The organism is Streptomyces sp. NBC_01171 (assembly GCF_045039805.1).
GTDB lineage: Bacteria > Actinomycetota > Actinomycetes > Streptomycetales > Streptomycetaceae > Streptomyces.
This window is the reverse complement of sequence record NZ_CP108609.1, coordinates 6,206,593-6,263,468: the sequence shown is the minus strand read 5'-3', so window position 1 is coordinate 6,263,468 and position 56,876 is coordinate 6,206,593. Positions and strand designations below refer to the sequence as shown.

48 protein-coding genes and 5 pseudogenes (2 of these 53 only partly in view) are annotated in these 56,876 nt (G+C 71.2%); 22 read left to right on the top strand and 31 right to left on the bottom strand.

Annotation, left to right across the window (positions count from 1 at the left end):
- On the top strand, positions 1-204 hold the final stretch of the coding sequence (locus tag OG448_RS29000) for a SpoIIE family protein phosphatase (protein ID WP_405558189.1). 846 nt of this gene lie to the left of the window's left edge; the window shows 204 of its 1,050 coding nt (coding positions 847-1,050); its start codon lies off the left edge, out of view; the stop codon is at positions 202-204.
- Positions 205-217: 13 nt separating this feature from the next.
- Here the strand turns inward: OG448_RS29000 and OG448_RS28995 are convergent, their stop codons facing one another.
- Positions 218-1,711 (bottom strand): hypothetical protein, encoded by a 1,494-nt coding sequence (locus OG448_RS28995; protein WP_405558187.1) that lies wholly within the window; start codon positions 1,709-1,711, stop codon positions 218-220.
- Between the two features lie 260 nt (positions 1,712-1,971).
- Between OG448_RS28995 and OG448_RS28990 the strand changes: the two genes are divergently transcribed.
- Both OG448_RS28990 and OG448_RS28985 read left to right on the top strand, forming a co-directional pair.
- Positions 1,972-3,108 (top strand): aminoglycoside phosphotransferase family protein, encoded by a 1,137-nt coding sequence (locus tag OG448_RS28990; protein WP_405558185.1) that lies wholly within the window; start codon positions 1,972-1,974, stop codon positions 3,106-3,108.
- 330 nt (positions 3,109-3,438) lie between these two features.
- A complete protein-coding gene (locus tag OG448_RS28985; RefSeq protein WP_405558184.1) occupies positions 3,439-5,406 on the top strand; it encodes an N-acetylmuramoyl-L-alanine amidase in 1,968 nt (655 codons plus the stop codon).
- Positions 5,407-5,588: 182 nt separating this feature from the next.
- Here OG448_RS28985 and OG448_RS28980 read toward each other — a convergent pair whose 3' ends face one another.
- The 3 genes from OG448_RS28980 to OG448_RS28970 all read right to left on the bottom strand — a co-directional run bounded on the left by OG448_RS28980 (position 5,589) and on the right by OG448_RS28970 (position 7,467).
- Positions 5,589-6,086 carry a hypothetical protein gene (locus tag OG448_RS28980; RefSeq protein ID WP_086695114.1) on the bottom strand — a complete coding sequence of 166 codons (498 nt, stop codon included), beginning with the start codon at positions 6,084-6,086 and terminating at the stop codon, positions 5,589-5,591.
- 71 nt (positions 6,087-6,157) lie between these two features.
- A complete protein-coding gene (locus tag OG448_RS28975; protein WP_405558181.1) occupies positions 6,158-7,060 on the bottom strand; it encodes a universal stress protein in 903 nt (300 codons plus the stop codon).
- Positions 7,061-7,224: 164 nt separating this feature from the next.
- A complete protein-coding gene (locus OG448_RS28970; RefSeq protein ID WP_405558180.1) occupies positions 7,225-7,467 on the bottom strand; it encodes a DUF397 domain-containing protein in 243 nt (80 codons plus the stop codon).
- Between the two features lie 249 nt (positions 7,468-7,716).
- Between OG448_RS28970 and paaK the strand changes: the two genes are divergently transcribed.
- Complete coding sequence (gene paaK, locus OG448_RS28965) at positions 7,717-9,012, top strand: phenylacetate--CoA ligase PaaK (protein ID WP_405558179.1); 1,296 nt, start codon at positions 7,717-7,719, stop codon at positions 9,010-9,012.
- On the opposite strand, the gene OG448_RS28960 is transcribed toward paaK, so the two are convergent.
- From OG448_RS28960 to OG448_RS28935, 6 genes are all read right to left on the bottom strand, one after another.
- On the bottom strand, positions 9,009-10,502 hold the full coding sequence (locus tag OG448_RS28960; protein WP_405558178.1) for an acyl-CoA synthetase: 1,494 nt from the start codon (positions 10,500-10,502) through the stop codon (positions 9,009-9,011). The genes paaK and OG448_RS28960 overlap by 4 nt on opposite strands.
- 55 nt (positions 10,503-10,557) lie before the next feature.
- On the bottom strand, positions 10,558-12,117 hold the full coding sequence (locus OG448_RS28955; RefSeq protein ID WP_405558177.1) for a phytoene desaturase family protein: 1,560 nt from the start codon (positions 12,115-12,117) through the stop codon (positions 10,558-10,560).
- An 81-nt stretch (positions 12,118-12,198) separates the two neighbouring features.
- Complete coding sequence (locus OG448_RS28950) at positions 12,199-12,741, bottom strand: hypothetical protein (RefSeq protein ID WP_405558175.1); 543 nt, start codon at positions 12,739-12,741, stop codon at positions 12,199-12,201.
- A 100-nt stretch (positions 12,742-12,841) separates the two neighbouring features.
- The gene (locus tag OG448_RS28945) at positions 12,842-19,165 is read right to left on the bottom strand and encodes a DNRLRE domain-containing protein (protein ID WP_405558173.1); all 6,324 of its coding nucleotides are present in this window, start codon (positions 19,163-19,165) and stop codon (positions 12,842-12,844) included.
- A gap of 164 nt (positions 19,166-19,329) precedes the next feature.
- On the bottom strand, positions 19,330-20,187 hold the full coding sequence (locus tag OG448_RS28940) for an oxygenase MpaB family protein (protein WP_405558171.1): 858 nt from the start codon (positions 20,185-20,187) through the stop codon (positions 19,330-19,332).
- Positions 20,188-20,226: 39 nt separating this feature from the next.
- Positions 20,227-20,622: a ferredoxin gene (locus tag OG448_RS28935; RefSeq protein WP_391301516.1), complete on the bottom strand. Its 396-nt coding sequence runs from the start codon at positions 20,620-20,622 to the stop codon at positions 20,227-20,229.
- Between the two features lie 143 nt (positions 20,623-20,765).
- Between OG448_RS28935 and OG448_RS28930 the strand changes: the two genes are divergently transcribed.
- Complete coding sequence (locus tag OG448_RS28930) at positions 20,766-21,131, top strand: DUF6479 family protein (protein WP_391301518.1); 366 nt, start codon at positions 20,766-20,768, stop codon at positions 21,129-21,131.
- A gap of 25 nt (positions 21,132-21,156) precedes the next feature.
- Here the strand turns inward: OG448_RS28930 and OG448_RS28925 are convergent, their stop codons facing one another.
- Complete coding sequence (locus OG448_RS28925; protein WP_405558169.1) at positions 21,157-21,606, bottom strand: RpiB/LacA/LacB family sugar-phosphate isomerase; 450 nt, start codon at positions 21,604-21,606, stop codon at positions 21,157-21,159.
- Between the two features lie 214 nt (positions 21,607-21,820).
- On the opposite strand from OG448_RS28925, the pseudogene OG448_RS28920 reads away from it, so the two are divergent.
- Positions 21,821-22,011 (top strand): annotated as a pseudogene (locus tag OG448_RS28920) (IS5/IS1182 family transposase); the annotation flags it as partial.
- 59 nt (positions 22,012-22,070) lie between these two features.
- On the opposite strand, the gene OG448_RS28915 reads toward OG448_RS28920, so the two are convergent.
- Positions 22,071-22,604 carry a tetratricopeptide repeat protein gene (locus OG448_RS28915; protein ID WP_405558167.1) on the bottom strand — a complete coding sequence of 178 codons (534 nt, stop codon included), beginning with the start codon at positions 22,602-22,604 and terminating at the stop codon, positions 22,071-22,073.
- A gap of 86 nt (positions 22,605-22,690) precedes the next feature.
- Positions 22,691-23,344, bottom strand: coding sequence for a hypothetical protein (locus tag OG448_RS28910; RefSeq protein WP_405558165.1), 654 nt, complete (start codon positions 23,342-23,344; stop codon positions 22,691-22,693).
- Between the two features lie 224 nt (positions 23,345-23,568).
- Between OG448_RS28910 and OG448_RS28905 the strand changes: the two genes are divergently transcribed.
- Entirely contained in the window at positions 23,569-24,054 is a 486-nt protein-coding gene (locus OG448_RS28905) for a phospholipase (RefSeq protein ID WP_405558163.1), read from the top strand.
- A gap of 53 nt (positions 24,055-24,107) precedes the next feature.
- Here the strand turns inward: OG448_RS28905 and OG448_RS28900 are convergent, their stop codons facing one another.
- Positions 24,108-26,177, bottom strand: coding sequence for a SpoIIE family protein phosphatase (locus tag OG448_RS28900; RefSeq protein ID WP_405558162.1), 2,070 nt, complete (start codon positions 26,175-26,177; stop codon positions 24,108-24,110).
- A gap of 262 nt (positions 26,178-26,439) precedes the next feature.
- Between OG448_RS28900 and OG448_RS28895 the strand changes: the two genes are divergently transcribed.
- Positions 26,440-27,804, top strand: coding sequence for a DEAD/DEAH box helicase (locus OG448_RS28895; protein WP_405558161.1), 1,365 nt, complete (start codon positions 26,440-26,442; stop codon positions 27,802-27,804).
- Between the two features lie 28 nt (positions 27,805-27,832).
- Here OG448_RS28895 and OG448_RS28890 read toward each other — a convergent pair whose 3' ends face one another.
- Together OG448_RS28890 and OG448_RS28885 are read right to left on the bottom strand one after the other, a co-directional pair.
- The gene (locus OG448_RS28890; RefSeq protein ID WP_350907800.1) at positions 27,833-28,216 is read right to left on the bottom strand and encodes an SRPBCC family protein; all 384 of its coding nucleotides are present in this window, start codon (positions 28,214-28,216) and stop codon (positions 27,833-27,835) included.
- Positions 28,217-28,384: 168 nt separating this feature from the next.
- The gene (locus OG448_RS28885; protein WP_405558159.1) at positions 28,385-28,813 is read right to left on the bottom strand and encodes a CBS domain-containing protein; all 429 of its coding nucleotides are present in this window, start codon (positions 28,811-28,813) and stop codon (positions 28,385-28,387) included.
- 138 nt (positions 28,814-28,951) lie between these two features.
- On the opposite strand from OG448_RS28885, the gene OG448_RS28880 reads away from it, so the two are divergent.
- A complete protein-coding gene (locus OG448_RS28880; protein ID WP_405558157.1) occupies positions 28,952-29,188 on the top strand; it encodes a DUF2945 domain-containing protein in 237 nt (78 codons plus the stop codon).
- 312 nt (positions 29,189-29,500) lie between these two features.
- Here OG448_RS28880 and OG448_RS28875 read toward each other — a convergent pair whose 3' ends face one another.
- Positions 29,501-30,145 (bottom strand): dihydrofolate reductase family protein, encoded by a 645-nt coding sequence (locus OG448_RS28875; protein ID WP_405558155.1) that lies wholly within the window; start codon positions 30,143-30,145, stop codon positions 29,501-29,503.
- A 102-nt stretch (positions 30,146-30,247) separates the two neighbouring features.
- Here OG448_RS28875 and OG448_RS28870 point away from each other — a divergent pair.
- Positions 30,248-30,850: pseudogene (locus OG448_RS28870) on the top strand (IS5 family transposase); the annotation flags it as partial.
- 341 nt (positions 30,851-31,191) lie between these two features.
- Here OG448_RS28870 and OG448_RS28865 read toward each other — a convergent pair.
- Together OG448_RS28865 and OG448_RS28860 are read right to left on the bottom strand one after the other, a co-directional pair.
- Positions 31,192-32,241, bottom strand: a complete 1,050-nt coding sequence (locus OG448_RS28865; protein ID WP_405558154.1) for a YihY/virulence factor BrkB family protein — start codon at positions 32,239-32,241, stop codon at positions 31,192-31,194.
- A gap of 444 nt (positions 32,242-32,685) precedes the next feature.
- Entirely contained in the window at positions 32,686-34,137 is a 1,452-nt protein-coding gene (locus OG448_RS28860) for an aromatic amino acid ammonia-lyase (RefSeq protein WP_405558152.1), read from the bottom strand.
- Between the two features lie 99 nt (positions 34,138-34,236).
- Between OG448_RS28860 and OG448_RS28855 the strand changes: the two genes are divergently transcribed.
- Positions 34,237-35,061, top strand: a complete 825-nt coding sequence (locus tag OG448_RS28855; RefSeq protein WP_405558150.1) for a MurR/RpiR family transcriptional regulator — start codon at positions 34,237-34,239, stop codon at positions 35,059-35,061.
- Complete coding sequence (locus OG448_RS28850) at positions 35,027-36,397, top strand: MFS transporter (protein WP_405558149.1); 1,371 nt, start codon at positions 35,027-35,029, stop codon at positions 36,395-36,397. Before OG448_RS28855 ends, OG448_RS28850 begins: the two co-directional genes overlap by 35 nt.
- Positions 36,398-36,420: 23 nt before the next feature.
- Here the strand turns inward: OG448_RS28850 and OG448_RS28845 are convergent, their stop codons facing one another.
- Both OG448_RS28845 and OG448_RS28840 read right to left on the bottom strand, forming a co-directional pair.
- On the bottom strand, positions 36,421-36,774 hold the full coding sequence (locus OG448_RS28845) for a VOC family protein (RefSeq protein ID WP_405558147.1): 354 nt from the start codon (positions 36,772-36,774) through the stop codon (positions 36,421-36,423).
- A gap of 108 nt (positions 36,775-36,882) precedes the next feature.
- Positions 36,883-37,659 carry a response regulator gene (locus OG448_RS28840; RefSeq protein ID WP_405558145.1) on the bottom strand — a complete coding sequence of 259 codons (777 nt, stop codon included), beginning with the start codon at positions 37,657-37,659 and terminating at the stop codon, positions 36,883-36,885.
- 112 nt (positions 37,660-37,771) lie between these two features.
- Between OG448_RS28840 and OG448_RS28835 the strand changes: the two genes are divergently transcribed.
- The 6 genes and pseudogenes from OG448_RS28835 to OG448_RS28810 all read left to right on the top strand — a co-directional run bounded on the left by OG448_RS28835 (position 37,772) and on the right by OG448_RS28810 (position 45,616).
- Entirely contained in the window at positions 37,772-39,364 is a 1,593-nt protein-coding gene (locus OG448_RS28835) for a CHASE3 domain-containing protein (RefSeq protein WP_405558144.1), read from the top strand.
- Between the two features lie 38 nt (positions 39,365-39,402).
- Positions 39,403-39,884, top strand: a pseudogene (locus OG448_RS28830) (IS5 family transposase); the annotation flags it as partial.
- A 122-nt stretch (positions 39,885-40,006) separates the two neighbouring features.
- Positions 40,007-40,273: a hypothetical protein gene (locus OG448_RS28825; RefSeq protein ID WP_405558142.1), complete on the top strand. Its 267-nt coding sequence runs from the start codon at positions 40,007-40,009 to the stop codon at positions 40,271-40,273.
- A gap of 451 nt (positions 40,274-40,724) precedes the next feature.
- Positions 40,725-42,092, top strand: a complete 1,368-nt coding sequence (locus OG448_RS28820; RefSeq protein WP_405558141.1) for a ricin-type beta-trefoil lectin domain protein — start codon at positions 40,725-40,727, stop codon at positions 42,090-42,092.
- Positions 42,093-42,114: 22 nt separating this feature from the next.
- Positions 42,115-44,301, top strand: a complete 2,187-nt coding sequence (locus tag OG448_RS28815) for an RICIN domain-containing protein (RefSeq protein WP_405558139.1) — start codon at positions 42,115-42,117, stop codon at positions 44,299-44,301.
- Positions 44,302-44,326: 25 nt separating this feature from the next.
- Positions 44,327-45,616: a ThuA domain-containing protein gene (locus OG448_RS28810; protein WP_405558137.1), complete on the top strand. Its 1,290-nt coding sequence runs from the start codon at positions 44,327-44,329 to the stop codon at positions 45,614-45,616.
- Positions 45,617-45,987: 371 nt separating this feature from the next.
- Here OG448_RS28810 and OG448_RS28805 read toward each other — a convergent pair.
- The 7 genes and pseudogenes from OG448_RS28805 to OG448_RS28775 all read right to left on the bottom strand — a co-directional run.
- Positions 45,988-46,107, bottom strand: a pseudogene (locus tag OG448_RS28805) (MerR family DNA-binding protein); the annotation flags it as partial.
- Positions 46,108-46,211: 104 nt separating this feature from the next.
- Positions 46,212-47,486 (bottom strand): calcium-binding protein, encoded by a 1,275-nt coding sequence (locus OG448_RS28800; protein WP_405558135.1) that lies wholly within the window; start codon positions 47,484-47,486, stop codon positions 46,212-46,214.
- 285 nt (positions 47,487-47,771) lie between these two features.
- Positions 47,772-48,260, bottom strand: coding sequence for an HIT family protein (locus OG448_RS28795; RefSeq protein WP_405558133.1), 489 nt, complete (start codon positions 48,258-48,260; stop codon positions 47,772-47,774).
- Positions 48,250-48,615: a MazG nucleotide pyrophosphohydrolase domain-containing protein gene (locus OG448_RS28790; protein WP_405558131.1), complete on the bottom strand. Its 366-nt coding sequence runs from the start codon at positions 48,613-48,615 to the stop codon at positions 48,250-48,252. The genes OG448_RS28795 and OG448_RS28790 overlap by 11 nt, the downstream gene beginning before the upstream one ends.
- The gene (locus OG448_RS28785; RefSeq protein WP_405558129.1) at positions 48,605-50,239 is read right to left on the bottom strand and encodes a cation acetate symporter; all 1,635 of its coding nucleotides are present in this window, start codon (positions 50,237-50,239) and stop codon (positions 48,605-48,607) included. Before OG448_RS28785 ends, OG448_RS28790 begins: the two co-directional genes overlap by 11 nt.
- Positions 50,236-50,631: a DUF485 domain-containing protein gene (locus OG448_RS28780; RefSeq protein ID WP_405558127.1), complete on the bottom strand. Its 396-nt coding sequence runs from the start codon at positions 50,629-50,631 to the stop codon at positions 50,236-50,238. The genes OG448_RS28785 and OG448_RS28780 overlap by 4 nt, the downstream gene beginning before the upstream one ends.
- Positions 50,632-50,726: 95 nt before the next feature.
- Positions 50,727-51,545 carry a TetR/AcrR family transcriptional regulator gene (locus OG448_RS28775; RefSeq protein ID WP_405558125.1) on the bottom strand — a complete coding sequence of 273 codons (819 nt, stop codon included), beginning with the start codon at positions 51,543-51,545 and terminating at the stop codon, positions 50,727-50,729.
- A gap of 8 nt (positions 51,546-51,553) precedes the next feature.
- On the opposite strand from OG448_RS28775, the pseudogene OG448_RS28770 reads away from it, so the two are divergent.
- Positions 51,554-52,090: pseudogene (locus tag OG448_RS28770) on the top strand (AMP-binding enzyme); the annotation flags it as partial.
- Between the two features lie 20 nt (positions 52,091-52,110).
- On the opposite strand, the gene OG448_RS28765 reads toward OG448_RS28770, so the two are convergent.
- Positions 52,111-52,764 (bottom strand): histidine phosphatase family protein, encoded by a 654-nt coding sequence (locus tag OG448_RS28765; RefSeq protein WP_405558124.1) that lies wholly within the window; start codon positions 52,762-52,764, stop codon positions 52,111-52,113.
- 30 nt (positions 52,765-52,794) lie between these two features.
- Positions 52,795-53,394, bottom strand: coding sequence for a TetR/AcrR family transcriptional regulator (locus OG448_RS28760; protein WP_405558122.1), 600 nt, complete (start codon positions 53,392-53,394; stop codon positions 52,795-52,797).
- 65 nt (positions 53,395-53,459) lie between these two features.
- On the opposite strand from OG448_RS28760, the gene OG448_RS28755 reads away from it, so the two are divergent.
- Complete coding sequence (locus OG448_RS28755) at positions 53,460-53,774, top strand: AMP-binding protein (protein ID WP_405558120.1); 315 nt, start codon at positions 53,460-53,462, stop codon at positions 53,772-53,774.
- Between the two features lie 8 nt (positions 53,775-53,782).
- Here OG448_RS28755 and OG448_RS28750 read toward each other — a convergent pair whose 3' ends face one another.
- The gene (locus tag OG448_RS28750; RefSeq protein WP_405558119.1) at positions 53,783-54,409 is read right to left on the bottom strand and encodes a TetR/AcrR family transcriptional regulator; all 627 of its coding nucleotides are present in this window, start codon (positions 54,407-54,409) and stop codon (positions 53,783-53,785) included.
- A 373-nt stretch (positions 54,410-54,782) separates the two neighbouring features.
- Here OG448_RS28750 and OG448_RS28745 point away from each other — a divergent pair, with 373 nt between their 5' ends.
- The gene (locus OG448_RS28745) at positions 54,783-55,670 is read left to right on the top strand and encodes an MBL fold metallo-hydrolase (protein WP_405558118.1); all 888 of its coding nucleotides are present in this window, start codon (positions 54,783-54,785) and stop codon (positions 55,668-55,670) included.
- Between the two features lie 643 nt (positions 55,671-56,313).
- Positions 56,314-56,876, top strand: the 5' portion of a protein-coding gene (locus OG448_RS28740) for an isocitrate lyase/phosphoenolpyruvate mutase family protein (protein WP_405558116.1). Its footprint extends 199 nt past the window's final position; 563 of the gene's 762 nt are visible here — the first part of the coding sequence; the start codon lies at positions 56,314-56,316; the stop codon falls past the right edge of the window.

Here is a 56,876-nt window from a genome sequence, read left to right as displayed (position 1 = left end):
GCTGAACTCAGCCTGCGACCGGGTGACTTGCTTCTGCTGCACACCGAGCCGCTGGGCGAGCCGGATGTGGAACGTCTGCTCGGTCTCGGCCCACGCCTGAGCACGGCCCGTACCGCGCGGGAGTGCGTGCGGTTGCTGGCCGGGGAGCTGGGCGCGGGGCAGGACGGCGACGCCTGTGTGCTCGTCGTCAGGGTCTCCGGGTAGCCCGGTCCTTTTCCTACGCCGGTGCCGCGCCTCCGTTGCGGCTCCTAGGCTTGGGCAGGGCCTGCCTGATCTCCTCCCGCAGTTCACCGACCTTCGGGTAGCTCGCGTACTCGGCGGTGAGCCGGTACATCTCGCGCAGCCGGTCCCAGGTGCGGCGGGAGGAGTTGGCTCCCATCGCCATCAGCGCCAACCGGGCGTACCGGTCCGCCTGTTCGGGGTCGTCCGCGATGAAGCAGGCCGAGGCCATGGAGAGATGGTCGAAGATCTTCGACCGCTCCCGCCCGTCGGTCCTGAGGGCCAGCGCCTTCTGGGCGTAGTGCTGGGCGTGCACGGCCGCGCTCGGGTCGTGCTCGGCGAGCGTGCGGTAGGCGAGGGCCTGCATGCCGTACAGATCCTCGTCCTTGAAGGTCTGCATCCAGTCCGGCTGCCGGGTCTCCTGGCGGTCGGAGACGAACAGGTCCTCGGCCTGGCCGAGGGTACGGCGCATCGCCTGGCCCCGGCCCATCGCCGCCTGCGCCCACGCCTCGATGGTGTGGAACATGGCCTTGGTTCTGGGCTGGAGCTCCTCCCCCGAGCCGGACTGGGCCAGCTTCATCAGGTCCATGGCGTCGTCCGGGCGGCCCAGATGCACCATCTGGCGGGCCGCCCGCGACAACGCTTCCCCGGCGCGGGGGCGGTCGCCGCCCTCGTGCGCGGCGTGCGTGGCGATGACGAAGTACTTCTGCGCCGTGGGCTCCAGACCCACGTCGTGGGACATCCAGCCCGCCAGGACCGCGAGGTTGGCGGCGACGCCCCACAGGCGCCGCTGGAGCTGGGGTGGATGGTGGTAGGCGAGCATGCCGCCCACCTCGTTGAGCTGGCCCACGACCGCCTTGCGCTGGAGGCCGCCGCCACGGGCGGCGTCCCAGGCCCGGAACACCTTGACCGAGCCCTCCAGTTCCTCGACCTCCTGGGACCCGATGGGCGCGGCCTCGTAGCGGTCGAATCCGGCGGGTTCCGCGTGCAGTGGGTTGTCGAGGTCGGGGGCGTCGGCCCGGAGCGTGGGGTCGGTGTGCAACCAGTCGTGCATGGCGCTGCTGAGTGTGGCTCCCGCGGCGAGCGCGGCACCCGCGCCCACCAAGCCGCGTCGGTTGAGCATGAGGTCCATTCCCGTGAATTCGGTGAGGACCGCGGCGGTTCGTTCGGGCGCCCACAGCACGCCGTCGGGATCTTCGCTCTTCCCGTCGCCCTGCCGTTTCCCCGCACGCCCGTGCCGTACCAGACCAAGGTCCTCCATGGTCACGACACGGCCGAGACGCTCGGTGAACAGAGCCGCCAGCACCCTCGGCACCGGATCGCGCGGGATCTCTCCCATGTCGATCCAACGCCGTACCCGCGAGGTGTCCGTCGACAGTTGGGGGTGGCCCATGGCCGCCGCCTGCCTGTTGACCAGTCGCGCGAGTTCGCCCTTGGACCAGCCGGCCATGCCGAACAGGTCCGCAAAGCGGGTGTTGGGTTGTCCGCTCACGTCAAGCCCCCAGGTTCTCGGCTGAGTTGACAGTAGCCCCGTGCAAGTTGCCGGGCGACTATTCGCCAGGGTTCGCCAGGGTGCGCCAGATGGTGTGCCAGTGGGCGTCGGGTGTCAGGTAGGAAAGCGCCACCCCGGCCCGGCCGCCCAGGGACACTCCCCAGGGTGTGCCGGGGACGACCGGGCCGGGTGGGCGCACAGCTCGTGACAAGCGACGCACAGGCAGGCACAGCAGGCACACGAAGGGATCTGTATCTCCCATGTACGCAGCATCGTCCTCCGTGTCCGCCCCGCCCCGGCCACCACGTCCCCGCCCCGTGGGCGGCGGACCGTATCTGGACCCGGCGGCGCGACCCGGAGCACCCCTCCTGGGCGTGGGCCGGGCACCACGCATTCCCGGGCAGCCCGGCTCCCAGCCGCTCAGCGGCAGGCTGGACCTGTCCGGCCCGCAGGGCGCCCAGCTCCGCACCGCCATCGCGTCGGTGCAGCGGATCTGCCCGGAGTTCGCCCCGGTGCAGGTGCTCCGCCGCAGCCCACGTTCCGTCACCTTCGTGGGGACGACCGGCCGCAGCACGGCGGTCGCCAAGTGCCTGCTGGACCACGCACCCGCGGCGGCGGAACGGGTCCGGCACGAAATAGCTGCCTACCGCTCCTTCGTCCGGCACCGTCCGCCGGTGCGCGTGCCGCGGCTGATCGCGGCCGACCCGGACAACTGCACGCTGGTGATCGAGCGGATGCCCGGCCGGGTGGCCTCGCACCGCCGCCACCCGCTGGAGGCGCCCCCGCGCGCGGACATCCGGGCCGCGCTCGGCGCGATCTGCCGGCTGAACGGCTGGCGGCCCCCGGCGGGCACCTTCGGCGCGCCGCTGGACTACGCGGACCGCATCTCCCGCTATCACGAGCTGGGACTGCTCACCGACCGCGACCTCGGCGACCTCCAGAAGCTGCTGCACGGAATCGCGCACGCGGCGGGCCGCCAGGGCATGGGCCAGTTCTGCCACGGCGACGCGCTGCTCTCCAACATCCTGATGTCCCCGGCCGGCCCGGTGCTGGTCGACTGGGAGCACGCGGGCTGGTACCTGCCGGGGTACGACCTGGCCACCCTCTGGCTGGTCCTCGGGGACGCCCCGGACGCGCGCCGTCAGATCAGCCAGCTCGCCCAGTCGGGCGGCCCGGCCTCGCGCGACGCCTTCCTGGTCAACCTGATGCTGGTGCTGACCCGCGAGATCCGCGCCTATGAGACGGCCGTACAGCGCTCGATGCACGGCACCCCCCCGGCCCCGGTCCCCTCGGGTGTGACCCCCTCCGGTGAGGAACAGCGCCTGCTCCTGCGGAGGCTGCACGACGACTGCCACATGGCCCGCCGGGCCGTGCGCGCGGCGGTCGGCACCCGCTAGGTCGTGTCCGCGAAGTAGCGCCGTCCGCCCGGAGGGCAGGGGTGGACTTCGCGGCCACGTCCTCAAACGGGCCAAGAGCACCGCGGTGCGCCTGAGCGGCGGCGCACCGCGGTTCCGGGTGCCGGGCCTATGGGGCGAGGGGTCACTGGTATACGCCACTGACGCCCCGCAGGCCCGCGCCCCATCAGCGCGAAACTCGCCCGAAACCCGGTGTGACGTGGGAAATCATCTTCCCGAGGGCATCATTGACGGATCGTCGGCAAGCCGGTACCACTGACCCAGCTCGGCGCCGCCCGTCCCGCCACGCCCCGCCCGTCACAGGAGGCCGCATTGCGAGGATTCGCCCCCGACCCGTCGTCCGCACCCGGCGTCAGACGCCTGAAGCGGACCGCCGGAACGCTCGCCACGGCCGCCATGGTGCTGCCGCTGCTCGGCGCCGCCCCGGCGGCGCCCACCGCTCCCCCGGCCGGCCAACTCCAGCGCGCCTTCGGCAGTGCGGCCGCCGAGTACCGCGTACCCCAGAGCGTCCTGCTGGCCGTCTCCTACCTCCAGTCCCGCTGGGACGCGCACGCCGGGGCGCCCAGCGTCAGCGGCGGCTACGGCCCGATGCACCTGACCGACGCGCGTACCGCGCTGGCCGCGACCGAGCACCACGCGGAGGGCACCGAGGACGCCCGGGGTGACGACGCCCGCCCCGCGCTCCACCCCAAGGCCGAGGCGCCCGCCCTGTCGAAGCTGCCCGCCCGGCTGACCACGCTGCGCCGCGCGGCGGAGCTGACCGGTCTCCCGGCGGCCGAGCTGCGTACCGACCCGGCGGCCAACATCGCCGGCGGCGCCGCACTGCTGGCGGCCGCGCAGCGCGAGCTGGGCGAGCCGCTCAGCTCCGACCCGGCCGCCTGGTACGGCGCGGTGGCCCGCTTCTCCGCCGCCGACGACACGGCGACCGCCGCCGCGTACGCGAACGACGTGTACGACGTGCTGCGCACCGGCGAGCAGCGCACCACCGACGCCGGCCAGCAGGTCGAGCTGAAGGCGAGTCCGCAACTCCAGCCCGACACGGCCCAGTTGAACCGGGCGGGTCTGCGCACCGCGCCCGCCGGTGATGTCGAGTGCCCGAAGTCGGTGTCCTGTGTGTCCGTCCCGGCGCCGTACGAGGAGTTCGGGGACAACGACTACGGCAACCACGACCTCGGCGTCCGCCCGGCCGCCCAGCGCGTGAAGTACATCGTCATCCACGACACCGAGGGCGGCTGGGACGGGGTCATGAACCTGATCCAGGACCCGACCTATGTGTCCTGGAACTACACGATCCGCTCGACCGATGGGCTGATCGCCCAGCATGTGAAGGCGAAGGACGTCGCCTGGCACGCGGGGAACTGGGATGTGAACGCCCGCTCCGTGGGCATCGAGCACGAGGGTTTCCTCACCGACCCGGACGCCTGGTACACGGAGGCGATGTACCGCTCCTCGGCCCGGCTGGTGAAGTACCTGTCCCGTGCGTACGGCGTGCCGCTGGACCGGCAGCACATCCTGGGCCACGAGAACGTGCCCGGCCCGACGGCCTCCACCATCCCTGGCATGCACACCGACCCGGGCCCGTACTGGGACTGGCGGCACTACTTCCAGTTGCTCGGCCACCCCTTCAAGCGCACCGGCACCAGCCGTTCCGGCCTGGTGACGATCCTGCCGGACTACGCGGCCAACCAGCCGGTGTACACGGGCTGCACGACGAAGGGCGAGCCGTGCCCGGCGCACGGTTCGGGCGAGGTGCGGCTGTACTCCGACCACGATGTGCACGCGCCGCTGATCAAGGACATCGGCCTGGGCACGCAGCCGACCGACGGGGTCAACGACCTGTCCTCACGGGTCTCCACCGGTCAGCAGTACGTGGTCGCGGACCGCTGGGGCGACTGGACGGCGATCTGGTACCTGGGGCAGAAGGCGTGGTTCCGGAACCCGCACCGCGAGCCCACCGCGGTCCCCGCGTCCGGACTCACGATCACCCCGAAGGCGGGTCTGGCGAGCGTCCCGGTGTACGGCCGCGCCTACCCGGAGAAGGAGGCGTACCCGGCGGGCGTCCCGGCGCAGTCGGTAGTGCCGCTGCCGTACACGATCCCGGCCGGGCAGAAGTACGTCGTCGGTGACCGGATGCCGGGCGAGTACTACTACGCGGTCACCTTCACCGAGGACTCGCACCGGGTGATCACCGGCAAGGACCTGTACTACGAGATCCAGTACGGCCACCGGGTCGGGTTCGTCCGCGCGGCGGACGTGGACCTGGCGGCCGCCCGCCGCTAGGCCCGGTCGTCACAATCCCGGCGTCCGCCCGAAGGGCGGGCGGGGCGGCGTCAGGTGCGTGCTCTCGGCGTGCCGGACACGGGCCCTCGTACTGGACGTACGTGGGCCCGCGTCCGGTGCGGCCAGAGTGCGTGCATGGCGTCGCCCCGCAGGCGGGAATGTGACGACAGGTACTGGGGGCCTCAGCCCTGCTGGAACAGCTCCGCCGGGAGCGGCTTCAGCAGGGCGTACAGGTCGTCGGTGATGGGGCGGTCCCAGGCGGCGATGGTCACCAGGACGCCGTCACTGCGGTCGAACTGCACGCAGGAGATCCGGCCCTCGGAGAGCTTGAGGCGGCGGACGATCAGCAGGTTGTCGCCCTGGAGGACGGGGGTGTCCTCGGAACCGACGACGGTGACCTCCTCCTCGTTGTCCAGCGCCAGCAGGAGCTGGGCGACCTCGAAGGGGATCTCGCCCTCGGCGGTCTCGCGGGCCGGGGAGCCCTCGGGGAGGTTGCCGATGATCATGGCGGGGCCACGGCCGCCGAACAGGTCGTAGCGCAGGAAGACGCCCTGGCAGCTTCCGTCGGGGGCGGGCAGCAGGCCCGCGCCGAGGTTGCCGGGCCAGTCGCCGGGGTCCATGGCCAGCACGTCGAAGTCTGGTCCGGCGGGAGTGGCGCTGCGGCGGCGGAGGAACGACATGCCGCCAATGGTACGTGCCCGGAGGGGCCCGGCGGCGTGCGGGAGCCCTCCCGGCACGGCCTTGTGCGGGGTCACTCCTCGACGGGACTGGAGGGTACGACGGCGATGGGGCTCGCCGCGTGCAGCAGGACCGCCTGGGTGACCGAGCCGAGCATGCGGGTGGGCGCGAGCAGCCGGCGCCGGTGGCGGCCGACGACGACCAGGTCGGCGCCCGCCGAGAGGGCGACCAGATGTCCGGCGGCGTCGCCCGGCAGCGCCTCGGCCTCCGCGTCGACGCCGGGGTACTGGGCGCGCAGCGGGTCGAGGAAGCCTTCGGCGAGGACGCGGGTCTCGCTCTCCACGGCGACCTGGTCGATGGGCGGGGGCACGAGCTGGCCGGGGACCGACCAGGTCTGTACGGGCCACGGGTAGGCGGCGATCACCTGGAGGCGGGCGCCGAGCAGCGACGCCTCGGCGAAGGCGAAGCCGAGGACGCCGTCGTCGGGGCTGTCGACGTGGAGTCCGACGACGACCCGGCGTCCAAGTTCGGCCGGGGGTTCGGCGTGCACCTCGCGGCCGGGGCGGGGGACGACGACCACCGGGCAGGTGGTGTCGCGGGCGGCGGCGACGGAGTTGGAGCCCAGCAGCAGGCTGGCGAAGCCGCCCCGGCCGCGTGAGCCGAGGACCAGCAACTGGGCGTCGGCGCCGAGTTCGGGCAGGACCGCGCCGGGTACGCCCTCGACGGCGACGTACTCCACGGTGGGCAGGTCGGGCAGGCCGGCGAGCCGCTCGCGGACCTCGTCGAGTACGGGGTCGCCGCTGTCGTCGGGCGAGCCGGCGACGAGGATGTCGGCCTGGCCCCAGGCGGCGTACTGGCGCACATGCACCACGCGCAGCGGTGCGACGCGGCGGCGGGCGGCCTCCAGGGCCCAGTCGAGGGCGCGCAGGCTGTCCTCGGAACCGTCGACCGCGGCGATGACCGGCACAGCGCTCATCGTTCCTCACCTCCCGGGACGCGGCCTCCCCCCTGCCGGGGCGGGCCTCTTGTCGGGGCCAGCCTCGCTCAGGCGGCGCTCGCGCGAAGGCGCAGCGGGGCGCGTGTTGGGCAATCGCGGCCGGAACACCCCCGGTCGGCTCCGGTCCCGGTCCGCCCGGTGCGTCAGGTGAGGTCGAACTCGCCCTCGCGGGCCCCGGAGACGAAGGCGCCCCATTCGGCGGGGGTGAAGATCAGGGAGGGACTCTCCGGGCGGCGGCTGTTGCGCATGGCGACGAAGCCCTCGACGAAGGCGATCTGGACATCGCCCAGACCCCGGCTGCCGGACTGCCAGTCGGCCCCGCTGAGGTCCAGGTCCGGCTTGTCCCAGCTCGTGAGCGACTGCTGCTGGATGGTGCTCTCGGCCACGTCCGTGCTCCTCCCGTTACGTCGTCCGCGGCTCAGCCTAGCGACCGGCCAGGACGCCGCACAGGCCACGTGAGGGGGACCTTGTGGCGGGTGGGTGTACGCGGGCGACGGGTCGCGCACGGAAAAAACCCCGCCCGCCTCTTGCCCGGGGCCCGACGGCCTGAATTACTGGCCTCGGCAAGATCGACCGAATGATCGGTCGTCCGTATTGCGTGTCGTGATGCGTGTCGCGTGCGAAGGGATGCCCCGATGGCGGATGAGACGGACCTGCTGGACGCGGGCGAGCGGCTCGGCCCCGAGGAGCTGCGGGCGCTCCAGTTGGAGCGGCTGCGCGCCTCGCTGCGGCACGCCTATGCCCATGTGCCGTTCTACCGGGAGTCCTTCGACAAGGCGGGGGTACGCCCGGAGGACTGCCGCTCGCTGGCGGACCTCGCGCACTTCCCCTTCACCACCAAGGCGGACCTGCGGGCGAACTACCCGTACGGGATGTTCGCGGTGCCCAGGGAGCGGGTGCGGCGGCTGCACGCGTCCAGTGGCACGACAGGACTGCCCACGGTGGTGGGCTACACCGACAACGACCTTTCGGTGTGGGCGGACATGGTGGCCCGCTCGATCCGGGCGGCGGGCGGCCGGCCCGGTGACATCGTCCATGTGGCGTACGGCTATGGCCTGTTCACCGGAGGACTGGGCGCGCACTATGGCGCCGAGCGACTGGGGTGCACGGTGGTGCCCGCGTCCGGGGGCATGACGTCCCGGCAGGTGCGGCTGATCCAGGATCTCGGGCCCGGCGTCATCATGGTCACCCCCTCGTACATGCTGACGCTGCTGGACGAGTTCGAGCGGCAGGGCGTGGACCCGCGCTCGACCTCGCTGCGGGTGGGGGTGTTCGGCGCGGAGCCGTGGACGGAGAGCATGCGGCGGGAGATCGAGGAGCGGTTCGCCATCGACGCCGTGGACATCTACGGGCTGTCGGAGGTGATCGGTCCGGGCGTGGCGCAGGAGTGCGTGGAGACCAAGGACGGTCTGCACGTGTGGGAGGACCATTTCTATCCTGAGGTGGTGGACCCCCTCACCGGTGAGGTGCTCCCGGAGGGCGAGCGGGGCGAGCTGGTGTTCACCTCGCTCACCAAGGAGGCCATGCCGATCGTCCGCTACCGGACGCGGGACCTGACCCGGCTGCTGCCGGGGACGGCGCGGGTGTTCCGGCGGATGGAGAAGATCACCGGGCGCAGCGACGACATGGTGATCCTGCGCGGGGTCAATCTGTTCCCGACCCAGATCGAGGAGATCGTGCTGCGCACCCCCGGTGTGGCGCCGCACTTCCAGCTCCGGCTGACGCGGGAGGGACGCATGGACGCGCTCACCGTACGGGCGGAGGCGCGTCCGGGTGCCACGCCGGAGGTGCGGGAGGCGGCGGCCCGGTCGATCGCGGCGGCGGCGAAGGACGGCATCGGGGTGTCGGTGTCCGTGGAGATCGTGGAGCCGGAGTCGCTGGAGCGCTCGGTGGGCAAGATCCGCCGCATCGTGGATCTCCGCCCGCGCTAGCCGAGTTGGTCGCGCAGCTCCCGCTTGAGGATCTTGCCGCTGGCGTTGCGCGGGAGGACGGGCACGAAGTGCACACGCTTCGGGGCCTTGAAGGCGGGGAGTTGCTCGCGGACGTGGGCGATCAGCGCGTCCTCGGTGACCTCGCCTCGGGTCACGACGACGGCGGTGACCGCCTCGATCCAGCGCTCGTCGGGCAGCCCGATCACGGCGGCCTCGGCGACCGCGTCGTGGGTGTAGAGGGCGTCCTCGACCTGGCGGGAGGCGACCAGCACGCCGCCGGAGTTGATGACGTCCTTCACCCGGTCGACGATCGTGAAGTAGCCGTCGGCGTCGCGGACCGCGAGGTCGCCGGAGTGGAACCAGCCGTCACGGAAGGCGTCGGCGGTCTCCTCGGGCTTGTCCCAGTAGCCCTCGCAGAGCTGGGGCGAGCGGTAGACGATCTCGCCGGGGGTGCCGTCGGGCACCTCCGCGCCGTCCTCGTCGACCACGCGGGCGTCGACGAACAGCACGGTGCGGCCGCAGGAGTCGAGGCGACCCTTGTGCTCGTCGGGGGCGAGGACGGTGGCGAGCGGGCCGATCTCGCTCTGTCCGAAGCAGTTGTAGAAGGCCAGCTTGGGCAGCCGTTCGCGCAGCTTCTCCAGCACGGGCACCGGCATGATCGAGGCGCCGTAGTACGCCTTGCGCAGCCCGCTCAGGTCGCGTTCGGAGAAGTCGGGGCGGGCCGCGAGTGCGATCCACACGGTGGGCGGCGCGAACAGGCTGTCGCAGCGGCCCGCTTCGACCAGGTCGAGGAGGCGGTCGCCGTCGGGGGCGTCGAGGATCACGTTGGTCGCGCCGACCGCGAGGTACGGCAGCAGGAAGACGTGCATCTGTGCCGAGTGGTAGAGCGGCAGGGCGTGGACGGGCAGGTCGCCGGCGCTCAGGTCGAGGGCGGTGATGGCGCTCAGGTACTCGTGGACGAGCGCCCGGTGGGTCATCATCGCGCCCTTGGGCAGCGCGGTGGTGCCGGAGGTGTAGAGCAGTTGGACGAGGTCCTCGGTGCGCGGCTCGGGCCCGTCGTACGGCTCGGTGCCGGCCAGCCGGGCGAGCAGGGAGCCGTCGGCGTCGCGCAGCGGCAGGGTGCGGGTGCCGGCCGGGAGCCGGTCGGCGAGGGCCGGGTCGGTGAGGGTGAGGACGCTGCCGGACTGGTCGAGCAGATAGGCGAGGTCGGCGCCGGTGAGGTTCTGGTTGACCGGGACGTGCACGAGGCCCGCGCGGGCGCAGCCGAGGAAGGCGATGAGGTAGGCGTCGGAGTTGTGGCCGTAGGCGGCGACCCGGTCGCCCTGGGCGAGACCCTGGGTCAGCAGCAGGGCGGCGGCGCGGGAGACGGCGTCGTCGAGTTCCGCGTAGGTCCAGGAGCGGTCGCCGTACTTCAGCGCGACGCGTGCCGGGGTGCGGCGGGCGCTGCGGCGCAGCACTCCGTCGACGGTGCTGCCGTGTCCCTGTGTCATGAGAGCCGATCCTCGGGCCGGCCGGTCCCGAGGTCAAGATCTTCGGCGGCCGGGGTCACTTCCCCAGCACGGCCATCGCCGCGTTGTGTCCCGGCACCCCGCTGACCCCGCCGCCGCGCACCGCGCCCGCGCCGCACAGCAGGACGTTGGCGTGCCGGGTCTCCACGCCCCAGCGGCCGGTGCCGTCCTCGGCGTAGGGCCAGGTGAGTGGGCGGTGGAAGATGTTGCCGCCGGGCAGGCCGAGGTCGCGGTCGAGGTCGAGCGGGGTTCTGGCCTCGATGCAGGGGCGGCCGTCGGCGTCGGTGGCCAGGCAGTCCGCGAGGGGTTCGGCGAGGTGGGCGTCGAGCTGGGCGACGGTGGACTTCAGGAGTTCCTCGCGTACCGCGTCGTTGTCGTGGGCGAAGAGACGGGCGGGGGTGTGCAGGCCGAAGAGGGTGAGGGTCTGGTAGCCGCGTGCGGCGAGGTCGGGGCCGAGGATGGTGGGGTCGGTCAGGGAGTGGCAGTAGATCTCCGAGGGCGGGGCGGCGGGGAGTTCACCTGCGGCGGCCTGCGCGTGGGCGGTGGCGAGCTGCTGGTAGCCCTCGGCGATGTGGAAGGTCCCGGCGAACGCCTCGCGCGGGTCGACGGAACTGTCCTTGAGCCGGGGCAGCCTCTTGAGCAGCATGTTCACCTTGAGCTGGGCGCCCTCGGCGGCCTCGGGCGCCGGGTCGCCGGTGAGGGCGGCGAGTTCGCGCGGGGAGGCGTTGACCAGGACGTGCCGGGCGGCGGCGACGCCCTCGCCGTCGGCGGTGCGGTAGGTGACCTCGGCGGTGCGGCCGTCGGTGTCGATGCGGACGGCCTCGTGCCCGGTGACGATCTCGGCTCCGGCCGCGCGGGCCGCCCCGGCGAGGGCGTCGGTGAGGGCGCCCATGCCGCCGACGGGGACGTCCCAGGCACCGGTGCCGCCGCCGATGACGTGGTAGAGGAAGCATCGGTTCTGGGCGAGGGAGGGGTCGTGGGCGTCGGCGAAGGTGCCGATCAGCGCGTCGGTGAGGACGACGCCCCGGATCAGGTCGTCGTGGAAGGTCCCCTCGACGGCGACACCGATGGGCTCCTCGAACAGGGCCCGCCAGGCGCCCTCGTCGCCGACGCGGGCGCGCAGTTCGGCGCGGGTGGGCAGCGGTTCGGTGAGGGTCGGGAAGACTCGTCGGGCGACCTCGCCGGTCATCCCGTAGAAGCGCTGCCATGCGGTGAACTCACGCCCGTCGCCGGTCAGTTCGGCGAACGCCCGTCGGGTGCGCTCCTCGCCGCCCCCGACGAGCAGCCCGGTGGCCCGGCCGCCGCGCTCGACGGGGGTGTACGAGGAGATGGTCCGCCCCTGCACCCGGAAGTCCAGCCCGAGATCCCGGACGATCTTGTCCGGCAGCAGGCTGACGAGGTACGAGTACCGCGACAGCCGGGCGTCGACCCCGGCGAACGGCCGGCTGGACACCGCCGCGCCCCCGGTGTGCCCGAGCCGCTCCAGCAGCAGGACCGAGCGCCCGGCGCGGGCGAGATAGGCGGCCGCGACCAGGCCGTTGTGCCCCCCACCGACGATGACGGCGTCGTACGTCCGGGTTCCCTCGTGTGCAGGCATGGTTCTTGGTAGCACGGCTGATCTTCGCCGGGTAGGGGGCTGGGGGGTGTCTCGTCGATCACGCCGGGCTCGCGACGACCTCTAGTCCGTGCAGCTCGCCCCCGCCGCGCTGCCGTCGGCGTTGGAGCCGACCGTCACCTCGTAGCCGATGCCCTTGCCGGGATCGGGGACGGGGGACCAGGAGTCGAGCTGGAAGTCGACGTCGAGCACCAGGTGGCGTCCGTCGTCGGTCCGGGTCCAGCAGGCGGCGCCGGCGTGCGGGGCGGGTCCGCTGTGCCAGCCCTGGGCGGCGGCGGTTCGGGTGTAGTGGTCGACGACGGCCTGGCGGGTGCCGGGGAAGGCGTAGACACGGCCCGCGTGCAGCCAGGCCGGGCCCGCGCTGTCGTCGTCACAGCCCGTGGAGACGCCGGTGCCCCGGTAGTTGGCGGGGTCCACGGCACCGTCGGGGGGCGAGGACAGCACCTTCTGGGCGGCGAGGTCCTTGCGCGCGGCGCCCGATCCGTCGCAGCTTCCGCCGCTGCCGACGAGGGAGCATCCGCTGAGCAGGGCGGCGGGCAGCAGGAGGGCGGCGGGGAGGACGGTGCGGCGGAACAGGGAGGGGACGGTGGGGGCGGTGGGGGACAACTCTGCTCCTGATCAGGGGGTTTGGCGAGCGCGCCGGTGCGCTCCCGATGAGGCGGGAGCGCACCGGCGCGAGGGTGTCACCGGGGTGCGCCGCCAGCGGCTATCCCCAGAGGTAGCCGTAACGGAAGAGGTAGCTGCCGACCTGGTAGAGATACTGGAGCAGCAGGCCCCTGTTCAGCCAGTACCGGGTCTGTCTCCGGTTGTAGCTGCTGGACTCGAAGATCCGCGCGACCCGGTTGTTGTGCTGGTCGGTGCGGGTGTCGCACCGCCCGTGACGGGGGCAACGCTCGCCCCACTCATGGGCGTTGCCGATCCGTTCCGCCGCGTTCCAGCCGAAGAAGTACGTGAGGCTGGCCTGCCAGATGAAGTGGCGTACGGCGTTGCGGCGGCCGCGGTTGCCCTTGATGTTCCAGGACAGCACGCCCGACAGGTACATCACGAACACGCAGTTGGAGTAGCCGAGGCTCATGCACGCCCGTGCCTCGTGGCACTCCTTGTTGCACCGCCCGTCCAGGTCGAAGCCGTTGACGGGGTCGCCGCCGGCGTATTCGTAGGCGTTGGCGCTGCCTCCGCGCACCGGGTCCACCGAGAGGAAGCGGCCGGTGGCGGGGTCGTAGAGCCGGGCGCCCATGAGCACGATGCCGGTGACGGTCTCGGCGGAGCGCTGCTTGCCGCCGAGCCAGCCGTAGCGGGTGGCGGGCTGGCCGGTGCGCGGGTTGCCGTACTCGTCGGCGTCCAGCACGGTCGGGGCGGTGCCCGAGTCGGCCGGAAGTTGGAGTGTGACGTCTCCGTGCAGGTTGGCGAGTTGGAGGACGACGCCACCGGTCTTGGTGCTGGTGGCCGCCAGGTTGCCGTCGGTGCCGGCGATGTTGCGGGTGACGGCGCCCGCGGTGTCCTCGGCGATCCAGCGGGGGCTGTCCTCGTCGCCGCCGAAGTGGTTGACCTTCGCGGCGCTCTGGGTCCAGGTGCCCGAGGCGTTGCTCTCCTCGGTCCAGGTGCGGAGCCGCTGGGTGGAGTCCAGGGTCCAGGTCTGGCGCCGGGTGCCCGAGGTCATCTGCTGGACCATGTCGTTGGCGTAGTAGGCGAGCGTGGTGCCGGGGCTGGTGGTGGTACGGCCGAACGCGTCGTAGACGTAGCCGGAGTTCACCAGGCGGTCGGCGCTGTCGTAGGTGTAGCTCTTGGTGGTGGCTCCCGAGGTGGTGCAGTCGGCGCCGACCGGGGCGAGGGCGGTGGCGAGGGTCTTGCGGTTGCTGTTCTTGTCGAAGGTGTAGGTGCGGGTGGTGCAGTAGGCGTCGGTGCTGGTGTCCTGGGCCTGGGTGAGCCGGCCCGCCGCGTCGTAGGTGAAGCTCTGCGAGGCGGTGACGCCGGGGGTGCCGGTGTGCGTGGCGCGCTGGCCGTGCACGGTCAGGGTGACGCTGTCGGAGACCAGGACGGTGCCGTCCGAGGTGCGGGTGTAGACCTTGCCGGTCTCCGCCCCGGTCGGGTCGGTGGTCTGGGCCATGGTGTAGCCGCCGGGCAGCGTCTGGGTGACGACGGCGCCGTCCGCGTCGTAGCGGGTGGTGAAGGTGCCCGCCACCGAGTCGGTGACGGAGGTGGCCAGGCCGCGCGGGTCGATCCCGGTGTCGTAGGTGTAGGTGGTCGTGGACGGCACGCTGTCCGAGACGGTGACCGGCCGGTCCAGGTCGTCGTACGCCGTGGTGGTGGTGCCGCCGTCGGCGTCGGTGTAGGAGATGCGGCGGCCGAGCGCGTCGTACGCCTCGGTGATCGTGCCGCCGCTCGTGGAGGTGACCTTGACCGGCAGGCCGGTGGCGGGGTCGTACGAGGTGGTGCTCGCCGGCGCGGCGGCGCCGAGTCCGCCCGCGGTGGTGAGTGTGGTGGCGCGTCCGGCCGTGTCGAAGCCGGAACTCACCGTGCGGGTCACGCCGTTGGCGGTCTCGGTGACCTTCACGGCCTGCCCGTACTGCCCGTACTCGAAGGTGCGGGTGGGCAGTGCGGCCGGGTTGGAGCCGCCGCCGGTGATCGCCGCGGCGGGCGCGGTCTGGCAGACGAGGTCGGCCCATTCGGGCCGGTTGCCGCAGGTGCCGGTGCCGGTCGCGGTGTAGTAGGTGGTCCGGGTGGTGCCGGCGTCGCTGCCGCTGGAGGCGGGCTGCGCGGTGGCGGAGACCCGGTTCTGGGTGTCGTAGCCGGTGGTGGACGTGATGTTGAGGCCGCCGGGGTCCTGCGTGGTCCCGGTGGGCTGGCCCTTGGCCCAGTCGATCGCGTACGAGGTGACACGCGGGTCGGCGGTCAGGGTCGGCCAGGAGCGCGGCTGGGCGCCCACGGTGGACTTGGTGACCTGGTCCTGCACGATCGCCGAGCCGTCGGTGGGACGGCCCGCGTCGTACTCCTGGACGGTGTGGGCACGGGCGGCCAGCCGGGTACCGGCCGTGGCGAGCGTGGTGGTGCCGCTGACCAGGTCCGCGGCGAGGGCGATCTGGTGCAGCGGCCCGTAGGTGTCGGTCTCCCGGACGCCGTCCGCGCTGAACACCGAGGTGGTGGAGAGCAGTTGGGCGCGTTCGGCCGAGGACAGGGCGTTGATGCCGAGCGCGGTGAGCTGGGTGCGCTGGGCGTCGGTGGCGCCGAGCGCCAGTTCACGATTGCCCGCGGTGAGGCTGCGGACGGTGTTGCCGTACCCGTCGTACTCCGTGACGCCGAGGCGGTGTCCGGGTGCGGCCCGGTCGACCTCGCGGCCGGAGGCGTTCAGGTAGTGGATGTCCGCCCGGGTGTAGGACCCGGACGTCAGGGACGGTCCGTCGTGGCTCGCGGGCACCTGGTCGGCGGGGAAGACGGCGGTGCCGTCGGTCGGCAGGTCGCTCTGGCCCCACGAGGCGAGCGCGGTGGCACTCAGATCCTCCGGTGCCGCTCCCCCGCTGAGCGGGACGCCGTAGACGACGTTGGTCTCGGCGGTGCCGTTGGTCTGGGTGGCGCTGCCGGGGGTGAGCGTGGCGCGGGAGACCTTCAGCAGCATCCCGTCACCGGCCGCAGGGTTGGACCCCGCCTGCCCGTAGGTGAACGTCCACGGGAGCCGTCCGGGCGGCGTCTGGGTGGTGACGCGGCCGGCGGAGTCGTAGCCGTACACCGTCTTCAGGGCCGGTGAGATCCGCGGGTCCCAGGACTCCACGAGGCGGCCGGAGCCGTCGTAGCGGAAGGCGGCGACGGTGGTGGCGGTCGCGGATGCGGCGCCCGGTGCCGTGGACCACAGCTTGAGCGAGGCGACCTGGTCCTTCACGTCACCGGGGACCGTGGAGGTCGCGGTGGTCGTGGTCGCGTACCCGAACTCCAGGACGCGGCAGCCCTTGGTGGACGGGGTGGCCTGGCAGGTGGCCGCCGGTACCGCCGAGGTGGGTGCGATGAGGTACTTGGGCCGGGCGGTCTGCACCCCGCCGACCGTCACCGGCTCGGACACGGTCGTCGTGGTGGAGTCGGAGACGCCGTCGGTGTAGGAGGTACGTACCTGCCAGGTGGTGCTGGTGGCCGTGGTGCGGACGAACGTGGTGATCTGGCCGTCGCTGGTCTCGATGCTGAAGCCGCCCGAGAAGGAGCCGGTCAGCGTGTAGTCCTCGGCGCCGGGCTCCGGCGTCCAGTCCGTGCCGTTCCCGGCGGAGGTGAAGTGGATCTCCGAGCCGTCGGCGGCGGAGACGACGCTCAGCGAGGTCGCCGAGGTCTTGCGCAGGTACGAGAACGGGGTGTCGACCTGGTCGGAGGCGGCGCCGTACACCCACTCCTTGCCGAAGACGGGCGCCTGGTCGTCGTCGCCCCCGGCCTGCGGGGTGCGGGAGGACGCGGTGCGCTGCACCGACATGTCGAAGAACGAGGCGTCGGTCGCGGACAGGGTGTAGTCGCCGGTCAGCAGGTTGAGCGAGCCCGGTCCGACGTCCTCGGTCGCGGCGCCGCCGGCGTTGCGGTCGACGACGACCTCGATGGCGTCGGAGGAGGCCGGGGCGCCGGAACCGGTGAAGTCGGCGCGCAGTTGGACGGTGCCGTCGGGCTTGACCGTGGTGGTGGCGTTCCAGGTCAGCTTGGCGCTCTTGCCCGAGGTCAGCGGGGCCGGCCAGGAGGACAGCGGCTGACCGCCCACCGTGACGTCGGCGGCCGGGACCGGGGTCCAGTCGGCGTCGTCACCGCGCCGCCAGTCGAAGGACACGCCGGTGAACCGGCTGCCGTCCGCCTCGGCGGTCAGCGGCACGCGGGCCGCGGTGCGGGTGCCGTTGCGGGGGCTGGTGACACCGCCGGGACCGACGTGGAAGGTGTAGACGACGGGGTCGGACTTGTTCTCCGCCTTGTCCGTGGTGCGCACCGACAGGACATTGGTGCCCGCGGTGTCCGGCTTCAGCGTGATCTTCACCGGGGTGGTGGTGCCGTTGGTGGGCACCTGGGTCCAGGTCACGCCGTCCAGCGACCACTCGATGCCGTTCTGGTCGCCCGAGGGCGGGGTGACGGTGAAGTCGCCGGCCTGCCCGACGCCCTTGACCCAGCCGGTGGCCGGGTAGTCGGTGGAGGTCACCGAGGTGGGCGCGGAGGGCGCGGAGGTGTCCACGGTGAACGTGGCCCAGGACGACCAGCCCAGGTTGTAGTGGGTGCCGTCGTAGGGGTTGGTACGGAACTTGTAGGTCTTGCCGTTGGTGAGCACCCCGGCCGGCACGGTCACCGAGGCGGGCTGTCCGCTGGGCACGTACGGCGAGACCAGGACGTTGCCGACCTGGGTGTTGGTGGCCGCGTCGTAGATCTGGAAGGTGCCGTCGACGGTGTCGTTGTTGACGTCCACGAAGGTGTCGGTGAGCGTCGGGGTGGTGGTGTTGACGTACCAGGTGCCGCCTGCGCCCTTGAAGAACGGGGGTCCGGCCTGCTGGTCGGTGCCGGTCTTGGGGCGGTAGTTGTACGTGACGGTCAGCTTGGGCACGTTCGAGGCGGCGTTGGCCGAGTTGAACCGCTTCCACTGCATCGTGGAGGCTTCGTCGGGTGCCTGGAGGCCCATGCCGCTGGTGGTGTTCTTGGCGGAGGCCCAGTTCTGGACGAGGGTGGTCACGTCGGCGTTGACCCAGCCGTCCGGCGCGGAGGCGCAGCCGGGGTTGCCGCGGGTCTCGCTGGAGGTGGCGACCTTCTGGTTCCAGGCGGGCTGGGCCGTCCAGCGGGAGGCGGTGGACGCCTTGCCGGTGTCCCACACGTCCCAGGGGTAGGTCTTGCAGTCGGTGTTGCCCGAGTGGAAGTTCCACAGGCTCAGCTTGGCGTTCGACACCAGGGAGTCGCTGATGGGCGCGGTGTTCCAGGTGATGAAGGACCGCGCGGTACGGGCGGTGCCGTCGCCGTTCTTGGTGCCGGGGTTGCCGAGGTCGAGTTCGACGTCTCCGGACCAGTCGACGGTCTCGCCCTGCTGGACGTAGGTGTCGAAGACGTCGGACAGCGCGGTGGTCGAGGGGTCCACGGTGACCGGGTAGGTGGTCGCCGGGTCGGCCAGGAACTTGGCGTCCGGGGTGAAGGTGAGGTTCAGCGCGCCGTGGGCCCGCTGGACGGTGAGCCTGACCGGTGCGCGGTGGGTGTGCAGTCCGGAGACGGGGTCGACGCGGGCGTCCCACATCACCGGGGCGGGCATGACCGCCTGCTTCTTGCCCCTCTTGTCGGTGAGGAGCAGGCTGCCGTCCTTCTGCTGGGCGGCCTTGAGGCCCTTCGCCTTCAGCGGCAGAGTGTAGTGGTAACCGCCCTTGTCAGGACGGGTGTTGAGGTTGACGAACTGCTCGAACCCGGTGCGGGTGGCCGCCACGACCATGTCACCGCCGGGTACCGCGTCCCGGTAGGTGGCCCGGTTGCCCTTCAGTGCGGGCTTCGGCAGGGCGCCCTTCCACTGGAGCGTGACCTCGCGGTCGCCGTTCCCGAGGGTCACGAGGTCGGTGGTCTTCGCCGGACTCGCCTTGCCGGTCAGGGACTTGGGCGCGGTGGGGGTGCGGCCGGCCAGGCGCAGGCCGCGCGGGTGGGCCTTCGGTTGGATGCCGCCGTTCGCGTCGTGGACCAGGTCTAGGTCGACGCCGCGCCACCTGCCGGTGCCGGGGTCCTTGAACCGGACGGGTCCGGCGGTGAGTTCGGTGGTGAGGGAGCCGTTCTTGTTCACCCAGGTGGTGGAGGTCTCCGTCCGTTCGGACAGTGCCTCCACCCGCTTGCCCGAGAGCCGGGCCGCGACCCGCGCCGAGGGGATGTCCGCCGCCTGCGTGGCGGCCGGCTTCTTCGCCGCCTTGGCGGGCCGGGACTGCTGGGCGGAAACGGCTGCGGCCGCGTAGGTGTTGTCGAGCAGGGTGATGCTCAGGGTCAGGGACAGGACACCCGCGCTCCAGCGGGTGCCGCGTCCGATCCGGAAATGTCTGTGCCGCGAGGGCCTAGACCGGTGGATCGTCATGATTCTTCGGCCATTTCACTTCGTGACGGTGCATCACAGATGTGAAGCGCCTGTGAAGTTACGATGATCGAAAAGATGCCAAAGGGCCGCAACGGGAGCCATCCGGGACCTTTCCTGCTGGCCAACTCCCTTGTTTTTACCGGCCCTTGGTATAGATCACGGCCTCAGTGCGGCAGGCGCGCCGGGTCGGGGCGGACCGACGGACCCAGGCGGGCGACCGCGTGCAGCAGGTGCCGGGGCGGGGTCTGGCGGCGCAGGGTACCGGGGACCGCTCGCAGGAGGGTGCCCGTCGTGCGGAGGTGGCGGGTGACCGTGGCGGGTGGGGGCGCGGGGCGGCCGTAGAGGGCGTGGGCCCAGGTGGGGAGGGAGGCGTAGGCGAGGCCCGCGATGTGGCGCCAGAGGAGGGCGCGGGCCGGGACGAGCAAGGGGTGGGTCGGCGGGCGGCGCAGGAAGTCGTCGACCTCGCGGGCGTCGGGTCCGGCGGCCAGCTCGGGGCGGACCCTGTCGAAGTAGGCGTCGAGTGCGGCCCGGTCGGCGGGGACTTCGGCCGGGTCGAGGCCGACCAGGCGGGCGCTGACCCGGTGCTCGGCGAGGTAGCGGTCGGCCTGGGCGCCGGTGAGCGGGAAGCCGGAGCGGCGCAGGACGTGAAGGTAGGAACCGATCTCGGCGCAGTGCACCCAGAGCAGCAGCTCCGGCTCGCCGACCCTGTAGCGCTCACCGGTGTCCGGGTCGGTCGCGGTCAGCATGCTGTGGATCTTGCGTACGCGCTCCCCGGCGCGCTCGGCGTCCTCGGTGGTGCCGTAGGTGGTGATGCCGACGAAGTCCGCGGTGCGCAGCAGCCTGCCCCACGCGTCACGGCGGAAGTCGGAGTTCTGGAGGACGCCGCGCACCGCGCGCGGGTGCAGGGCCTGGAGGTAGAGCGCGCGGATGCCGGCGATCCACATCATCGGGTCGCCGTGCAGGTGCCAGGTCACCGAGGCCGGGGTGAACAGGCCGGGATCGCGTCCTCGCGCGTCGTCCATGCCCGCAGGCTACGCCGTGCGCTTCCGGCGGGGACAGGGTCAGGCGGCGAGGGCCGCCATGAAGTCGGTACACGCCTGGGCGCAGACGCGGCACGCCTTGGCGGCGTTCTCGGCACCGGGCTGGCCGTCGAACGCCTCGGCCGCCTCGACACAGAGCGAGCGGCACCATTCGAGCTGGAGCCTGATCTCGTCCTCGGTGCCCTCACCGTCCGCGCGACCCTCCTCGGACAGCGCGCGGCACGTGGTGTCGCACACCTCGGCGCACATGATCCCGAGGCGCCGGGCGCGCTCCTGTCCGGCGGTGCCGTACGAGCCGACGAGGCTGGCGCGCACCGCGCAGGCCCGCGCACAGTCGGAGCATGCCTGGGCGCAGGCGAACCGGTCCTCCAGGAACTGGTAGAGCTGCTCTCGTGAAGGGTGGGGCGGAGGTGTCACAGGGGGCGGGTAGCCGTGGTGCGGCGGCGTAAACGCGTGGGCAACGGCCCGGTGGGCGCCGAGAGTTCCCGGGACACGGCCGGTGCGCGAGTGACCACACAAAGTGTCCGATTCGTACCGTTTGTACGGGGTACTCCACTGTTATGAACACCGCAATGACGCAGTTGGCGGCACCGAGCGGGCTGATCAGCCTGGTGCTCTTCGTCATGGCCGTTGCCGTACTGGCACTGCTCGCAGGCGGCTTCTGGTTCAACAGCCGGATCAAGGACAGGGAGCCACCCCGCCCCAGCGCCGAGGAACAGCCGCACCTTCCCCCGGAGGGCGCGACTGGGGAGCTGTCGGAGAACCGGGAGCCCGACGAGATCCCGCGCACCCCCAAGGGCGGGCGTGCGCTCCTCCCCTACGAGCTGTCCAACATGGGCACCAAGACCAGCGAGAACAAGGACCGGCCGCGCTGGAGCAAGGGCTCCAGCGGCTCCTTCGGCGGGGGCGGACTGGGCGCCCACTGACTCGGCACCTCTACCGGGGACCGCCTCAGCGTGGCCGCGCGTCGAGTTCTTCGACGTGGGCCACGTTGCGGCGGTCCTCCTCGTCCTGGCTGGGCGCGGCCGCGAACCAGGCGTCGAGGATCTCCTTCAGCAGTGGCTCCGAGGTGAGGCGCAGACTGAGGGCGAGGACATTGGCGTCGTTGCAGCGGCGCGCGCCCTCCGCCGTGGCGGCGTCCGCGCAGAGCGCGGCGCGCACCCCGGGCACCTTGTTCGCGGCGATCGAGGCTCCGGTGCCGGTCCAGCAGCAGACGACCGCCTGCTCGGCCGCACCCTCGGCCACCTCCCGCGCGGCGGCCTCGGAGCACACCGCCCACTGCGGGTCGGCCCCGGCCCGCAGCGCGCCGTGCTCGCGCACCTCGTGACCCCGCTCGCGCAGCTCGGCCACGAGAAGACGGGCCACCGGTTCGTCCATGTCGGAGGAGACGGAGATCCGCACGGGTCACCCCTTCTTCGTTTCGCCTGCTCAGGCATCCCACGCTACCCAACTCGGCCCGCGATGCCGACAGACGGGATCGACGCCACCTCGCTTACTTGGAGTGCCTTGCCTCAAAGGTCGCGCGGACAGGCAGACGACGGGGTGGGCGCCAGATGAGGCAGGCCCAGGTTCCGTGATCATGGAGTTGCGAGGCTCGTGATCATCCAGGAGACCTGTGGCTGCGCTGCCATCATGGCTGATCGAACCGCTGTGGGACCCGTTCGCCGCTCTACTGCCGCCCCGCTCGGAGTTCGATCCGGCTCGTCGTCGTGTCGAGGACCGGATCGTCTTCGACAAGCTGCCGCCGATCTTTCGCTCGGCTGCTCCCATGAGGCGGTGGCGGACACGACCTGCCGGACGACATCACCGTGCACCTCGATGCCGGCTACGACTCCGCCCGCACCCAGGCCACCGCCGATGACTCATCACTTCCCTTCCCGCGGCCCTCCGTCTGTCTGCTGCACGCCATCCAGGTCGTCGGCGTAGTGCTCGATCGCCCGCCGGTAGTCCTGCACCCGGCGGTCGCCACTGGTGTCGGCCACCGTCTTCAGCAGCAGCCGTACCGCCTCGCGGCCTTCACCGTCGTTGTGCAGCGCCATGGCCAGGAAAGCCTGCAGCGCCGGATCATCCGGGAACTCCTCAAGCCCATGCCGCAGGGTCCGCACGGCCGCCCCGTAGAAGCCCAGGACCCGATGAGTGCTTCCCAGCCCGAGGAAAGCCCCGTGACGATCTTCCGGAGACAGTCCCACACCACCCAGGGCCCGCTCGTAGAACGGAACGGCCTCGGTCTCCAGGCCGAGGACATCGTGCGCCCAGGCCGCCTGATAGGCGATTTCGGCATCCTTCGGATACCGCTCGGCCAGCTCCATCAACTGTTCCCGTGCCTGCCCGATCTGGCCCCGCTCCCGCAACTGCACGGCTCGCGCCAGCGCCGCATCCCTCTCGTGATCACCGCTCATACTGCCCCACGCTGACACACTGCGCCCAGTCGGCAAAAGCACCTGCCGCACCGCAGCCGGCACCCGGAACCATTCCGCGCGAGTTCTCAGTTGACCGGTTTCCGGAGGGTGGCCGGTGGGCGCGGGGGAGCCGTCGGGGCGGCATGTCCCGGCACGCTCGGTCTGGGGTCAAGCGCGGCGTTTCGCGCTCGGCGCGGACGCCGGGCGACTGCCGCTGTGCCGGCCGTGCCGGCGGTCATGTACGTGTGCCTGTCCTGAAGCTTCCGGCTGGGCGCCCGCTCGGGTGAGCGCGCCGCCGAGGAGGCCGCGTACACGCTCCGGCTCGCGGTGGTGCGCCGGGTGCTCGACCCGCGCGGCGACGGGACTGTCCCCGGCGAGCCGGTGAACGCGGCCACCGAGGACGCCAAGCGGGTCGGCGCGGTCAACATGGCGCTGATGAGCGGGATGTGGGCCATCGCGGTGAGCGCGGTCCCGCTGCGCCCGGACGAGGCCGGCCACGGCTTGCGCGGAGGCGGTCCCGGCGAGGTCGAGCCGGTGGCGGGCGGCGCCCACTCCGCCAGGTGGACGTGGGCGTCCCGCAGGCCGGGCAGGAGGATGCGGCCGTGCAGGTCGAGCCTCCGGTCGCCGTGCTCGACGGGGGCCGTGTCCTCGTCCAGGTGGATGTGCGTCACCTGGCCGTCGGCGACGCGCAGCGGGGCGAGGGGTCCGCCCGCATCGAGCTTTACGTGATGGTGCGTCAACTTCGACTCGTGAGCGGTTACTTGACTCACCCTGCCATCGCTCACCACCCCGCGATGTGCTCGCCGAATTGGCCGAGTTGAGCCCGGTTCGGGCTGACAGTTTGTTGAATTCGCGCGAGGAATTTCTTGTCATGGACTGTTCAGGCCCGGGAGCGGTGGTCCAAGCTGACCCCGCCTCGCAAACCCCGCGAGGCTTGCTGGGCCCCACACTCCGGAGGTCTTCCATGCGCCGTCCCCACGCCGTCTCCCTCGCCGCCGCCGGTGCCGCCCTGGCACTCCCCGCGGTGCTGGTACTCGCCAGTGACGCCTCGGCGGCGCCCGCCGACAAGCCGCAGGTGCTCAGCTCCTGGACCCAGACCAGCGCCGCCAGCTACAACGCGTGGGTCTCCGCGCGGAACAACCAGGGCGCCTGGGCCGCCTACGGCTTCGACTGGTCGACGGACTACTGCAGCTCCTCCCCCGACAACCCCTTCGGCTTCCCCTTCCAGACCGCGTGCGCCCGCCACGACTTCGGCTACCGCAACTACAAGGCCGCCGGCACCTTCTCCGCGAACAAGTCCCGTATCGACTCCGCCCTCTACGAGGACCTCAAGCGCGTCTGCAACAACTACTCCGGCGCCACCAAGACCTCCTGCAACTCGACGGCGTGGACCTACTACCACGCGGTCGACATCTTCGGCCTGAAGGGCGCGGACACCGCTCGCTCCTGACCAAATCCGCCGGGCACGCCACCAGTTGGCGTGCCCGGCATCCGGATGCGGGCCTACGCCCCGCCGAACCGGGCCAGCAGCAGCGCCACGTCGTCGGCCGAAGTGTGGTCGACCGTGTCGAGGAGCATGTCGCAGGTCTGCCCGAGGGAGCCGGTCGCACGCTCCAACGTGCGGCAGAGGGTGTGCAGTCCGACGTCGATGGAGTCGTACCTGGTCTCCACCAGGCCGTCGGTGTACAGGGCGAGCAGGGAGCCCTCGGGGAGCTTGACCTCCAGCGTGCCGAAGGGCACTCCGCCGACACCCAGGGGTGCGGCGGTGGGGACGGTGAGGAGCGTGGCCTCGTGGTCCGGCTGGACGAGGACCGGCGGGAGGTGGCCCGCACTGGAGAAGGTGCAGGTGCCGCGCCTGGGGTCGCAGACCGCGTAGACGCAGGTGGCGAAGGACTCGCTGAGCGTGGCGGCGGTCTCGTCCAGGTGGCCGAGCAGTTCGGCGGGCGGCAGGTCGAGCCGGGCCAACGCGCGGGTGGTCGTGCGCAGTTGGCCCATGATGGCGGCGGCTCGGACACCGCTGCCCATCACGTCGCCGACCACGAGGCCCACCTTGCCGTCGCTGAGCGGCAGTACGTCGTACCAGTCGCCGCCGACCTCGGTGCCACTGCCCGCGGGACGGTAGCCGACCGCGATCTCCAGCCCCTCCGGCTGGTCGGGCGGGGTCTGCGGGAGCAGGCTGCGCTGGAGGGTGAGCGCGGTGTCCCGCTCGCGGCCGTACAGCAGGGCGTTGTCCACGCTGATGGCGGCCCGCCCGACGATCTCGCACACCATCTGCAGGTCGCGGCTGTCGAAGGGGCGGGTGTTGCCCGTGCGGTACAGGCTGAGCACGCCGAGCACGGTGCCCCGCGCGACCAGCGGCGCCACGAGGTAGCTGCGCACACCCGCCTTGCGGAGCGCCGCCGCGGCCTGTTCGTCGCCCGAGATCCGGCGCAGCGCGGTGGAGTCCACGCGGGGGATCATGGCCGGGGTGCCCTCCCGGACGCTGCGGCGCATCATCGGGGCCGGCTCCTCGGTGTCGAGGTCCTCCCACAGCGTGGCGCCGCCCATGTCGTCGTCCGGTTCGGCGGGGGCGACGGCGACGGTGAGGAACCGGGCCTGGTCGCCAGGTGCGGTGCGCCGCCCGGTGGCGACGGACTCCAGCAGGTCGACCGTAGCCAGGTCCGCGAACCGGGGCACGACGGCCTCGGCCAGCTCGCGCGCCGTCTGCCGCAGGTCGAGCGTGCTGCCGATGTCGGCGCTGGCCTCGGAGAGGGTGGCCAGGTGCCGGTGCGCGGCCGCGATCTCGGCGGCGGCGAGGTGGCGGGCGGTGACGTCCACGACGGACACCGCGACGCCCAGCACCTTCCCGTGCCGGTCCTCGATCCGGTAGTACGACTCCGACCAGGCGTGGTCGTGGTCCGGGTCGGCTGGGACGCGGCCGATGGTGCGGTGGTCGAGGATGGGCTCGCCGGTGCGCAGCACCCGCCGCATCGCGGACTCGATGGCCTGGGTGTCCACGCCCGGCAGCGTGTCCTCCAGCCGCCGCCCGACCACCTCCTCCTCGGTCACCCCGTTGGCGGTGGTCAGGGCGCCGTTGATGCGCATCCAGCGCAGCTCGGTGTCGAAGACGGCGAGGCCGACGGGCGACTGGTTGATCAGCAGCTCGGACAGGGCGAGGTCGCTCTCCACCCGGCGCACGGTGTCCACGTCGGCGGCGAGCGTCAGCCCGAGCACGTTCCCCTCGGGGTCGTGCAGACGGCCCTTGCGGTATTCGACCGAACGGGTCGAGCCGTCCTTGCACCGGGCGAGGAAGACCCCCGCAAAGCTGGTGCCGACCTGCGCCTGCCGGAACATGTCGCGGATGCGCTGCGCGTCCTCGGGCCGCGCCAGCAACTCGGCCATCGACCTGCCGAGCGCCTCCGTCGCGTGGTAGCCGAACAACTGCTCGGCCTCGGGGCTCCACAGGACGATGCGGCCCCCGGCGTCCGTGACCAGGGCCGAGGCGTGCAGCAGATCGAGCAGGCCGCCGGGCGCCCTGACCGCCCGGTCCTCGGCCGGGCCGGGCCCGTGCTCCCACAGGTCCTTGGCACCCATACCTGTCGCCTTCCCGTCGACCGCCCCGGTTCGAGTACACGAGGTGCGTCTTTTGCATCAGCTCATACCACTATGCCGTGCACCCCTGATCCGCTCCTGCCCGAGCGGATCAGGGCACCAGGCCGACCGGACCCTGGTACACCCCTTGTGTTAGCGTGAAACTTTTGCACGGTAGTGACGGTCGGTGACCCCGCCCGTCCGGTCGCCGTACCTCGTCCTACCGGGCCTTCCTCGGTACGTCCCCTCTTGCGGAAGGCTTGTCATGAACCACCCGGACCCCGCCGAGTCGCAGCCGTCGGTCACCTCGTTCGCCGACCTGGACCTGCCGCCCGCGGTGCAGCGCAAGCTCGCCGAACTGGAGGTGCGCGAGCCCTTCCCGATCCAGGCGGCCACGATCCCCGACGCCCTCGCCGGACGCGACATTCTGGGACGCGCCCGCACCGGCTCCGGCAAGACGCTCGCCTTCGGCCTCCCGCTGCTCGCGCGTACGGCGGGCCGCCGGGCCGAATCCAAGCAGCCGCTGGCCCTGATCCTGGTACCCACCCGCGAGCTGGCCCAGCAGGTCTGCGAGGCGCTCACCCCGTACGCCGACGCGCTGGGGCTGCGGATGGCCGCGGTGGTCGGCGGCGTGTCGATCGGCCGCCAGATCGCCGCGCTGCGCGACGGCGCCGAGGTCGTCGTCGCCACCCCCGGCCGGCTGCACGACCTCATCGAGCGCAAGGCGTGCCGCCTGGGCCGGGTCCGGATCACCGTCCTCGACGAGGCCGACCAGATGTGCGACATGGGCTTCCTGCCGCAGGTCACCGAGGCGCTGGAGCAGGTACGGCCCGACGGTCAGCGCATGCTGTTCTCCGCGACCCTGGACCGCGATGTCGCCGACCTGGTCCGCGACCACCTCCAGGACCCGGCCTCGCACTCGGTCGACCCGTCGGCGGGCGCGGTCACGACGATGGACCACCACGTCCTGGTCGTGCACGGGCCGGACCTGTACGCCGTCACCACGGAGATCGCGGCGCGCGACGGCCGGGTCCTGCTGTTCCTGGACACCAAGCACGGCGTCGACCAGCTCACCCGGCACCTGCGGGCCAGCGGGGTGCACGCGGCGGCCCTGCACAGCGGCAAGTCCCAGCCGCAGCGCACCCGTACTCTCGCGCAGTTCAAGGACGGGCAGATCACCGCGCTGGTGGCGACCAACGTCGCCGCGCGCGGTCTGCACATCGACGACCTCGACCTCGTGGTGAACGTCGATCCCCCCGCCGACGCCAAGGACTACCTGCACCGCGCGGGCCGCACCGCGCGGGCCGGCGGCGCCGGCAGCGTCGTCACGCTGGTGCTGTCGGGCCAGCGGCGCGAGCTGAGCAAGGTGACGTCGGAGGCGGGTGTCGATCCGACGGTCACCAAGGTGCGCTCGGGCGAGGCCGCGCTGACCCGCATCACCGGCGCCCGCAGGCCGTCCGGCGCCCCGCTCGACGGCGGTCCCTCGGCGCGCCCCAAGAACACCAACGCACCCTTCCGCGGCATGGGCTCCAGCAAGGACACGTCCGGTGGCCGCCCGTCCCGCAAGACGAGCGAGGCCCGCAAGCTGGCCGAGGCCCGGCGGGCGGCGCAGGTGCGGCGGGGGCGCTGAGCCGCTCGCCGAGGGCCGGGCGGCGCAGTCAGACGCGGGTGAGCCGGTGCAGCGCCCAGTCGACCATGGGCGCGTAGACCAGCGGCACCGGCACGGGTGCCGTCAGGTGGACGGCGACCCGGGTGCCCGTGCCCTGCGGCTCCATGGTGTGCCCCACCAGCACCGGGATGCCGAGGAAGTTGACCTTCCAGGCCCAGGCACCCTTCGGCTCGTCGACCTCGGTGACCTCGAACCGCCCCCGCAGGAACCCCGCCACCTCCACCTCACCCCGGGCACCCGGCCGGATGACGTCCCCCTCCGTCCGGACCGCCCGCAGATGCGGCGCCCACCGCGCCCACTCCTCGTACCGCGCGTACCGCTCCCAGACCACATCGGGCGCAGCGGGGCCCGCAACCGTGACGGTATGCCGCATGACGGTCCTCCCAGCGATGTCCGGCTCAATGTACGGGGGCGCGAGGAGGGATGCGCGGCGAGCGATCTCGGTGAGCCCGCCAGCGTCTGCCGTCATGAGGAAACTGAGGGCGCAGATCGGGCTGCCGGCAGTCGCGGGATTCCCGTACCCGGCACGACCAGGCAGGCTCTAGCTGTCGCCACGCGACTTTCGGGCGTGCTCCGGGGTGGGTGAGTCGATGCGGCCGGAGCGGCCCTGGAGGCGGGGGTCGCCGGCGTTCACGACGCCCACCGGGGAACCGCTCTCGATGACGGCGACCTGACGCACCGAGTTCTCCTCCATCAGCCGGGCGACGTTGTCGAGACCGTCGTCGATGTCGACGGTGACGAGCCCCCCGCGCACCACCTCGGCCACGGTCATCTTCTCGGCGTCGGCCGCCTCCGCGAGCGCGCCTACGACGAGATCGTGATCGCTGACGAGCCCCCGCAGCGCCCCGCCCTCCACCACGAGCACGACGTCGACCCCCTCGTCGCGCATCGTCCGCGCCACGGACGTGACCGACTCCTGGCCGTCCACCGTCGTGGGGTTCCCCGTCATGATCTCGCGCACGCTGTCCATCGCCACTTCCTCCTTGATCGGCCACGGTCCTACGCCCCACCGTGTACCCCGGGACGCGCCGGAAACCCCGCGCCCAGGTGCGAACGGGCCAGCGCCCGGCCAGGGTGGTAGGACACCCCACCTCCCCCAGGAGCTCCCATGAACGCCTCCGACAAGGACCGCCCCGCCAAGGGCGACAAGGTCGCCTGGAGCACCCACGGCACGGAGACCACCGGCAAGGTCGAAAAGAAGATCACCGACCGCACCAAGGCCGCCGGCCGCACGGTCGACGCCTCCCCCGACGACCCCCAGTACGAGGTCCGCAGTGACAAGTCGGGGCGGACGGCGGTGCACAGGCCTTCGGCGCTGAAGAAGAAGGGGAAGTCCCAGCGGTGATGGCAGCCAACTCCCGCCAGGACGCACTAGCTTGATGTGCTCCGGGCCGCCACCTGACCCTTGGTGGAGGTCGGTGGCGGCCGGGTTCCGGCCGGGCGTGTGAGCGTTCGGTGAGGGTCAGCCACGTATCGGTGATTCATGGCGATCCACGACGACGAGGCCGAGGTAGATCCCGAACACCAGCGGCTGCCCGACCAGTTCGCCGCGTCCCTGGCCACCCGCATGGTCACCGACGCCCTGCCGGAGCGGACCAGGAGTAAGGACGACACCCGCCTCAGGGCAGCCCCGCGCCGGAGCTGCCCTGAGCGCTGGTCACTTGCGCCAGAACAGGTGGTGCGTCACCCCGCTCGGGCTGGGAACGACGTCCCGGTGGAACCGGTCCAGCAGCTCGTCCGGGGAATCCCAGAGCCGTACGCCCGACCCGAGCTTCATCGGCGAGACCGCCGCGTGGAGAGTGTCGACGAGGTCGGCGTCGAGGAACTCCCGGATGGTGGTGGCCCCTCCCCCGAGCCGTACGTCCTTCCCCTGCGCCGCCTCCTTGGCCTGCGCGAGCACCTCCGCCGGTTCCCCCTCGACGAAGTGGAACGTCGTGTCGGACAGTGTGATGGAGGGCCGCTTGTGGTGCGTCAGCACGAACACCGGCGTACGGAACGGCGGTTCGTCACCCCACCACCCCTCCCACTCCAGATCCTCCCAAGGCCCGCGCTGCGGCCCGAACTTGTTCCGCCCCATGATCTCCGCGCCGATGTTCCGCGCGTAGTCCCGCGTGAGGTAGTCGTCCAGCCCGCGGCTCCCACCCGGATCGGTCCGCATCGGCCAGCTCGCCGTAGCCCCCGCCCACGAGAACAGCCGCCCGGGATCAACATGCCCGAACGGCCTCTCCAGCGTCTGATCCTCCCCGGCACCGATCCCATCACTGGAAACATTGAAGTTCTGCACCCGCAACAGCTGCCCCACGGGCTCCTCCTCGACTGTCGACAACGGTGCTGAGACTGACGGGTCCGGTGAAACTCATCGCGCATCGAGTGCCTGTCAACTGATCGTTTCAGGGTGTTCGAAGTGCGTGCTGATCTCGTTCCAGACGACTTGTGGGAGCGGGTGGCCCCGCTGTTGTCCCCGCTCCCGAGCGCCGTCACCGCTATCCCGGGCGGCTGCGTGTTCCCGACCGGGCGGCGGTCGTCGGCATCATGTACGTGTTGCGAACCGGTGTCGCGTGGCGTGATGTCCCGACAGAGCCGGTGGGATGCTCCGGGGTGACGGCCTAGCGCCGTCTGCGGGACTGGACCGAGGCCGGTGTCTGGCCGCGCCTGCACGCTGCTCTGCTGACCGAGCTTCGCCGCGCCGACCTGCTGGACCTGGACGACTGCTCCGTGGACGGATCACACGTCCGGGCCCTCAAGGGGGGGTCACGTTGGACCCTCACCCGTAGACCGTGCCCGCCCCGGCTCCAAGCACCACCTGATCGTCGACCGCCACGGAACCCCGCTCGCCGTCTCCCTCGCTGGAGGGAACCGCCACGACGTCACCCAGCTCCTCCCGCTGCTCTACGCCGTCCCACAGGTTCGAGGGCTACGAGGGCGCCCCCGTCGAAAGCCCCGGCGCCTGTACGCCGACCGGGGCTACGACCGAAGGAAGACGACTCGGGGCGGTCCTCGACCTCGTCGTGGGGGATCCAGTCCTTGGACGGCCGGGGCCGGTCGGCCGGCTGCTTGCACACGCCGCCTGACACCAACTGCGCCACCGCCAGCGCTGTCAGGCCCGCGGCTGCCGCCCTGCGGCCGCGCCAGCCGCCCAGCCACCATCGCCGCGCCCGCGCCGCACCACAGCTTGGCGCCCTTTTGCCGCCTCCTCGACCGCCGACAGCGTCCTCGCCAGAGCGGGCGGGGTCCGGGAGGCGGCCTGTTTCGTCAGCGCCCTGTCCGCGTCACGCAACCCCGCATCCACCCTCATGCGCCTTCGGTACCCGGAGATCCCCAGGCCGCACCCAAGATCAGGTGTGGCTGTCACCCCCCGTCCAGGCGGCGCCGGTCCTGCTCGTCCCACTTACGGGTGTCGCGCGGCTGGGTGTAGGGCTCGGCTTCCGGCGGGTGGCCGCCGGCGATGGCCCGCTGGCGGGCGGCCTCCGCGTCGAACTCCAGGCCCAGCAGGATCGCCAGATTGCTGATCCACAGCCACACCAGGAAGACGATGACGCCCGCCATCGTGCCGTAGGTCTTGTTGTAGGAGGCGAAGTTGGCGACGTAGACCGCGAAACCGGCGGAGGCGATCATCCAGATGACCAGGGCGAGGAAACTGCCCGGCGTGACCCACTTGAAGCCCTTCACCTTCGCGTTCGGGCTCGCCCAGTACAGGATCGCGATCATCACGGTGACCAGAACCACCAGCACCGGCCACTTCGCGATCGACCACACCATCAGCGCCGCGTCCCCCAGCCCCAGCGCCGTCCCCGCCCGGCGGGCCAGGCCCCCCGTGAACACCACGATCACCGCACTGCCCACGGCCAGGACCAAAAGCGCGACCGTCACACCCAACCTCACGGGCAGGATCTTCCACACCGGCCGCCCCTCGGGCATGTCGTAGACCGCGTTCGCGGCGCGGATGAACGCCGCCACGTACCCGGACGCCGACCACACCGCCAGCACCAGACCCACCAGAGCCAGCAGCGAGCCGATCCCGGCACTGCCCTGCAGCTGCTCCACCGCGCCCGTCAGGATGTCGCGCACCGAGCCGGGAGCGAGCTGTTTGATGTTGTCCAGCACCTTGTCCGTGGTCGACTTGCCAGTGAGGCCGAGCAGGGAGACCAGTGCCAGCAGCGCCGGAAACAGGGCGAGCACCCCGTAATAGGTCAGCGCTGCCGCCCGGTCGGTGAGTTCATCGTCCTTGAACTCGCGCAGGCTGCCCTTGAGTACGGCACGCCATGACTCCTTCGGCAGCTTCGACGGGCCTTCCGGCTCCCGCCGCTGAACCTCCGGCCCCGGCCCGACTTCTTCCGGCGCCGGCGCCTGGCTGGCGCGGGGGTGGTCTTTTCGCCCAGGAAAATGCAGCTTCACCATGGGCACCGAGTACCCCTGCGGCTCACCCGTACCACGGCCCACAAGGACGCCCCTGGCTTTGTTCACGAGAACGGGTTCTGGCACGACTTCCGTGAAGCGGTCACGATCAGTGATCAGTGGGTGTTTCGAGTGCTCGGAGGATGTGTCGTACTTCCTGGCGCCACTGGGCGGCGTCGGCGCTGTCGCACTCGAGCTCGAGCTGGACCACGACTACGAAGAGGACAAGGGCGTCCCGTTCGAGCGCTACCGCGCGGTGCTGACCGTTCGGGACTTCGCCGGCGACAAGGATCTGGAGCGGTTAGTGGCCGAACGCCTCTTCCATCGCCTGGCGGCCCTCCAGCGGTACTGGCTCGTCCTGGTCTACGACCTCCCACGAGTCATCGACCGCGGTGCCCCGCCGGGAGAGGACCTGTACCCGCCGGTCCTAAGTCGAGTGATCCGCGCCTACAGCACCGCCAACCGGTCCAGCAGTCGTTCCGCCTGCTGGATCTCCGTGCTCAGGGGGTGGTCCTCGGTCACATGCGGAAGCCTCGCCGAGGCCAGGGCGAACGCGTGGCGGAGTGGGGTGTCGGGGAGTTCGGTGTCGGACATGCGCAACGCCCGTACCGCGCCCAGGAGTTCGCAGGCCAGGACCGTGCGGTAGGCGGCCGTTGCCGCGACCGTGCTGCGGACCGCGTGGGTGGAGAAGCTGGCGTGGTCCTCCAGGCCGCGGGAGATGACGGCCGTGCCGAGGGTGACCGGGGAGGCGGCGTGGCGGAGGGTGCCGAGGGCGTCGTGGGCGACGTACTCGAGGATCATGACGCCGGAGCTGCCCGCCGGGCCCTCGGCGAGGAAGGGCGGGAGGCCGCTGAGGTCGGGTTCGACGAGGTCGCTGAGGCGGGCGGCGGACAGCTCGGCCGTGTGATGGAGTGCGGCGCGCAGGTAGTCGAAGGCGAGTGCGACCGGCGCGGTGGAGAACTGGCCGTGGTGGTAAGCCTGTTGGCTCTCGGTGTCGATCAGCGGGTTCTCCGCCGCCGCGTTGAGGTCGACCTCCAGCACCTGTTCCACATGGGCGGCAGCCTCCAGCGCGGGCCCCTGCACCTGGGGGAAAGCCCTGAGGCCGAAGGGGTCCTGGAGGCGCCGGCCGGGCGGCAGGTCGCCGCCCGAGGTGAGCAGCCGGCGCAGCTCGGCGGCACACCGTACGGCGCCGGGGTGCGGCCGCGAGGCGTGCACGCGCTCGTCGTACGCCTCCGCCGAGCCGCCCAGCGCGCAGAAGGTCAGCGCGGTCACGACATGGCTCGCCGCGAGCAGCCGGGACAGGTCGTGCCAGGCGAGTACGGCCTCGGCGAGGGTCGCGGCGTTGCTGGAGATGAAGGCGAGCGCGTCACCGGGGCTGATCGCGACGGGGTCGATCCCGCCGGACTCCCAGGGCAGTTCACCCGCGAGGGTCAGCGCGATCTCGGCCAGCGCGGTGAGGTCGCCGGTCCCGATCGCGCCACGGGTGTGCACGAGGGGCAGCGCGCCGACACGCAGGGCCTGTTCGAGCGCCCGGAGCAGCCGGGGATGCACCCCGCTGCCGCCGGCGGCGAGCTGGTTGAGGCGTACGGCCATGACCGCGCGTACCGCGTCGTCGGGCAGCGGCGCGCCGGTGCCGCCGGCGTGGCTGCGCAGCAGGCGCAGCCCGTGCAGGTCGGCGCCGTCGGGGTCGACGACGATGTGGCGGTTGGCGCCGACGCCGGTCGTCCTGCCGTAGACCGCGCCCTTCGCGCCCAGCTCCACGGCCAGTTCGTAGCTCTGTTCCGCCCTGGTCAGCGCGTCGGGCGCCAGCTTCGGCCACGCGCTGCGCCGGGCCACGCGGACCACGTCGGCGCATCGCAGTCCGGCGCCGCTGATCACGATGCGGCTGGAGTCGGTCATCGCCACCCCTCTTGACAACAGTTCATTCATTCCTGCGAATAGCATGTAACTATTGATTCATCGTGCTGGCAAGAACCCGCCGGCGAGAAGGAGAACCTGGTGCCCCGGTCGCTGCACGAGCTGCTCACCGCGCACCGCCTCACGCCCGCACAACGGCGCATCGCCAGCTACCTGGCCGAGCGTCCGCGCGACGCCGCCGCGCTGACCAGCGCCGAGCTGGCCGAGCACGCGCAGGTGAGCCAGCCGTCGGTGACCCGTTTCGTCGCGCTGCTCGGCTTCGACGGGTACGCGGAGTTCCGGCGCTATCTCCGCAACGCGACCACCGAGCCGGTGATAGAGCGCGGCGGCAACAAGTTCCAGGCCGCCGTCGACGCCGACTTGCGCAACCTCGCCGCGCTGCGTGCCCAGCTCGCCGACGAGACCCGGCTGCGCGCCATCGCCGAGCGGCTGATGGCGTCCGTTCCGCTGGTCGTCGTGGGGTACCGCGTGTCGTCCGCGCAGGCCGCCTCCTTCGCCTACCTTGCCACCAAGATCCATCCGGATGTCCGGCTGCTGACCGACTCGGGCAGTGTGTTCGGCGACCATCTGCGGCACGCCCACCGGTGTGGCGCCCAAACACTGGTGATGGTCGCGCTCCCCCGCTATCCGCGGGAGTGCGCGGCCGCGCTCCAACAGGCCCGCACCCTGGGCCTGCACACGCTTCTGATCACGGACCGGCTCGTCACGGCGCTCACCCCGCTCGCCGACGACGTACTGAGCGCGGGAGTCGCCTCCGAGTTCGTGTTCGACTCCCACGCCGCGGTCGTCTCGCTGACCGTGGCGCTGGTGGAGGCGATGGCCGACGCGGCCGGTGCCTCGGCCCGGCAACGACTGGAAGGTTTCGAAGACTATGCCGCAGAGCAAGACCTCTTCCTCCGGGAGTGACAACCCCGGACCCTCCGGGAGCGACGAGGCGGCGACCGCGTTCGACGACGCTCCCCTCAACCGCTTCCATCTGCGCATCACGGCGCTGACGTTCTGCGCCAACTACTCCGACGGCTATGAACTCGGCATCATCAGCATCGCGCTGCCGTTGATCGCCCAGCAGCTGGGATTCGGCTCCGTGTGGGAGGGGCTGCTCGGCGCGGCGGCCCTGATCGGCATCTTCCTCGGCAGCGTCGTCGTCGGCTGGGGAGCCGACCGGATCGGCCGCCAGCGCCTTTACACGTACAACTTCCTGCTCATCTCGGTCGCGTCGGCCGCCGAGTTCTTCGTGACCGGCCCCACCCAGTTGTTCGTACTGCGTCTGCTGATCGGCATCGGCATCGGCGCCGACTACGCGCTGGGCCCGACGCTGGTCGCCGAGTTCGTACCGCGCCGCTACCGGGGCGGGCTGCTCGCGTCCCTGACCGTCATGTGGACGGTGGGATACGTGGTGGCGTTCTTCCTCGGCAACTGGGTGGTCGGCCTCGGGGGCGAGGCGTGGCGGTGGCTGCTCGCGTCCAGCAGTCTGCCCGCGCTGGCCGTGGTGCTGCTGCGGCTCGGCGTGCCGGAGTCCCCGCGCTGGCTCGTCGCGCGCGGGCACCTCGAGCAGGCGCGGGCCGTGGTGCGCCGGCTCGGCGGCGACGAGGACGCGGTCGCGTCGCTGGCCCGTATCGCGCGCGCCGCCGGCGAGCGTCCCCGGGCGCGCTACCGCGACCTCTTCGGTCCCGAGTACTGGCGGCGCACGGCGTTCGGCGTCATCTTCTACAACGCCCAGGTGGTGCCGTACTTCGCCATCTATACGTTCCTGCCGCTGGTGCTGGCCAAGATCGGGGTCGGCGAGGAGGACACCACCAGCGACGGCATCCTGAACCTGTTCCTGCTGGGCGGCAGCGTGGCGGGCCTGTGGTTCGTGGCGAAGATGACCCGGCGCGGGCTGACGATCTGGTCCTTCGTCGTCCTGATCGCCGCCCTCGCGCCCATGGCGGTCTGGCCCGACGCACCGAAGGCCCTGCTCTTCCCGCTGTTCCTGGTCTTCACCTTCACCATGTCGGCGGCCGTCAACCTCGACCAGGTCTATCCGGCCGAACTCTTCCCCACCGACCTCCGCAGCTCCGGCGTCGGCCTCCTCAACGGCATGAGCCGCATCGGCTCCGCGATCGGCACGTTCCTCCTCCCCCTCAGCCTCGACCACATCGGCTTCTCCCCCACCATGCTGGCCCTGACCCTGGTCCTGGCGGTCGGCCTCGCGGCGTCGGTGGCGTGGGCCCCGGAGACGAAGAACGTGGCCCTGGACTGACGGCCGTCGCTACGGGAGCACGGTCAGGCGGGCTGCCACAGTTCGACCCGGTTGCCCTCCGGGTCCGTGACCCAGCCGAAGCGGCCGACGCCCTCCATGTCCTGGGTTTCGTCGGCCACGTCCGCTCCCTGGGCGCGGAGTTGCGCGAGCATCGCGTCCAGGTCGGCGACGCGGAAGTTGAGCATGGTCTGCTGGGTGCGGGAGCCGAAGTAGTCGGTTCCGGAGTCGAAGGTCGCGAACACCGTGGGCCCGGTTGCCTGTTCCCACTGGCCGTGCTCATCGGCGTCGAGGCCCAGACAGTCGCGGTACCAAGCGTTCAGGGCCGCCGGGTCGGCGGCCCGCAGGAAGTAGCCGCCAATTCCAAGTACGCGTTCCATGCGGTCATCCTGCCAGGACAGTGATCGGGAGCACCGGCACCACAGGGCTCATGGGAAACGCCCGGTCGTACGGGCCATCGGCTCCGTACGACCGTGCTCCGGGAGGGATCAGCCGCGGGGCAGGCGGGTTGCCGTTTCCAGGTAGAAGGCGTCGATGCTCTGGACGGCCTGCTCGAACTCCGCGAGGTTGACGGGCTTGGTGACGTAGGCGTTGGCGTGGCCCTGGTAGGCGCTGGTGACGTCGTCGGGGGCGGAGGACGTGGTGAGGACGACGACGGGGATGGTCTGGAGCTCCTCGTCCGCCTTGAGGATCTGGAGCAGTTCGCGGCCGTTCATGCGGGGCATGTTGAGGTCGAGCACGATGAGGTCGGGACGCACGCTGTCCGGGTCGCGCAGGTGCTCCAGCGCGGCGACTCCGTCGGTGACCTGGACCAGGTTCCGGGCGCCGCGCTCGGAGAGGGCCTCCTCGATGAGGAGGGCGTCGGCGACGTCGTCCTCGACGAGCAGGACGTCGAAGGGACGGGTGGGGGTGGTCATCATCGGATGCTCCGTGGGTGCTTCATTGGAGTGGGTGAAGAGTCCCGGCCAGCGGCGCCGGGCGCCCTGGCGCGTCATGTCGCTGGCCTCGCCGAGCTGGGGATAGCCGGCACCCGCGCGGGCGGCGTCCACGGCCGCCGCACGCTGGAGGCGTTCGGCGGCCCGCTGGAGATGCGTCAGGACGTGCAGCCGGGTCAGCGCGTGCGAGGGGTCGTCCGGCGACGGAACACGAGAACTCCCCTCCGCCACCTCATGGACGATGCGCCGCGCGACCTCGTCGACCGCGGCGTCCGCGAGCACGGCCATCTCCTGCGGGGCGGTCGGCACGACGAAGTTCTTGCCAGGCATGACCAGCAGCGTAAGCCCTCGGCATCACCCGCGACAACAACAGTTGTCGTCGTCGCTTAAGGTATGCCTGCGCCGCTGTGATCGCGGCCGTCACCGCGGAGGAGAACAGAGGATGACCGTCGTTGAGAAGCCGCCGCACACGCGGGAGCTGTCCCGGTGGACGACCAGGCGCTGGCTTCGCCTCGGGGTCACCGTCGCGATGTCCGTCCTGGTGCTCCTGGGGGCGACCGGCGCCTGGGCCCTGGCCCGGACCGCGTCGATCAGCAACAACCTCGTGGACGTGAAGTCCCCGGCGCTGATGACCTCGATCCGGCTGGAATCGGCGCTGCTCAACCAGGAGACGGGCATCCGGGGCTACGGGCTCACCGGCACCGCCGACTTCCTCGATCCGTACCGGCAGGGGCTCAGCCAGCAGAAGACCTACACGAAGGACCTGGCGGACCTCCTCCGGGGCAATCCCGCACGGCTGCGTGACCTGAAGACCGTCGAGGACCGGATCGAGAACTGGCAGGCGCGGATCGCGCGGCCGATCGCGGCCTCACCGGCCGGCAAGCCCTCGCCCCTGGCCGGCGAGAACGCGGCCAAGGGCAAGACGACCTTCGACGCCATGCGCGCGGCCATGGCCGACCAGCAGGACCGGCTGCGCGCCGACCGCGCCTCGGCCAGGGCGGACCTGACCGCCACGATGCGCCTGCGGAACTGGATCTTCGCTGCCATCGCGGCCGTCATCGTGGCCCTCGCGGTGATCGTCTCCGAGGCGCTGCGCCGGGGCATCACCGGCCCCCTGGAGCGGATCGGAGCGGACGCCCGGACCATCGCGGAGGGCGAGTTCGCCCACACCATCACCCCGACCGGTCCCGCCGATCTGCGGCAGTTGAGCAGCGAGATCGAGTCCATGCGCCAACGGCTGGTGCGGGCACTGGACTTCAGTGAGGAGGCGCGGCTGCGCCTGGACGAGCAGTCCGCCGACCTCAAGCGGTCCAACGCGGAGCTGGAGCAGTTCGCATACGTCGCCTCGCACGACCTTCAGGAACCCCTGCGCAAGGTGTCCAGCTTCACGCAGTTGCTCCAGCGGCGGTACGGCGGACAGCTCGACGAACGGGCGGACCAGTACATCGACTTCGCCGTCGACGGCGCGAACCGCATGCAGACCCTCATCAACGACCTGCTCGACTTCTCCCGCGTGGGCCGCGTCCACAACACCCACCAGAGCGTCGACCTCAATACGGTGATGAAGCGGACCCTCACCGCGATCAGCGTCAGCATCGAGGAGTCGGGAGCGGTGATCACCCGGGACGAACTGCCCACCCTCATCGCCGACTCCACGCAGATGGGCATGCTCTGGCAGAACCTGATCGGCAACGCCATCAAGTTCCGCCGCCCCGGCGACACCCCGGTCATCCACATCTCCGCCGAACAGGACGGCGACTTCTGGCGCTTCGCCGTCACCGACAACGGCATCGGCATCGCCGCCGAGTACGCCGAGAAGGTCTTCGTCATCTTCCAGCGCCTCCACACCAAGGACCGCTACCAGGGCAGCGGCATCGGCCTCGCCATGTGCAAGAAGATCGTCGAGTTCCACGGCGGCACCATCGCGGTCGACCTCACCCACACCGAGGGCACCCGCATCGTCTTCACCCTGGCCAGCAGGCCGGAGGAGCCGGGCGAATCAGAGGACTCGGACTCCCTCGCGGCGGCGCACTAGGACCTGTCCGAGGGGTCGCGTGACAGGCTGACTGGTGAATCGTTCCGTCCGGTGTCGGGCGGGGTGATCCGACAGATGCGGAGTGGGCCCGGCTGGAGCCGCACCTGCCGAGAAACGCAGGCCGGGGCGGGCGGTGGAAGAGCCACCGTGTGGTGCTCAACGGCATTCTCTTCCGGCAACGGACCGGTTCGGCAAGTGGAAGACGGTGCGTGACAGGCATCGCAGGTGGTCGGCGGACGGCACGTGGGACAGGATCTTGCGGGCAGTCCAGGCCGACGCCGATATCGAGGGCCGTCTGGACTGGACGATGGCGGGGGTGGACTCGACGGTCTGCCGGGCGCACCAGCACGCGGCCGGTGCACGGAAGCAGCCTCCGCGCCTCCCCGGTCGGCGGAGTCGGCCCGTTCATCATCGGGACGAGGAAGGGCTGGGCCGCTCCCGGGGAGGGGTGACCACGAAGATTCATCTGGTGGGTGGGGGCGGGCGGCGTCCGCTGGCCGTGCTGATCACACCGGGGCGCACGAGCCGCGGGTGTTCGGAGTGCGGGTCGGCGGACTGTGGGACTGCGAGAAGGCCGGGAAGATCACCCCTACCGCGCCGGCCCGCCTGTCGGCGCATGCCCATACTGGCGTGCGGACCCGTATGTCCGCCTCCGATGCCGCCGAGCGGTACTGCTCCGCCGTCCTGCAGGCGCTCGCACTGCACTACCTGGCCCGGTCCGACCGAACTGCTCTGCTGTTGGCGGCCGCTCAGGCCAACGTCCGGTCTCAGCGCGCCCAGGCCCGCGAGGAGCTACGGAAGCTGCTGGACGAGCAGAGGCGGGCGGAGCGTGCCGCGAGGCGGCACCGGCGTCGGGAGGCCGAGTACCGGTCGCTGCTCGGCCAGGCCGACGGCTGGCCCGGTGTCTGACGACAGGAGGGAGATACCGATCGTGTCGAACAGCCTGTCCCTCGCGGGATCCGGTCGCGTCAGCGGGTCCGGTTCTGCGCAGCCCGAGAGTTGCCCGAAGCAGCGGCGCGTTCCGGGCCGCCGTCGAAGACCGGCGGCCCGGAACACCTCTTCGGTTTCCTCGGTCCCGTCCTCGACCGGCGTCACGGACGAACGTCCGCAGCGAGGTTGCCGTTCGCGCCGGCCAGGTCGCGCTCCCAGGTGATCGGGTGGGTCAGCGTCTCCCCGTTCACGAACCTGTCCACGCCATACGCCTGCGGCCCTTTTCGGCGTCAACTCTTGACGGCCCAGGTCTGGACCTTTAGGTTCCCGTTCGCCACAGCTTCATGAATGCACACGCAGTTCAGGTACTTGAACAGCGCTCCCCCCACCGACGGCCTCCCCTGAAAGGCTGTGAACCCCCATGTCCCCCATGCCCAGATCCGCCCTGCGCGGTGTGCTCGCTGCCGCACTGCTCACGGCGTCGGCAGGCGCGCTCACCGTGACTCCGGCCGCCGCGGCCACCGGCACCATCACCGGGCTCGGCGGCAAGTGCCTCGACGTGGCGGGAGCCAACTCCGCCAACGGCACGGCCGTCCAGCTCTACGACTGCAACGGCACCGCCGCCCAGCAGTGGACGGTCGAAACCGACGGCACGGTCCGCGCGCTCGGCAAGTGCCTGGACGTGACCGGCAGTTCGACCGCCAACGGCACCAGACTCCAGCTGTGGGACTGCACCGGCGCCGCCAACCAGAAATGGACCGTCTCCGCCGCCCGCGACCTCGTCGGCCAGCAGTCCGGCAAGTGCGCCGACGTCACCGGCAACACCTCGGCGAACGGCACGCCCGTCCAGATCTGGAGCTGCACCGGCGCCGCCAACCAGAAATGGACCGCGCCCACCGGCGGCGGGACGCCGCCCGCCGCGGCGCCGATGGCCGTCGCCCCGTACCTCTACAACGGCTGGGGCAGCCCGCCCAACCCGACCACCGTCATGAACGCCACCGGCGTCAAGTGGTTCACCCTCGCCTTCGTCCTCAGCAACGGCACCTGCAACCCGCAGTGGGACGGCAGCCGTCCGCTGACCGGTGGCGTCGACCAGCAGACGATCAACACCGTGCGGGGCGCGGGCGGCGACGTCATCCCCTCGTTCGGCGGCTACAGCGGCAACAAGCTGGAGAGCTCCTGCACCAGCGCCTCGGCACTGGCCGGCGCGTACCAGAAGGTCATCGACGCATACCGGCTCAAGGCCATCGACATCGACATCGAGGCCGACGCGTACAGCAACGCCACCGTGCAGCAGCGCACCGTGGACGCGCTCAAGACGGTCAAGGCCAACAACCCGGGCATCAAGGTGTACGTCACCATCGGCACGGGACAGTCCGGGCCGGACACCAGCCTGATCAACCGAGCCGCCAACTCCGGGCTCCAGGTCGACAGCTGGACCATCATGCCGTTCGACTTCGGCGGCGCGGGACAGAACATGGGGACGCTGACCACCAGGGCGGCCGAGGGGCTGAAGAACGCCCTCAAGAGCGCGTACGGCTACAGCGACGACCAGGCCTACCGGGGCATGGGCATCTCGTCCATGAACGGGATCACCGACGACAACGAGACCGTCACCCCCGCCGACTTCCAGACCATCCTCGGCTACGCGCAACAGCACCACCTCGCGCGCCTCACCTTCTGGTCGGCCAACCGCGACCGGCCCTGCTCCGGCGGTTACCCGAACGACGACACGTGCTCGGGCGTGGCCCAGGGCGCCTGGCAGTTCACCGGCATCTTCGCCAAGTACACCGGCTGACGACCCGCCCCAGGAGACTTCCGTGTTAAGAACTCTCACCGTGGCCGTGCTCGTGGCCACGACCGCTGCCGGACTCCAGTCCGCCGCGCCGACTTCGGCGAGCGCGCGGCCCGCGGCGGCCGCGGCGATCCCGACCGGTCCCACCACCGTGATCAACAAGGGCAGCGGCAAGTGCGTCGACGCCCGTGCGGCCGCGAGCGGCGACGGCACCGCCGTCCAGCAGTACGGCTGCAACGCCAGCGCCGCCCAGACCTGGCAGCTGGTCCCCACCAGCGGCGGCTACTACCGCGTCGACAGCGGCCTCGACGCCACCAAGGTCTGGGACGTCACCGACGTGTCCACCGCCGACTCGGCCGCGATCCAGCTGTGGACGTACTCCAGCGGCGCCAACCAGCAGTGGCTGCCCGTCGCCGAGGCCGACGGCTCGTACCACTTCGTCAACCGCAACAGCGGCAAGTGCCTGGACGTCCCAGGTGCCTCCACTGCCGACAGCGTGCAGCTCGCCCAGTACACCTGCAACGCCACGGCCGCGCAGTCCTTCACGCTGAGCGGTGGCACGACGAACCCGCCCGGCACCCCGGACTTCGGCCCGAACGTGACGGTGTTCGACCCGTCGATGCCGGCCGCCGCGATCCAGGCCAAGCTGAACTCGGTCTTCGCCCAGCAGCAGACCAACCAGTTCGGCTCGGCCCGCCAGGCCCTGCTGTTCAAGCCGGGCACCTACAGCGCCGACGCCAACGTCGGCTTCTACACCCAGGTCGCCGGCCTCGGCCTCTCCCCGGACGACGTGACCATCAACGGCGCCGTGCACGCGGAGGCCGACTGGTTCCAGGGCAACGCCACGCAGAACTTCTGGCGCGCCGCCGAGAACCTGTCGGTCAACCCGACCGGCGGCACCGACCGCTGGGCCGTCTCGCAGGCCGCCCCGTACCGGCGCATGCACGTACGCGGCAACCTCGCGCTCGACGACGGCGGCTGGTCCAGCGGCGGCTTCATCTCCGACACCAAGGTCGACGGACAGATCCGTTCCGGCTCCCAACAGCAGTTCCTCACCCGCAACTCCCAGATGGGCAGCTGGGCGGGTTCCAACTGGAACATGGTCTTCGTCGGCGACCAGGGCGCGCCCGCCCAGTCCTTCCCGACGTACACCAATGTCGCGAGCAGCCCCACGATCCGCGAGAAGCCCTTCCTGTACGTGGACGCGGCCGGCGCCTACAAGGTGTTCGTGCCCGCGCTGCGCGGGAACGCGGTCGGCACGACCTGGAGCGGCAGGACGCCCGCGGGCACGTCGCTGCCGCTCGAACAGTTCTTCATCGTCAGGCCCGGAGCCACCGCGGCCGACCTGAACGCGGCCCTCGCGGCCGGCAAGAACCTGCTGGTCACCCCCGGCGTCTACCACCTCGACCAGACGCTGAACATCACGCGCCCCGACACGGTCGTCCTCGGTATGGGTCTGGCCACCTTCGTCCCGGACGGTGGGATCACCGCGATCAGCACCGCCGACGTGGACGGCATACAGCTGGCCGGCCTGCTGATCGACGCGGGCACCACCACCTCCCGCACGCTCGTGCGGATCGGCCCGGACGGCTCGGCCGCCGGCCACGCCGCCGACCCCGTCCAGCTGTCCGACTTCTTCGTCCGGATCGGCGGCGCCACTGTCGGGAAGGCGACCGACTCCCTCGTCGTCAACAGCGCGAACACGATCATCGACCACACCTGGATCTGGCGTGCCGACCACGGCAACAGCGGCACGGTCGGCTGGACCACCAACACCGCCGACACCGGGCTCGTCGTCAACGGCGCCGACGTCACCGCGTACGGCCTGTTCGTCGAGCACTTCCAGAAGACACAGGTCCTCTGGAACGGCAACGGCGGCAGAACGTACTTCTTCCAGAACGAGATGCCCTACGACCCGCCGAACCAGGCCGCCTGGATGAACGGCGGAGGCAAGGGCTACCCCGCGTACAAGGTCGCCGGCTCCGTCACCGGGCATGAGGCGTGGGGGCTGGGCAGCTACTGCTACTTCAGTACCAACCCCGGCGTTGTCGCGGACCGGGCCTTCGAGGTGCCGAACACCTCCGGGGTCAGGTTCCACGACATGGTGACCGTCTCGCTGGGCGGCACCGGGACCATCAGCCACGTCATCAACAACACCGGAGGGCCGTCCAACTCCACGACCAACGTCGCCTACTTGACCAACTACCCGTAGACCGCAGGGAAGGACCGATCAGCGGATGCACACCATCAGCTCCCGATCCGGCAGCACCGGCCTGCGGGTTCTTCTCCTGCTCGCGGTCCTGCTCGGACTCGCCGCGCCACCTGCCGCGCACGCGCACACCGCGGCGGCGCCCTTCAAGGTGCTCGGTCTCTACAGCGGCACCTGGGACGCGGCACACATCGACTTCGAGAAGGAGGCGAACGACTGGCTGCCCAAGCAGGCCGCCGCGAACGGCTTCACCTACACCGCCAGCAACGACTGGAACCTGCTCGCCGACGGGGGCGTGCGCGCCTATAAGGTCGTCCTCTTCCTCGACGACCTGCCGCAGACCGCCGCTCAGCGCACCGGGTTCGAGCAGTACATGCGCGACGGCGGGGCCTGGATGGGCTTTCACGTCTCCGCCTTCACCACGGACGCGGCCGGCTGGTCCTGGTACCACAACACCTTCCTGGGCAGCGGTGACTTCAAGTCCAACACCTGGGGTCCGACTGCCGCCGTCCTCAAGGTCGAAGACCGCTCGCACCCCTCCACCGTGAACCTGCCCGCCACCTTCACCTCGTCGGTCAGCGAGTGGTACAGCTGGTCCAACGATCTGCGGCAGAACCCGGACATCAAGGTCCTCGCCTCGGTCGACCCCAGCAGCTTCCCCCTGGGCACCGACCCCGACCAGTCCTGGTACAGCGGCTATTACCCGATCCTGTGGACCAACACGAAGTACAGGATGCTCTACGCGAACTTCGGCCACAATGCGATGAACTACGACACGAACACCCGTCTGTCGTCGACATTCGCCAGCGCGACGCAGAACCGGTTCCTGCTGGACGGGCTGAAGTGGCTCGGCGGGGCGGGCGGTACCACTCCGCCGGACGACAGTCTCTCCGAAACATCCTGGTACTCGCTGCGCAACGTCGGCAACGGCACCTGCGTCGACGCCCGCGCGGCCGCCACGGCCAACGGGACCGCGATCCAGCAGTACGCCTGCAACGGCACCCAGGCGCAGCAGTTCCGGCTCGCCGGGACCGAGGACGGATACCGGCGCATCGGGGTGCGCCCCGCTCCGGACCAGGTCATCGACGTGACCGGCGTCGCCACCGCCGACAACGCGCCGCTCCAGCTGTGGGCGTACGGGGGCGGGCCGAACCAGCAGTGGCTCCCGGTACGGGAGACCGCCGGGCGGTACCACTTCACCGCCCGGCACAGCGGCAAGTGCCTCACGGCGGCGTCCGCCGCCACCAACAGCGCGCAGCTCACCCAGCGCGCCTGCGACGGCTCCCCGGCCCAGAGCTTCGCGGCAGCCGCCGGCTGACCCCACCGCATGCGGGACGTCCGGCATCGGCGTCCCGCATGCAGTGCAACGCACCGAATGCAACCGCTCTCGGTGGACCCCAAGGGCACGGGGATTCGCGAGGGATGCGGTTTCGTCGTGGTCCTGCAGCAGTCCTCCGGCGTCCTACTTCCCGATCGCGTTGGAGTCCACCATGCCGCACGACGTCCCCTTCGCTTGCCCCAACGACGTGCGCGTATTTGAGCTGAAGGTCCATCTGGTGATCCGGCCAATGGCCGACACGTTCCAGAAGAGCGCTCTCGTAGAGGACACCTGAGGATCGTGCGGATGTCGTCCGCGCCGCAGGCGGCGGGGTCGGTGGTGGCGGCTCGGTCCGCCAGGGCGCGTACTGCGTCGCGGGTGGCGGCGAGTTCGGCCATGCGACGGTCGATGTCGTCCAGGTGCTCGTGGATGAGGCCGGCGACCTGTGTGCAGGGGGCGTGGCCGTCGTCGCGCAGGGCTCGGATGGACAAAGCGTTGAAACGGGCCCTCGTGCATCCCTCGCCGCTACGGCGAGGGATGCGCCGGGGCCCGTTTCTGATGTTCGTCGATCAGGTCGGAGGCGTGTGGGGCGGGGTTAGAAGCAGCCGGGACCGGTGGAAGGGTTGAAGCAGGCGTTGGTGCCGGTGCCGCCGTCGTTGGTGTTGGTGCCGGTGCCGCCGAAGAGGGCGTCGTTGCCGGGACCGCCGAAGAGGGCGTCGTTGCCGTTGTTGCCGTTCAGGTTGTCGGCGCCGTTACCGCCTTCGATGCGGTCGTTGCCGTCCCCGCCGGTGAGGGAGTCGTTGCCGTCGCCGCCGCAGATGATGTCGTTGCCACCGCGGCCGTCGACCACGTCGTTGCCGCCGAGGCCGAAGATCACGTCATTGCCGGGAGTGCCGATCAGGACGTTGTTGCCGTTGGTGCCGGTGATGGTGGGCGTGGCGGTCGCGCAGGTGGGGGGCGCCGGCTCGTAGGTGATGGTCACCTGGGCCGGCCCTGCGGCGGGAGCGGAGGTACCACCCGTGGGGACACGGTTCGACGCACCGCCGCCGCCACCGGGACCGAAAGCGGGAGGGGAGCTCTGGATTTGGCTGCAGCCTCCGCCGCCGCCTCCGCCGAACCAGCCGCCCCCGCCTCCGCCCGCCCCGAAGTTGCCTCCGCCGTTGCCGCCCGCACCGCCCGTGCCCGGAGTGCCGGATGTACCGCCGAAGGGGCATACGGCTCCGCCTGCGCCGCCGGCTGTCTGGGTTCCGCCGCCGCCGCCCTGGCCGCTGTTCGTTCTACTGCCGCCGGCACCCCCGGTGATTCCGGCGTCTCCACCGGTGGCCTCCGGGACGAGGAAATTGGGGGGGAAGCCGCTTCCTCCGCCGCCTCCACCGCCCGCGACGATGAGGCGGGGGTCAGTGGCGGGGACGCCGGTCAGGGTGCAGCCGGGGCCGGCCGAGCTGCAGGTGCGGACATCGCTGGAACCGCCGCCGGCACCGCCCTGAGTCCCCCCTCCGCCGCCGGCGCCCCCACCCGTGCCGACGTTGACATAGAGGGTGGTGGTGCTCGGCGGCACGGTGACGGTGCCGGTGACGGTGGCGCCGTTGCCGCCTGTGCCGCCGCCGGGGCCGTTCTGGCCTGCGGCGCCGGTGGCGGTGACGGTCAGTTGGGTGACGCCGGACGGCACGGTGAAGGGCTGGTCGGCGCCCGCGTTGAAGGTGACCGTCACGGGCACCGCCGCGGCGGGGGTGGCCGTGGGTACCACCAGGGCCGCCGGCAGCGCCACCGTGGCGAGCAGTACGGCAGCACGCCTGGCCGGGCGCCGCCGCTCACCCGCGGCTCCCGCGGCACGACTATGGAACATGGCATGTTGCAGGGTCGGTCTCACGATGGGGACTCCTCGACAAAGATCGCGGCACTCAGCACGTGCCACGGACGTCGGTTGATGTTGAGGCCCCTGCCGGGACCGCCCGACGATCAAGCCACACCCGCCCGGCGCGGCCCTCCGGACACACCGTCATACCGCCCGCGATCCACCGACCAGCCGGTACCCGATCCCGTACTCGGTCCTGCGATCCGTTGACGGGTGGACCGATACCCTGCCAGCTCACCCCGCCCCACCATAGGAACAGGGATCCCTCCGCTGCTGGTCACATGATCCGCCGGACAGGCCCTAGGTCCTACCTCTGCGCGCCGCGAGGCGGGCACGCAGTCGCCGGGCCATGTCGGAATTCTCGTCCGGGGTGGGGTTGAGGACGCCGTTCTCGGTCATCAGCGCGTGGAACTGCTGTCGCTCGTACGGTACGCCGGGCGGCAGGCCCGCGATGTGCCAGTGCAGGTGGGCGTTGCCCTGCCGGCTGCCCAGGGACAGCAGGTAGGTCCGCTCCGGGCGCAGGATCTCCTCCATGGCCAGCGCCACCCTGCGGACGACGAGCATCAACTCGGTGTACGCCGTCTCGCCCAGGTCGCGGACGGCGTGCTCGATGTGCGCCTTGGGTGCGACCAGGAGTTTGCCGGGGAGGGTGGGCCACCGGTCCAGGAACGCCACGTGCGCGTCGTCCTCGTAGACAGGTTCGTGCCGGTAGTCAGGGTGGCCGTCCAGGTAGGCGCAGATGAAGCAGGGGCCGTTGCGAGCGCGGGCGACATAGGCGTCAAGATCCATGCTCGTCGTCCTTGGCCTCGTCGGGGCGGGCGGCGTCCAGGCGGGTGTTGATCGCCGTTTCCAGTTCGGTCATCGTGCGGTGGAACGCCCGGTGGAGGTCGATGTCGTACCGGTCGGCCAGGATGAGCACCGACCACAGGCAGTCCGCGAGTTCGTGTGCCAGGGCCGCGCGGGCGCCCGGCATGTCGCGGGCGCCCTCCGCCGCCATGACCAGCTTGGCCAGGTCACCCACGTCGCCGACGAAGCCGAGCATGAACTCCTCGCCTGTCCACACCCGGCCGCGTCCGGACAGGTTGAGCCGGTCGTAGAGGTCCCGGACGTGTTCCGCCCGTTGCCGGAACTCGTCAAGAGCCATCCGTGCCTCCCCCCAACCGGTCCCGTGCCGACGGCCCCGTCAGGAGGCGATGCTCGGCGGATTCGTAGCGTGCGCGTTCCCGGTCGGCGGTGGACTTGCCGGAGAGGAGGGAGGTGAGCCAGCCGGCGAGGAAGCCCGCCGGGATGGAGGCGAGGGCCGGGGTGTTGTACGGGAACCAGTCGAAGTCGGCCTCGGGGAAGGCGGAGAGAGGGGTGCCGGAGACGAGGGTGGTGCCCGGGGTGAGGGCGAGGACGGTGAGGGAGCCGACCACGAGGGTGGCGAGCAGGCCCGCGCGGGTGTAGCGGCGCCAGAAGAGGGTGTAGAGGAGCGCGGGGGCGATGGCCGAGGCGCCGAGGGTGAAGGAGAGGGTCGCCAGGGGCTGGAGGCTGCGGTGCTGGGCAAGGGCGGCCACCAGGATGACGGGGGTGCCGACCAGCAGGGCGCACGAGCGGGCGAGGGTGAGTTCCCGCACCGGTGCCAGCGGGATACGACGGGAGGCCGTCAGGTCGTGGGCGAGGGCGTTCGCGCAGGCCAGCGTCATGCTCGCCACGGAGGCGAGCAGGGTGAGGAACACGGCGGTGGTGACGGTGGCGAAGAGCAGACTCTCGGAGCGGGAGAGACCGCTGCCGAACGCGGCGCGGGCGCCGAGCAGATAGGCGGTCGTGCCGTGCGGGTCGGCCCCGGTGATGCGGGCGTGTCCGAGGAGGGCGGTGGCCCCGGTGCAGATCAGTACGAGCATCAGGATGAACAGGGTGACCGAGGAGACCGCCCAGGACATGGCCCGCCGCACCTGGCGCGGCGTCCCGGCGGTGTACATGCGCATGGTGACGTGCGGCAGACAGCCTGCGCCCAGCACGATCGCGCACTGGGTGCTCGCCAGGTCGAGCGCGGGATGCGGACTGCTGGAGTACTGCAGCCCCCAGCGCAGGTAGGCGGGCCCGGCACCGCTCTCGCGCGCCGCGGTGCGGAACAGTGCCCCGGTGCTCCAGCCGAAGGTGTGCAGGATCAGCCCGCTGACGACGAGCCCGGAGGCGAGCAGCATCACCGTCTTGAAGATCTGCACGAGCGCCGTACCCCGCATCCCGCCCAGAGCCGCGTAACTGATCATGAGTATCCCGGCTCCGACCACACAGCCGTTCTTCGCGGCGGGCTCGGTGAACCCCATGACGTAGGCAAGGAGTTCACCCACCCCGGCGAGCTGGACGATCATCATCGGGACGAGCGCGAGCAAGGTGACCGCGCAGGCCGCGACACGGACGGACCGGGCGGGATGGCGGTGGCCGAGGACATCGCCCATGGTGTACCGGCCGGTGTTGTGGAGCGGCTCGGCGAGCAGGAACATCAGCAGGAGTAGGGACAAAACGGCGCTGAGCGCGAGGACCACCCCGTCGTAGCCGCACAGCGCGACGATGCCGCCGATGGTGAGCACGGTGGCGGCGGAGATGTAGTCCCCGGCGACGGCGAGCCCGTTGCGCAGGGGCGAGAGGGATTTGTAGCCGGTGTAGAACTCGGCCAGGTCGTCCGCGTCCGGGCCGGTGAGGACGCAGAGCAGCAGGGTCAGTGCGACGACGGAGCAGAAGGCGGCCAGGGACCATGACTGTGCGGAACCGCTGAACTCCGTCACCGGCCTCCTTCCCGGTGCACGGGCGCCGGGTAGGACTGGCGGGCGCGGCGGGCCAGCGGGTCGACGAGTCGGTACGCGGTGGCCTCGTAGAGCAGGACGGCCAGCCAGGTGACGGGGATCTGCACGAGGGCCAGCACGAGACCGGTGGGCAGGCCGCCCGGGCCCGGACGGGTCATCAGCCAGGGGGCCTTGACGGTCAGTGTGAGGAAGACGGCGAAGTAGCCGAGCGCGGTGAGGGAGGCCACGCGCCGCTGCCAGCGGTAGGCGCGGCGCAGCTTGCGCAGGGTGCGGTGCGGACCGGAGCGCGGGCCCGGCGGCTCCGGCGAACCGTGTCCCGTCGACCAACTGGGTTCGCGGCGATCGGAGGGTAACTCGGAGCTGTCGTAGGACACTTCGTGATCTCCTGGCGGGGACCGGGCCCGGAAAGCGACGGACCGTGCGGGATGACCATGACGCTAAGTCGACATGTTCCCTGCCGGGGACCGTTCTAGGCCAGAGGGCGCCACCTGGCCGGACAGCGCCCTCCGAGTCGCGTACCGCGCCTAGCGCACGGCGACGTAATCCCCGCCGACGACTTGGCCCCGGCGGTGGAGTTCCCGTGGTACGTCCACCGCCACGTCCCCGGCACGGTCGCCTTCACCGTGGTCCGGAGCCCGCCCGTACTGTTCGACGTCGCCTTCTTGACCGTCTTGTACGCGGAGGCGCCCGCCGTCATCCGCGTCATGGCGCGGTACCGCTCGGCCAGTTCCTGCGGGGAGTGCTCGCCCGCGGCGCGGTACCACTGCGAGACGCCCGTGCGCATGGTGACGATCGCCCTGCTCGCCTCGCACGGGTACGGCGTCGCGAAGACCCACTGCGCCACACCGCCCTCGATGACGTGGTCCATCAACCGCTGCTGGCGGTCACGGGCGGCGATGTAGGTGGTGCGGGCCTCCCCCGTGAGGCTGCGGATCTCGCTGTAGGCGATGAACGCGAGGTCGCGCTGGTGGGCGTGGAACAGCACGAGGCACTCCACGAGCAGGTCGAACCTGCGCCGGACGTCGTCGCCGGCCTCCTCCAGCGCCGCGGTGCTGCGTCGCCACAGGTCTTCCATGGCGTGGGAGACGAGCGCGACGAGCAGCGCCTGCTTCGAGGCGTAGTGGTAGTACAGCCCCGGCACGGAGAGGCCGGCCCGGGAGGCGACGGTCCGGATCGTCGTCCCGTGGTAGCCGTGCTCCATGAAGCAGGCCAGGACGGTCTCGAGGATGGGCGGCAGGCCCCGGTCCGCGTATGTCCGCCACGCCGTCCCGGCATCGGTCTCGGTCACAGCACTCCCCTCACCTCACCGCGCGGGTGGTGGACCCCGAGGGCCGGCCGGTGCCGCACGGGGAGCAGGGCGAGCTGGAGCTGAGCGGGCCGCAGGTGGTGCCCGGTTACTGGGGGAAGCCCGAGGTCACCGAGCTGACGATGCCAAAGGGGCGGCTGCGCACCGGTGACGTCGCCGTCATCGACGAGCAGGGGTGGGTCTACCTCGTGGACCGGCTCAAGGACCAGATCAACGTGTCCGGCTACAAGGTCTGGCCGCGCGAGGTCGAGGACGCGCTGTACGAGCACCCCTCGGTGCTGGAGGCCGCCGTGGTCGGCCGGCCGGACGAGTACCGCGGCGAGACGGTGGGCGCCTACGTCTCCCTCAAGACGGGCCTGAGCGCCACGGAGGAGGAGCTGATCACCTTCTCCCGCGACCGGCTGGCCGCCTACAAGTGTCCCCGACAGGTCCTTTTCATCGCCGACCTGCCCAAGACCCAGACCGGCAAGATCCGCCGCGCCGAACTCCGCGAGGGCGGTCCCTCGACTCCGGCGGGAAGGGCCTAGTTCCACCGGCGTTCCGCGCCTCAGCGATAGGTGAGCAACTGGCGCCGGTCGCCGGTGAAATGGGCGTGCTCGTTGAAGGTCAGCAGGGTGGTCCCGGACGCTCCCACCACGAGGGTGGTGACGGAGGCGTTGACGGTCACCCGGTTGAGGGCGACGACTCCCTCGTGGGGCAGTGAGAGCAGCGTTCCGCACAGTGCGGCGAGAACGCCGCCCGAGGTGACGACGACCGCGTCCCGGCCCCGGCCGAGCGCGGCGGACAGTTCGGCCAGTCCGGCCGCGGCGCGCCCGGCGAACGCGGCCCAGGTCTCGCCGTCGGCGTCGGTCGCCGCGGGGTCCCGCATCCATGCCAGGAGGGCATGGTCGAGCAGGTCCTGCGTCGAGGAGGTCCGCTCGGGCGTGGGGGCGTAGCGGGCGATCAGGTCGAGGTGGTCGTACTCGTTCCAGCGCGCGTCCTGGTGGAGGGGCCGCTCGAATCCGGCCGCTTCCGCGAGGAGTTGAGCCGTGTCGCGCTGACGGGTCAGGGTGCCCGAGACGAGGTACGGGTCCCGCAGGCCCCGGCGGGCAAGTTCCCGGCCGACGGAGGCGGCCTGGACGCGGCCGGGCTCGGACAACACGTCGTAGTCGTCCGCCCCGGCGGAGGCTTGGCCGTGACGGACGAGGCAGATCAGTGGCATGGCGGAACTCCCGCCCCTTTCTGTCGATTCTCAGGCGCTTTGCGGGGTGAACCGCTCCATGACCTGTTCCAGACCGCTCACGAGCAGGTCGACCAGGTCGGCGTTGGTGACGACCTGGTCGGTGGCGCCGATGGCCATCTCCTCCGCCATGGCCAGCCAGCCCCGGACGGCGAGCCGGTGCAGCGGCGTGGGGTCGTGGACCCCCGCGGCGGCCAGCACCCGGTCGGTCAGGATGCGGCGGTTGTCCTCGAAGACCTCCAGCACGCGTTCGTCGCCGCCGGCCGCGGCCCGCACCACGGCCACGTAGTTGTCCTTGCGCCGCTGCACGAAGGACACGAAGCCGTCGACGATCCCGCGCACCCGCTCCCCCGGCGCGCCCTCTTCCGGCGCCCGGGCGTGCAGCAGCAATCGGTCCCCGCCGGCCCGCACGACCGCGACGTAGTAGTCCCGCTTGGTCGGAAAGTAGTGGAAGAGCAGCCCACGGGAGATGCCCGCCTCGGCGGCCACCTCGTCGATGGACATCTCATGGATGGGACGGGTGGTGAGCAGACGCAGCCCGATCCCGATGAGCTGCGCCCGGCGCTCTTCCGGCTTCAGCCGGGCACGGGGCGGTGCGGGCGGGGCGGTCATGGGCGCCGACCCTAGCTTGTTGAGCATTGCTCGACAAGGCGTGTTCTCCGGCGTTGGTGAGGAAGGTGACGTGGAACAGGGGTACGGCGGAGCGGATCTCCTTCCTGGTGACCGTACTCAAGGCGGCGTTCCCCAAGGCATCGCTGATGAACGGGTACGGCATGACGGAGACGGCCTCGCTGATCACGCTGCTGCCGGACCGGGACGCGGCCGAGCACGTCGACTCCGTCGGTTACCCGGTGCCCGCGGTCGACCTGGGTGACTTCAAGGTCCCGCAGTACGTCAGCGTGGCCGGCGAGCCGTTGCCGCGCAACGCCGGGGGCGAACTGCTGAAGAAGCAGCTCCGCGAGCGGGTCGCGTGGGGTGCCCCGCTGCGCTGACCGCCGGGCTACGCCTCCTCAGGGGCGTAGGTCCGGAAGTAGGCGGTGAGCATGCGGCGCCCCTCGTCGATCGTGACGTCGTCGCCGTTCGGAGAACGCCGGAACGCGATGTCGAAGAACCGGTTGGCGACCTCGAAGGCGATCTGCGGGACGTGGCGCGGGGTGTCGGCGGCGATGAGGTTCCGCTCGACCAGGAGGAGCCAGAGCCGCTCCGCCTGGGCTGCGTCGAAGCCGCGGACCAGTGCGTCCAGGGTCTCGTTGCGCCCCGCGAACCACAGCTCGGTGCAGCTCCGGTGGCTCCGGAAGTAGGCTAGTACGGCGTCGATCAGGGCGTCCGCGATGCCGTCGAGCGTGCACGGCTCGGGGTTCTCCAGTACGCCGCTCAGGATGGCTTCGAGCTGCCGCACGTGGTGCTGGAGCAGCTCGGCGTCGACCTGATGGCGGTCCGGGAAGTAGTGGTACATCGACGCGGTCGGAATGCCCGCACGCTCGCCGATCGCCTTGAGCGTGGCCGCCTCGTAGCCCTGTTCCGCGAGCAACGCCTCGGCCGCGTCGAGGATGGCGCGCCTGCGCTCCACACCGCGCCGCTGGACGACGGGGGGCCGGGTGGAAGTCGTCGAATCCTTGTCGAACACGACTCGGGATCATATCAGCGGAGTGCTCGGCGGTTGAGGTTGGCAGCCCACGGACGACCCATAAACTCGACTTTGATTCGACTTTGGACAGCGCCATGCGATCGCCCTGGCGGGTGGCCCGCCGCAGTCCGGCAGTCAGCACCACCCAGTCCGCCACGACGGCGGCGGGGAGGCGCCATGACCCACCAGACCCACGGCTCGCCGCCGACCGCCGACGTCGGCGCGGCGCGCTGACGCCCACCGCCGCCTCCTCCTTCCCCCGCCGGGGCTCAGGCTGAGCTGAGCGCACCGTCATCGCCGTCGCGGGGCACTGCTACGGTTTCGACTGCGGTTCGATTTCAGGTGCGTGAGCTGAAGGGTGGGGTGGCCGCACATGGGCGGGGAGTACACCGAGGAGACCTACGGCGAGGTCACGGTGCTCGTCGGGGCTCAGCGGGGCGCGTATCCGTACGCCAACTCGCTTCTTGTACGGGGTGCGGACGCCACTCTGGTCGTGGACCCCTCGCTGTCGCTCGTCAACGGCGCGCCGCCCGCCGATGTGGTCCTGGTGAGCCATGCGCACGAGGACCACATCGCGGGGCTGGGCAGCTACGACGTGCCGGTCCACATCCACCGGAGCGACCTAGGCCCGCTGCGGTCCCGCGAGGTCATGGTCGCCGGGTTCGGCTACCAGCCCGAGGCGGCCGACGCAGCCGACCGGATGCTGCGCGACGACTTCCACGTGACGGGACGCCCGGACGCGCTCGGTTTCGCCGACGGCACCGTCTTCGACCTCGGCGGCCGCACGGTCACCGTGGTCCACCTCCCCGGTCACACGCCGGGCCACAGCGGCTTCCTGATCGAGCCGGACGGCTTCCTGTTCGTCGCGGACATCGACCTCACCTCGTTCGGCCCGTTCTACGGCGACGCCCGCAGCGATCTCACGGACTTCGAGGCATCCATGCGCCGGTGCGCGGACATCGACGCCCGCTGGTACGGCACCGCCCACCAGAAGGGCGTCATCGAAGGCGCCCCGGAATTCCGGCGCGGGCTCGCCGAGTTCGCGGAGGTGGTCGAACGGCGGGAGGCCGCACTGCTGACCTTCCTCACCGAGCCGAGGACCGTCCCGCAAATCGCCGAGCACCGCCTTGTGTACCGGCCACATGTGGCGGGACCACACGTGGACCCGGTGGAACGCCGTACAGCGACACATCACTTGGCCCGACTGGCAGCCAAGGGCCTGGTGACGGAGACCGAGCCGGGGTTGTACCGGACGACTTGAGGGCACGACACCGACAGCCCCCCCGGTCAGCGTCTGGTTACCTCCGCGCGGGAGCGCGAAGTTGGGCACCTTCGCCGGATCAGCCAGCGCGACTCCGATCGACGCCACAAGCTGGGTGGCCGCCGTTTCCCCGGGCTCACACCCCATCCACTGCCCCGACCACGACCTGACGATCTCGCGGGTCAATTCGGAGCGCACACCGCGCAGAAGATCCGACGCGAGCCGCCGGTCGAGCCTGGCACGCACCCTCTTCGCGATCCCACTGTCCGGCTCCAGGAACGGCACGGCCGAGACGATGCGGGCGCCGACCAGCGCCATGCCGACCCGGTCCAGGAGGCTCATCCGGGCACGGAACATGAGCGAGAACAGCTTGGACGTGTCGACCAGCCCGCCGTTGAGAGCCAACGCCACGCTCTTGTCGGTCAACGAGCCCATCTCGATGCCATGGTGATGGAGAGCGTCGATCAGCGGCCCGGTTCCCTCGGTGAACTGCGTCCCGACGTTGATCCAGTAATCGGCCCCTACGTACCGTCTCGACGCGTCCGCCCGCCCGTTCCGACGCCCGAGACCACCCCCTCCCCACCGAACGACCCGCGCCCAGGCGACCCGTTGTTCACACCGATCCGGGGGTAGCGTCCTCGACATGGACCTACACACCACCGTTGAGCGCGCCCAACGACTCAAGAAGCTGCACGCCGAGTACAAGCCGCTCGTGCTGCCGACCGTCTGGGACGTCTGGTCCGCGCGGACGGCGGCCGACGCCGGCTTCCCCGCGCTGACGATCGGCAGCCATCCGCTCGCCGACTCCCGAGGCGCCGAGGACCACGAGGGGCAGACCTTCGAGGAGGTGCTCGCCGCCGTCAGGCCGATCATCGCGGCGGTCGACGTCCCCGTGTCGGTGGACCTGGAGGCCGGGTACGGGCAGGAGCCCGCGGACCTCATCGCAGGACTCGTCGAGGTCGGCGGCGTCGGCCTCAACCTCGAGGACACCGTCCACTCGGACGGCGGACGCGTGCGGGACACGCAGGAGCACGCGAACTACATCGCCGGCCTCCGCGCGGCGGCCGACAAGGCGGGGGTTCCGGTCTGGGTCAACGGCCGCACCGACCTCTTCCTGCACGCGGAGGACCCCGGCGCCGTCCTCGACGAGGCGATCGAGCGCCTGCGGGCCATGGAGCAGGCCGGAGCCGACAGCGTCTACCCGGT

Excerpts from the sequence above, each read along its gene's own strand:
- OG448_RS28885 (WP_405558159.1), bottom strand. The coding sequence starts at position 28,813 with ATGGACAGCGTGCGCGAGATCATGACGGGGAACCCCACGACGGTGGAC.
- OG448_RS28840 (WP_405558145.1), bottom strand. The coding sequence starts at position 37,659 with ATGCCTGGCAAGAACTTCGTCGTGCCGACCGCCCCGCAGGAGATGGCC.
- OG448_RS28955 (WP_405558177.1), bottom strand. The coding sequence starts at position 12,117 with ATGCCTGCACACGAGGGAACCCGGACGTACGACGCCGTCATCGTCGGT.
- OG448_RS28845 (WP_405558147.1), bottom strand. The coding sequence starts at position 36,774 with ATGGAACGCGTACTTGGAATTGGCGGCTACTTCCTGCGGGCCGCCGAC.
- OG448_RS28860 (WP_405558152.1), bottom strand. The coding sequence starts at position 34,137 with ATGACCGACTCCAGCCGCATCGTGATCAGCGGCGCCGGACTGCGATGC.
- OG448_RS28915 (WP_405558167.1), bottom strand. The coding sequence starts at position 22,604 with ATGAGCGGTGATCACGAGAGGGATGCGGCGCTGGCGCGAGCCGTGCAG.
- OG448_RS28760 (WP_405558122.1), bottom strand. The coding sequence starts at position 53,394 with ATGACCGCCCCGCCCGCACCGCCCCGTGCCCGGCTGAAGCCGGAAGAG.
- OG448_RS28825 (WP_405558142.1), top strand. The coding sequence starts at position 40,007 with ATGTCCGCCTCCGATGCCGCCGAGCGGTACTGCTCCGCCGTCCTGCAG.
- OG448_RS28945 (WP_405558173.1), bottom strand. The coding sequence starts at position 19,165 with ATGACGATCCACCGGTCTAGGCCCTCGCGGCACAGACATTTCCGGATC.
- OG448_RS28975 (WP_405558181.1), bottom strand. The coding sequence starts at position 7,060 with ATGAGCGCTGTGCCGGTCATCGCCGCGGTCGACGGTTCCGAGGACAGC.
- paaK (WP_405558179.1), top strand. The coding sequence starts at position 7,717 with ATGGCGGATGAGACGGACCTGCTGGACGCGGGCGAGCGGCTCGGCCCC.
- OG448_RS28990 (WP_405558185.1), top strand. The coding sequence starts at position 1,972 with ATGTACGCAGCATCGTCCTCCGTGTCCGCCCCGCCCCGGCCACCACGT.
- OG448_RS28820 (WP_405558141.1), top strand. The coding sequence starts at position 40,725 with ATGCCCAGATCCGCCCTGCGCGGTGTGCTCGCTGCCGCACTGCTCACG.
- OG448_RS28790 (WP_405558131.1), bottom strand. The coding sequence starts at position 48,615 with ATGGCTCTTGACGAGTTCCGGCAACGGGCGGAACACGTCCGGGACCTC.
- OG448_RS28850 (WP_405558149.1), top strand. The coding sequence starts at position 35,027 with ATGCCGCAGAGCAAGACCTCTTCCTCCGGGAGTGACAACCCCGGACCC.
- OG448_RS28890 (WP_350907800.1), bottom strand. The coding sequence starts at position 28,216 with ATGCGGCATACCGTCACGGTTGCGGGCCCCGCTGCGCCCGATGTGGTC.
- OG448_RS28765 (WP_405558124.1), bottom strand. The coding sequence starts at position 52,764 with ATGCCACTGATCTGCCTCGTCCGTCACGGCCAAGCCTCCGCCGGGGCG.
- OG448_RS28930 (WP_391301518.1), top strand. The coding sequence starts at position 20,766 with ATGAACACCGCAATGACGCAGTTGGCGGCACCGAGCGGGCTGATCAGC.
- OG448_RS28905 (WP_405558163.1), top strand. The coding sequence starts at position 23,569 with ATGCGCCGTCCCCACGCCGTCTCCCTCGCCGCCGCCGGTGCCGCCCTG.
- OG448_RS28745 (WP_405558118.1), top strand. The coding sequence starts at position 54,783 with ATGGGCGGGGAGTACACCGAGGAGACCTACGGCGAGGTCACGGTGCTC.
- OG448_RS28795 (WP_405558133.1), bottom strand. The coding sequence starts at position 48,260 with ATGGATCTTGACGCCTATGTCGCCCGCGCTCGCAACGGCCCCTGCTTC.
- OG448_RS28865 (WP_405558154.1), bottom strand. The coding sequence starts at position 32,241 with ATGGTGAAGCTGCATTTTCCTGGGCGAAAAGACCACCCCCGCGCCAGC.
- OG448_RS28810 (WP_405558137.1), top strand. The coding sequence starts at position 44,327 with ATGCACACCATCAGCTCCCGATCCGGCAGCACCGGCCTGCGGGTTCTT.
- OG448_RS28960 (WP_405558178.1), bottom strand. The coding sequence starts at position 10,502 with ATGACACAGGGACACGGCAGCACCGTCGACGGAGTGCTGCGCCGCAGC.
- OG448_RS28980 (WP_086695114.1), bottom strand. The coding sequence starts at position 6,086 with ATGTCGTTCCTCCGCCGCCGCAGCGCCACTCCCGCCGGACCAGACTTC.
- OG448_RS28940 (WP_405558171.1), bottom strand. The coding sequence starts at position 20,187 with ATGGACGACGCGCGAGGACGCGATCCCGGCCTGTTCACCCCGGCCTCG.
- OG448_RS28895 (WP_405558161.1), top strand. The coding sequence starts at position 26,440 with ATGAACCACCCGGACCCCGCCGAGTCGCAGCCGTCGGTCACCTCGTTC.
- OG448_RS28880 (WP_405558157.1), top strand. The coding sequence starts at position 28,952 with ATGAACGCCTCCGACAAGGACCGCCCCGCCAAGGGCGACAAGGTCGCC.
- OG448_RS28835 (WP_405558144.1), top strand. The coding sequence starts at position 37,772 with ATGACCGTCGTTGAGAAGCCGCCGCACACGCGGGAGCTGTCCCGGTGG.
- OG448_RS28900 (WP_405558162.1), bottom strand. The coding sequence starts at position 26,177 with ATGGGTGCCAAGGACCTGTGGGAGCACGGGCCCGGCCCGGCCGAGGAC.